The 55,143-nt window shown below is 63.4% G+C and carries 58 protein-coding genes and 1 pseudogene (1 of these 59 only partly in view); 38 read left to right on the top strand and 21 right to left on the bottom strand.

Annotated elements, in window-relative coordinates; genetic code table 11:
• Positions 1–1,183, top strand: the 3' portion of a protein-coding gene (locus tag A8B82_RS04585; RefSeq protein WP_067288849.1) for a helix-turn-helix domain-containing protein. The gene continues 113 nt to the left of window position 1, outside the view; 1,183 of the gene's 1,296 nt are visible here — the last part of the coding sequence; its start codon lies beyond the left edge, outside the window; it ends in the stop codon at positions 1,181–1,183.
• A gap of 15 nt (positions 1,184–1,198) precedes the next feature.
• Here A8B82_RS04585 and A8B82_RS04580 read toward each other — a convergent pair whose 3' ends face one another.
• Positions 1,199–2,215: a helix-turn-helix domain-containing protein gene (locus tag A8B82_RS04580; RefSeq protein WP_067288847.1), complete on the bottom strand. Its 1,017-nt coding sequence runs from the start codon at positions 2,213–2,215 to the stop codon at positions 1,199–1,201.
• A gap of 60 nt (positions 2,216–2,275) precedes the next feature.
• Between A8B82_RS04580 and A8B82_RS04575 the strand changes: the two genes are divergently transcribed.
• From A8B82_RS04575 to A8B82_RS04555, 5 genes are all read left to right on the top strand, one after another.
• Complete coding sequence (locus tag A8B82_RS04575) at positions 2,276–3,001, top strand: alpha/beta hydrolase (protein ID WP_067288845.1); 726 nt, start codon at positions 2,276–2,278, stop codon at positions 2,999–3,001.
• 221 nt (positions 3,002–3,222) lie between these two features.
• Complete coding sequence (locus A8B82_RS04570; RefSeq protein WP_067288842.1) at positions 3,223–3,594, top strand: response regulator transcription factor; 372 nt, start codon at positions 3,223–3,225, stop codon at positions 3,592–3,594.
• Positions 3,595–3,601: 7 nt separating this feature from the next.
• On the top strand, positions 3,602–3,907 hold the full coding sequence (locus tag A8B82_RS04565; RefSeq protein WP_067288839.1) for a hypothetical protein: 306 nt from the start codon (positions 3,602–3,604) through the stop codon (positions 3,905–3,907).
• A complete protein-coding gene (locus A8B82_RS04560) occupies positions 3,907–6,618 on the top strand; it encodes an ATP-binding protein (protein ID WP_067288836.1) in 2,712 nt (903 codons plus the stop codon). Before A8B82_RS04565 ends, A8B82_RS04560 begins: the two co-directional genes overlap by 1 nt.
• 154 nt (positions 6,619–6,772) lie before the next feature.
• Positions 6,773–7,879, top strand: coding sequence for a FliM/FliN family flagellar motor switch protein (locus A8B82_RS04555; protein WP_161489417.1), 1,107 nt, complete (start codon positions 6,773–6,775; stop codon positions 7,877–7,879).
• A 4-nt stretch (positions 7,880–7,883) separates the two neighbouring features.
• Here the strand turns inward: A8B82_RS04555 and A8B82_RS04550 are convergent, their stop codons facing one another.
• Positions 7,884–8,306: a TIGR01244 family sulfur transferase gene (locus A8B82_RS04550; RefSeq protein WP_067288830.1), complete on the bottom strand. Its 423-nt coding sequence runs from the start codon at positions 8,304–8,306 to the stop codon at positions 7,884–7,886.
• A gap of 48 nt (positions 8,307–8,354) precedes the next feature.
• Positions 8,355–8,594: a hypothetical protein gene (locus A8B82_RS04545; RefSeq protein WP_067288828.1), complete on the bottom strand. Its 240-nt coding sequence runs from the start codon at positions 8,592–8,594 to the stop codon at positions 8,355–8,357.
• Between the two features lie 104 nt (positions 8,595–8,698).
• Here A8B82_RS04545 and A8B82_RS04540 point away from each other — a divergent pair, with 104 nt between their 5' ends.
• The 4 genes from A8B82_RS04540 to A8B82_RS04525 all read left to right on the top strand — a co-directional run bounded on the left by A8B82_RS04540 (position 8,699) and on the right by A8B82_RS04525 (position 12,269).
• Positions 8,699–8,983, top strand: a complete 285-nt coding sequence (locus A8B82_RS04540) for a DUF2312 domain-containing protein (protein WP_067288826.1) — start codon at positions 8,699–8,701, stop codon at positions 8,981–8,983.
• A gap of 78 nt (positions 8,984–9,061) precedes the next feature.
• Positions 9,062–9,958, top strand: coding sequence for a type IV pili methyl-accepting chemotaxis transducer N-terminal domain-containing protein (locus A8B82_RS04535; protein WP_082899136.1), 897 nt, complete (start codon positions 9,062–9,064; stop codon positions 9,956–9,958).
• Positions 9,959–10,062: 104 nt separating this feature from the next.
• Entirely contained in the window at positions 10,063–11,394 is a 1,332-nt protein-coding gene (gene tig / locus A8B82_RS04530) for a trigger factor (protein WP_067288823.1), read from the top strand.
• A 197-nt stretch (positions 11,395–11,591) separates the two neighbouring features.
• Complete coding sequence (locus A8B82_RS04525; RefSeq protein ID WP_067288821.1) at positions 11,592–12,269, top strand: nitroreductase; 678 nt, start codon at positions 11,592–11,594, stop codon at positions 12,267–12,269.
• A gap of 3 nt (positions 12,270–12,272) precedes the next feature.
• Here A8B82_RS04525 and A8B82_RS04520 read toward each other — a convergent pair whose 3' ends face one another.
• Together A8B82_RS04520 and A8B82_RS04515 are read right to left on the bottom strand one after the other, a co-directional pair.
• Positions 12,273–13,196, bottom strand: a complete 924-nt coding sequence (locus A8B82_RS04520) for a calcium/sodium antiporter (RefSeq protein ID WP_067288819.1) — start codon at positions 13,194–13,196, stop codon at positions 12,273–12,275.
• Positions 13,197–13,322: 126 nt separating this feature from the next.
• Positions 13,323–13,802 (bottom strand): transglycosylase SLT domain-containing protein, encoded by a 480-nt coding sequence (locus tag A8B82_RS04515; protein WP_067288816.1) that lies wholly within the window; start codon positions 13,800–13,802, stop codon positions 13,323–13,325.
• 418 nt (positions 13,803–14,220) lie between these two features.
• Between A8B82_RS04515 and A8B82_RS04510 the strand changes: the two genes are divergently transcribed.
• Positions 14,221–15,744 carry an ABC-F family ATP-binding cassette domain-containing protein gene (locus A8B82_RS04510; protein ID WP_067288813.1) on the top strand — a complete coding sequence of 508 codons (1,524 nt, stop codon included), beginning with the start codon at positions 14,221–14,223 and terminating at the stop codon, positions 15,742–15,744.
• 268 nt (positions 15,745–16,012) lie between these two features.
• On the opposite strand, the gene rplI is transcribed toward A8B82_RS04510, so the two are convergent.
• From rplI to A8B82_RS04490, 4 genes are all read right to left on the bottom strand, one after another.
• Positions 16,013–16,651 (bottom strand): 50S ribosomal protein L9, encoded by a 639-nt coding sequence (gene rplI / locus A8B82_RS04505; protein WP_067288811.1) that lies wholly within the window; start codon positions 16,649–16,651, stop codon positions 16,013–16,015.
• 11 nt (positions 16,652–16,662) lie between these two features.
• Complete coding sequence (rpsR, locus tag A8B82_RS04500) at positions 16,663–16,890, bottom strand: 30S ribosomal protein S18 (RefSeq protein ID WP_005852865.1); 228 nt, start codon at positions 16,888–16,890, stop codon at positions 16,663–16,665.
• Positions 16,891–16,918: 28 nt separating this feature from the next.
• Entirely contained in the window at positions 16,919–17,272 is a 354-nt protein-coding gene (gene rpsF, locus A8B82_RS04495) for a 30S ribosomal protein S6 (RefSeq protein ID WP_067288809.1), read from the bottom strand.
• 155 nt (positions 17,273–17,427) lie between these two features.
• Entirely contained in the window at positions 17,428–18,846 is a 1,419-nt protein-coding gene (locus tag A8B82_RS04490; protein WP_067288806.1) for an MATE family efflux transporter, read from the bottom strand.
• Positions 18,847–19,206: 360 nt separating this feature from the next.
• Between A8B82_RS04490 and A8B82_RS04485 the strand changes: the two genes are divergently transcribed.
• Positions 19,207–19,698, top strand: a complete 492-nt coding sequence (locus A8B82_RS04485; RefSeq protein WP_082899135.1) for a hypothetical protein — start codon at positions 19,207–19,209, stop codon at positions 19,696–19,698.
• A 215-nt stretch (positions 19,699–19,913) separates the two neighbouring features.
• Positions 19,914–20,501, top strand: a complete 588-nt coding sequence (locus tag A8B82_RS04480) for a YceI family protein (protein WP_067288803.1) — start codon at positions 19,914–19,916, stop codon at positions 20,499–20,501.
• A 64-nt stretch (positions 20,502–20,565) separates the two neighbouring features.
• On the opposite strand, the gene A8B82_RS04475 is transcribed toward A8B82_RS04480, so the two are convergent.
• Complete coding sequence (locus tag A8B82_RS04475) at positions 20,566–21,771, bottom strand: cytochrome b/b6 domain-containing protein (protein ID WP_067289448.1); 1,206 nt, start codon at positions 21,769–21,771, stop codon at positions 20,566–20,568.
• Between the two features lie 159 nt (positions 21,772–21,930).
• Between A8B82_RS04475 and fabD the strand changes: the two genes are divergently transcribed.
• From fabD to cysE, 16 genes and pseudogenes are all read left to right on the top strand, one after another.
• Positions 21,931–22,863, top strand: coding sequence for an ACP S-malonyltransferase (gene fabD / locus A8B82_RS04470; RefSeq protein WP_067289445.1), 933 nt, complete (start codon positions 21,931–21,933; stop codon positions 22,861–22,863).
• A gap of 65 nt (positions 22,864–22,928) precedes the next feature.
• A complete protein-coding gene (locus A8B82_RS04465; protein WP_067288800.1) occupies positions 22,929–23,333 on the top strand; it encodes a hypothetical protein in 405 nt (134 codons plus the stop codon).
• Positions 23,330–23,911: a hypothetical protein gene (locus A8B82_RS04460; protein WP_082899134.1), complete on the top strand. Its 582-nt coding sequence runs from the start codon at positions 23,330–23,332 to the stop codon at positions 23,909–23,911. Before A8B82_RS04465 ends, A8B82_RS04460 begins: the two co-directional genes overlap by 4 nt.
• Positions 23,912–23,929: 18 nt before the next feature.
• Positions 23,930–24,667, top strand: a complete 738-nt coding sequence (gene fabG, locus A8B82_RS04455) for a 3-oxoacyl-[acyl-carrier-protein] reductase (protein WP_067288797.1) — start codon at positions 23,930–23,932, stop codon at positions 24,665–24,667.
• 311 nt (positions 24,668–24,978) lie between these two features.
• Positions 24,979–25,212, top strand: a complete 234-nt coding sequence (locus tag A8B82_RS04450; protein WP_025048350.1) for an acyl carrier protein — start codon at positions 24,979–24,981, stop codon at positions 25,210–25,212.
• Between the two features lie 166 nt (positions 25,213–25,378).
• The gene (locus A8B82_RS04445) at positions 25,379–25,912 is read left to right on the top strand and encodes a GNAT family N-acetyltransferase (protein ID WP_067288794.1); all 534 of its coding nucleotides are present in this window, start codon (positions 25,379–25,381) and stop codon (positions 25,910–25,912) included.
• 109 nt (positions 25,913–26,021) lie between these two features.
• Positions 26,022–26,432: a hypothetical protein gene (locus A8B82_RS04440; RefSeq protein ID WP_067288791.1), complete on the top strand. Its 411-nt coding sequence runs from the start codon at positions 26,022–26,024 to the stop codon at positions 26,430–26,432.
• Positions 26,433–26,538: 106 nt separating this feature from the next.
• Entirely contained in the window at positions 26,539–27,795 is a 1,257-nt protein-coding gene (fabF, locus tag A8B82_RS04435) for a beta-ketoacyl-ACP synthase II (RefSeq protein ID WP_067288788.1), read from the top strand.
• Between the two features lie 3 nt (positions 27,796–27,798).
• Positions 27,799–28,983, top strand: coding sequence for an endolytic transglycosylase MltG (mltG, locus tag A8B82_RS04430; protein WP_067288786.1), 1,185 nt, complete (start codon positions 27,799–27,801; stop codon positions 28,981–28,983).
• Positions 28,984–29,472: 489 nt separating this feature from the next.
• Positions 29,473–29,694, top strand: coding sequence for a GTA-gp10 family protein (locus tag A8B82_RS04425; protein WP_067288784.1), 222 nt, complete (start codon positions 29,473–29,475; stop codon positions 29,692–29,694).
• On the top strand, positions 29,691–29,903 hold the full coding sequence (locus A8B82_RS23445) for a rcc01693 family protein (protein WP_268873791.1): 213 nt from the start codon (positions 29,691–29,693) through the stop codon (positions 29,901–29,903). The genes A8B82_RS04425 and A8B82_RS23445 overlap by 4 nt, the downstream gene beginning before the upstream one ends.
• Positions 29,896–30,552 (top strand): phage tail tape measure protein, encoded by a 657-nt coding sequence (locus A8B82_RS04420; RefSeq protein WP_067288773.1) that lies wholly within the window; start codon positions 29,896–29,898, stop codon positions 30,550–30,552. Before A8B82_RS23445 ends, A8B82_RS04420 begins: the two co-directional genes overlap by 8 nt.
• A gap of 14 nt (positions 30,553–30,566) precedes the next feature.
• Positions 30,567–31,199, top strand: a complete 633-nt coding sequence (locus A8B82_RS04415; RefSeq protein ID WP_067288770.1) for a DUF2460 domain-containing protein — start codon at positions 30,567–30,569, stop codon at positions 31,197–31,199.
• Positions 31,200–31,213: 14 nt separating this feature from the next.
• Positions 31,214–31,870 (top strand): annotated as a pseudogene (locus A8B82_RS04410) (GTA baseplate fiber-binding domain-containing protein); the annotation flags it as partial.
• Positions 31,870–32,193: a DUF7742 family protein gene (locus A8B82_RS04405; protein ID WP_067288765.1), complete on the top strand. Its 324-nt coding sequence runs from the start codon at positions 31,870–31,872 to the stop codon at positions 32,191–32,193. The pseudogene A8B82_RS04410 and the gene A8B82_RS04405, both read left to right, overlap by 1 nt.
• Positions 32,194–32,266: 73 nt before the next feature.
• Entirely contained in the window at positions 32,267–33,079 is an 813-nt protein-coding gene (cysE, locus tag A8B82_RS04400) for a serine O-acetyltransferase (protein WP_067288762.1), read from the top strand.
• Positions 33,080–33,221: 142 nt separating this feature from the next.
• Here cysE and A8B82_RS04395 read toward each other — a convergent pair whose 3' ends face one another.
• From A8B82_RS04395 to A8B82_RS04370, 6 genes are all read right to left on the bottom strand, one after another.
• Entirely contained in the window at positions 33,222–34,547 is a 1,326-nt protein-coding gene (locus A8B82_RS04395) for a pyruvate dehydrogenase complex dihydrolipoamide acetyltransferase (protein WP_067288759.1), read from the bottom strand.
• A gap of 11 nt (positions 34,548–34,558) precedes the next feature.
• A complete protein-coding gene (locus A8B82_RS04390; RefSeq protein WP_067288756.1) occupies positions 34,559–35,953 on the bottom strand; it encodes a pyruvate dehydrogenase complex E1 component subunit beta in 1,395 nt (464 codons plus the stop codon).
• A 4-nt stretch (positions 35,954–35,957) separates the two neighbouring features.
• The gene (gene pdhA / locus A8B82_RS04385; RefSeq protein ID WP_067288752.1) at positions 35,958–36,980 is read right to left on the bottom strand and encodes a pyruvate dehydrogenase (acetyl-transferring) E1 component subunit alpha; all 1,023 of its coding nucleotides are present in this window, start codon (positions 36,978–36,980) and stop codon (positions 35,958–35,960) included.
• Positions 36,981–37,133: 153 nt separating this feature from the next.
• Entirely contained in the window at positions 37,134–37,433 is a 300-nt protein-coding gene (locus tag A8B82_RS04380; protein ID WP_067288749.1) for an FtsB family cell division protein, read from the bottom strand.
• Between the two features lie 87 nt (positions 37,434–37,520).
• Positions 37,521–38,303, bottom strand: a complete 783-nt coding sequence (locus A8B82_RS04375) for an SDR family NAD(P)-dependent oxidoreductase (protein WP_067288746.1) — start codon at positions 38,301–38,303, stop codon at positions 37,521–37,523.
• A 58-nt stretch (positions 38,304–38,361) separates the two neighbouring features.
• Positions 38,362–39,549 (bottom strand): phosphoglycerate kinase, encoded by a 1,188-nt coding sequence (locus tag A8B82_RS04370; RefSeq protein ID WP_067288740.1) that lies wholly within the window; start codon positions 39,547–39,549, stop codon positions 38,362–38,364.
• A gap of 129 nt (positions 39,550–39,678) precedes the next feature.
• Between A8B82_RS04370 and A8B82_RS04365 the strand changes: the two genes are divergently transcribed.
• Entirely contained in the window at positions 39,679–40,185 is a 507-nt protein-coding gene (locus tag A8B82_RS04365) for a peptidylprolyl isomerase (protein WP_067288739.1), read from the top strand.
• Positions 40,178–40,732 (top strand): peptidylprolyl isomerase, encoded by a 555-nt coding sequence (locus A8B82_RS04360; protein ID WP_067288736.1) that lies wholly within the window; start codon positions 40,178–40,180, stop codon positions 40,730–40,732. The genes A8B82_RS04365 and A8B82_RS04360 overlap by 8 nt, the downstream gene beginning before the upstream one ends.
• 72 nt (positions 40,733–40,804) lie before the next feature.
• On the opposite strand, the gene A8B82_RS04355 is transcribed toward A8B82_RS04360, so the two are convergent.
• Positions 40,805–41,140, bottom strand: coding sequence for a lysozyme inhibitor LprI family protein (locus tag A8B82_RS04355; RefSeq protein ID WP_067288733.1), 336 nt, complete (start codon positions 41,138–41,140; stop codon positions 40,805–40,807).
• A gap of 151 nt (positions 41,141–41,291) precedes the next feature.
• Between A8B82_RS04355 and A8B82_RS04350 the strand changes: the two genes are divergently transcribed.
• Positions 41,292–42,437 carry an HPP family protein gene (locus tag A8B82_RS04350; protein ID WP_082899155.1) on the top strand — a complete coding sequence of 382 codons (1,146 nt, stop codon included), beginning with the start codon at positions 41,292–41,294 and terminating at the stop codon, positions 42,435–42,437.
• A gap of 80 nt (positions 42,438–42,517) precedes the next feature.
• On the opposite strand, the gene A8B82_RS04345 is transcribed toward A8B82_RS04350, so the two are convergent.
• The 4 genes from A8B82_RS04345 to A8B82_RS04330 form a co-directional block, all read right to left on the bottom strand.
• Positions 42,518–43,027, bottom strand: coding sequence for a bactofilin family protein (locus A8B82_RS04345; RefSeq protein WP_067288730.1), 510 nt, complete (start codon positions 43,025–43,027; stop codon positions 42,518–42,520).
• Positions 43,017–44,345 carry a M23 family metallopeptidase gene (locus tag A8B82_RS04340; RefSeq protein ID WP_067289437.1) on the bottom strand — a complete coding sequence of 443 codons (1,329 nt, stop codon included), beginning with the start codon at positions 44,343–44,345 and terminating at the stop codon, positions 43,017–43,019. Before A8B82_RS04340 ends, A8B82_RS04345 begins: the two co-directional genes overlap by 11 nt.
• A 196-nt stretch (positions 44,346–44,541) precedes the next feature.
• On the bottom strand, positions 44,542–45,351 hold the full coding sequence (locus A8B82_RS04335) for a ferritin-like domain-containing protein (RefSeq protein WP_067288729.1): 810 nt from the start codon (positions 45,349–45,351) through the stop codon (positions 44,542–44,544).
• On the bottom strand, positions 45,348–45,809 hold the full coding sequence (locus A8B82_RS04330) for a peroxiredoxin (RefSeq protein ID WP_067288726.1): 462 nt from the start codon (positions 45,807–45,809) through the stop codon (positions 45,348–45,350). The genes A8B82_RS04335 and A8B82_RS04330 overlap by 4 nt, the downstream gene beginning before the upstream one ends.
• 95 nt (positions 45,810–45,904) lie before the next feature.
• Between A8B82_RS04330 and A8B82_RS04325 the strand changes: the two genes are divergently transcribed.
• From A8B82_RS04325 to A8B82_RS04300, 6 genes are all read left to right on the top strand, one after another.
• Complete coding sequence (locus A8B82_RS04325) at positions 45,905–49,261, top strand: YhdP family protein (protein WP_067288723.1); 3,357 nt, start codon at positions 45,905–45,907, stop codon at positions 49,259–49,261.
• Positions 49,262–49,282: 21 nt separating this feature from the next.
• Positions 49,283–50,338 (top strand): tRNA preQ1(34) S-adenosylmethionine ribosyltransferase-isomerase QueA, encoded by a 1,056-nt coding sequence (gene queA / locus A8B82_RS04320; protein ID WP_067289434.1) that lies wholly within the window; start codon positions 49,283–49,285, stop codon positions 50,336–50,338.
• 427 nt (positions 50,339–50,765) lie between these two features.
• Positions 50,766–52,025, top strand: a complete 1,260-nt coding sequence (locus A8B82_RS04315) for an MFS transporter (protein ID WP_067288720.1) — start codon at positions 50,766–50,768, stop codon at positions 52,023–52,025.
• Positions 52,026–52,146: 121 nt separating this feature from the next.
• Positions 52,147–52,734: a DUF924 family protein gene (locus A8B82_RS04310; protein ID WP_067288717.1), complete on the top strand. Its 588-nt coding sequence runs from the start codon at positions 52,147–52,149 to the stop codon at positions 52,732–52,734.
• Between the two features lie 87 nt (positions 52,735–52,821).
• Positions 52,822–54,228 carry a dihydrolipoyl dehydrogenase gene (gene lpdA, locus A8B82_RS04305; RefSeq protein ID WP_067288714.1) on the top strand — a complete coding sequence of 469 codons (1,407 nt, stop codon included), beginning with the start codon at positions 52,822–52,824 and terminating at the stop codon, positions 54,226–54,228.
• 281 nt (positions 54,229–54,509) lie between these two features.
• Complete coding sequence (locus A8B82_RS04300) at positions 54,510–55,070, top strand: methyltransferase domain-containing protein (protein ID WP_067288711.1); 561 nt, start codon at positions 54,510–54,512, stop codon at positions 55,068–55,070.
• Positions 55,071–55,143 lie beyond the last annotated feature (73 nt).

Genomic DNA, 55,143 nt, shown 5'->3' with positions numbered 1-55,143 from the left:
GATCGAACACAACAAGCGCAGAATCGGCGGCAAACTGCTGCTGGACATCGCGGCCGCGCTGGAGGTGGAGCCGCAAACCCTGACCGAAGGGGCGGAAGCGACACTGATCGCGGCCCTGCGCGAAGCGGCCCACGAGGCCGGGATGAGCGGCGCAGAGGCCGACCGGGCCGACGAATTCGCGGGGCGTTTCCCCGGTTGGGCCGATGTTCTGGCAGGGGCGCGCCGCCGCCTTGACGCGCTGGAGGCCACAGTGGAGGCGCTGACCGACCGGCTGGGCCACGATCCGCAGCTGGCGGCCTCGATACACGAGCTTTTGACAACGGCGGCGGCGATCCGCTCCACCGCATCCATCCTGGCAGAGACCAAGACGCTGCAACCTGAGTGGCGCGACCGCTTTCATGCCAACCTGAACGAGGACAGCGACCGGCTGTCCGCCAGCGCGCAGGATCTGGTGGCCTATCTTGATGCGGAACCCGGCGCGGATGATGCCGCCAGTTCCCCGCAGGAGGAGGTCGAGGCGTTCTTGTCCGCACGCGACTTCAGTTTCCAGATGCTTGAGGGGGCCGCCAACGCCGACACGCTGATCGTCGAGATGCTGGCGGATGATCCTGCCCTTCGGTCTCCTGCCGCGCATTTCATCGCCCGCGCAGTCCTGCGCCAGATTGCGCGTGATGCAGCCCTGCTGCCGCTGGCCCGCCTGCGCGCCGCCGTGGCGGATAAGGGGGTTGATCCTGTCGCCCTTGCCCGCGCGCTGGAGCAGCCGGTCGGGCGGGTGCTGCGCAGGCTGGCCGCGCTGCCGGAACTGGAGACCGGGCTGATTGTCTGCGACCGCTCCGGTACGGTGACCTTTCGCAAGACGGTGGACGGGTTTTCGGTGCCGCGTCACGGGGCCTGTTGCCCGCTTTGGCCCCTGTTCGCGGCCCTTGGGCAACCCGGCACGATCACCGCGCAGCGGGTCAGCCAGCTGGGCAGGGCGCAGGCGCAGTTCCAGTGCTATGCCGTGAGCGAGCCGGTGACGCCGCAGGGCTACAACGCGCCGCCGCTGCTGCAAGCCATGATGTTGCTGCTGCCGGTGCCCGAAGGGGGCGCATCCGGGGTTCCGGTGGGGGCTACCTGTCGGGTCTGTCCACATGACAACTGTATCGCGCGCCGCGAACCCTCGATCCTGAGTGCGGGGGCTTGAGCCAGGGGGCGCGCTTCAGCGCGGCGGCGCCGCGACGGCCTGTCGTCGCCATTGCCCTGGCGATTGATCGTATTCCTGCCGGAATGCGCGCCCGAAATGTGACACATCCTTGAAGCCAGCCGCATAGGCGATGCTTGAAACCGACAAATGGTTTTGCGCCGGATCCAACAACGATCGCGCCGCCTGTGCCAGGCGTGTTTCCAGCAGCAAGGCGCCAAAGCGTGTGCCGTTCCCGGCAAGTATCTGCTGGACGTACCCGACCGACAGCCCGATCAAGCTGGCGCACTCGGACAGGTCGAAATCCGGGCGGGCGCAGTTCTGGTGGATGATCTGCCTGATCTGGTGGAGCCGCGCCAGGCGGCGCCCGACAGGGCTGACCTGCGGTGTCGAGGGCCCAGTGGCCAGCACGGCAAGGGACAGAAATACTTGCGACAAACGTGACAACGCGTCCGGGCACCCGCCGCTGGATGCAGTGGCCAGCGCGCGGCCTGCCTCTGATATGAGGTTCCCGATGACCGGATGACCGGACAGGAGGGACGGGCCGGAGCCGAACTCTGGGCCGGCCGCATCCTGCAACAATCGTTTCGGCACCATGAGCGAGGCGACACCCAGCGATCTGCAATAGTCGTGCTTCAGGTCGAAAGGTTCGGACCCGTCGAATATCCCCACATCGCCGACGCGCAGCGTCATCGCAGTGCCGCGCTGCGCCACGCGGCATTCGCCGTGCAGCTGCGTGTTCAGATAATAGCAGTCCTGCGGGGACGATGCGATTTCCGCTTTGCCCCGCTGCACCCTGTGCGCGCGGGCTGATACGATGTTCAGAATGCCTGAATCCGTCTGATGGGAGCACACCACGGCCTGAAACGCTGCGCGCTTCTGGGCGTCCAGTTCGGGCCGCAGGGGCATGAACGCCGTGCAGATACTTTCGCGGTAGTAATCGAATGCCTCGGCCTCGCCGACCGAATTGGTGTTCCACTCCCTTGCGGGATGCGGAACCTGACTTGCAGAACATGTTTCATGAGTCTGAGCCATAGGAAACCGGATTGGGAAAGGTATCTTTCAAGAAGATTAGGCTAAAGGGAGAAACCAAGGATGTCTACTTTTGTACTTGTACACGGCGCATGGCACACGGGCGCGCAGTTCGAGCCAGTGGCACAGCCCATGCGCGATGCCGGACACGTCGTTCATTGCCCGACCATTGCCGGAAACAACCCCGACGACCCGCGTACAACGGGCCTGGAAGCCGCCATCGCTTCCATTGTCGCATACATCGAGACCAACGATCTGGACGATGTCGTTCTGCTGGGACACAGCTATGGCGGAATGGTCATCACCGGCGTGGCGGACCGGATCGCCAGCCGGTTGCGGCGTCTGATCTACTGGAACGCCTTTGTCCCTAACGACGGGGAAAGTCTGAACGACATGGTGCCGCCGCACTACGTCGGCATGTTCGATGTGGTCAGCGCCGAGAGTGCCGACAATAGTGTCATGCTGCCGTTCCCCATCTGGCGCGAGGCCTTCATCAACGATGGCTCGGAGGAGCTTGCGCAATCGGCCTATGAACAACTCAATGCGCATCCCTACGCGACCTTCACTGACCCGATTTCCCTGTCGGTGAACCCGGCAGAGATGCAGATTGCCAAGTCCTACATCAACTGCACCGAAGACACGGCACTGCCACAGAGCCTTGGCTGGCATCCGCGCCTGTCCGAGAAGCTGGGCCTGTTTCGTCTTGTCCAGATACCGGGCAGCCATGAGTTGTGCTTTTCGGACCCGGCCGCTTTGGCAGCTGCTGTCCTGGATGCGGGGCGGGACTGATCCCGGTTGCGCGCGGCGGCCTTGTCAGACCGGGCGCAAAGGGTGAATAACGCCTGCTCCGGCAGGCCTCCACACGCCGCATCCGGACAGGCCGGCTGCGGTGCATTTACCACGATCACACCCTTCGCTGCCCGGTCCCATGCACAGCTTTGACAGGTCGCATGTTCCGGTGCATGTTGAAGCGCGGTTGCAACAGGCCGCATGGGGAGGGAAAACCGCGCATGAGCAAACATGTCGTGCTGGTGGAGGACGAGCTGAACATCGCCGAAGCCATCCGCTTTGTCCTGTCGAATGACGGCTGGCGGGTAGAGACATTGGCAAACGGGCTGAACGCGGTGGAGGTGATCCGCAAGGTCCGCCCCGACCTGGTGCTGCTGGACGTGATGTTGCCGGGCCGCAGCGGGTTCGAGATATTGCACGACCTGCGGGCCGATCCGGCCTTTGCCGATCTGCCGGTGATGATGCTGACCGCGCGCGGCCAGAGCCGCGACCGCGAGATGGCGCGCAAGGCAGGGGTGAGCAAGTTCATGACCAAACCCTTTTCCAATGCCGAGATGCTGGAGGCCGTGCGCGAACTGACGGCCTCGGCCTGAGGCCGCCATGCCCGAGCGCCGCATGTTTCTTGAACGCCGCAGCTACCGAATGCGCCGGGCGATGGATGCCCTGCGCCTGTGGCCGCTGGTGGGTCTGGCGCTGTGGATGGTGCCGCTGCTCTGGGCGGTGCCGGGGGAAGGGCCGGGAGAGGGGACGGGCGCGCCGATGCCGATGTCCTCGGCGCTGCGCTATATCTTCGGGGTCTGGGTCCTGTTGATCCTTGGCGCGCTGGCCCTGTGGTGGCGCACCGGGCGTGGTGCCGCAGAGGATAGCGCAGAGGGTGGCGCGGACAGCCCGCCCCGACAGGGCTGATGGTCGCGCTGAACGAACTTGTGCTGGTCTGCCTGGCCTATGTGGCCGGGCTGTTTCTGGTCGCCTTCTGGGCAGAGCGTGCGGCGCTGCGCGGCAAGGGCGGCACGCTGCTGCGCTCTCCGCTGGTCTATACGCTGTCACTGTCGATCTACTGCACCGCCTGGACGTTCTACGGTGCCGTTGGCTATGCGGCGCGGTCGGGGCTGGAATATGTCACCATCTATCTAGGCCCCAGCCTGGTGATGATCGGCTGGTGGTGGGGCCTGCGCCGGCTGGTGCGGATCGGGCGCAGCCAGCGGGTGACGTCCATCGCCGACCTGATCTCAAGCCGCTATGGCAAGTCCAACAGCCTGGCCATCATCGTGACCCTGATGGCGGTGATCGGAGTCACGCCTTACATTGCGCTGCAATTGCAATCGGTGGTCCTGTCGCTGTCGATCTTCGCGGCCAATGGCGATGGCAGCAGCTATAACCCGGTCAGCGCGGCCCTTTGGGTGGCGGCGGGGCTGGCGCTGTTCACCGTGCTTTTCGGCACAAGGAACCTGAATGTGAACGAACGCCATCACGGCGTGGTGATCGCCATCGCGGTGGAGGCCATTGTCAAGCTGGTGGCCTCGCTGGCGGTGGGTATCTTTGTGGTCTGGGGCCTTGGCGGCGGGGTGGAGCAGACGCTGGCGCGGGTCGATGCCTCGGCGATCGGTGAATGGCAGGTGCAGGGCGGCCGCTGGGCCGCGCTGACGCTGTTGTCGGCGGCGGCCTTTGTCTGCCTGCCGCGCATGTTTCAGGTCATGGTTGTCGAAAACGACGAGGAACGGCACCTGCAAATCGCCTCCTGGGCCTTTCCGCTCTACCTGATGTTGATGAGCCTTTTCGTGGTGCCCATCGCGGTGGTGGGGCTGGACCTGATGCCGCCCGGTTCCAACCCCGATCTCTTTGTGCTCAGCCTGCCGCTGAGCCAGGGGCAGAACGGGCTGGCGATGCTGTCTTTCCTCGGCGGGTTTTCATCGGCCACCTCGATGGTGATCGTGGCGACGCTGGCGCTGTCCACCATGGTGTCGAACCATATCGTGATGCCGATCTGGCTGAGCACCCGGCACGGCAGCGCGGTGCAATCGGGCGATGTGCGGCAGGTGGTCCTGCTGGCGCGGCGACTGTCGATCCTGCTGATCATCGCGCTTGGCGTGCTTTATTACCGCATCTCCGGCGGCAGTGCGGCCCTTGCCGCCATCGGCACGATCTCTTTCGGCGGGGTGGCGCAGTTCCTGCCGGCGCTTCTGGGCGGTATTTTCTGGCGCGGTGCCACCCGGTCGGGCGCGCTGTGCGGTCTCGGGATCGGCTTTGCGATATGGGTGTTCACCATGCTGCTGCCCAGCTTTGGCGTGGGCGCCGCACTGTCGGCGGAGACTTTTGCGCAGGGCCTATGGGGGCAAAGCTGGCTGCGCCCGCAGGCGCTGTTCGGCATTTCGGGTCTGGACCCGACGGTGCATGCGGTGGTCTGGTCGCTGTCGCTGAACACGCTGGCCTTTGTCGCGGTCTCCATCGTCAGCTTTCCCGACCCGATCGAACGGCTTCAGGGGGCGCAGTTCGTGAATGTGCTGGAACATTCCGGCCCGGCGCGCAGCTGGACCGCCTCGGTCGCGGGCAGCGAGGATCTGATGATCATGGCGCAGCGCATTCTGGGCGCGCCCGAGGCGCAGGCGTTTTTCCGTGCGGAGGCGGAGGCCCAGGGCATTACCGGCGGCCTGCCGGAACCCACGCCCGCCTTTGTGCAGGCGCTGGAGCGGGAATTGGCAGGCTCCGTGGGGGCCGCAACCGCACATGCCATGGTCAGCCAGATCGTCGGTGGCACCTCTGTCTCTGTGCAGGACCTGCTGGCGGTGGCGGACGAATCCGCGCAGATGCTGGAATATTCCAACCAGCTTGAACAGAAATCCCGTGAATTGACCGAAACGGCAGCAAAACTGCGCAGCGCCAATGAAAAACTGACCCAGCTTTCACTGCAAAAGGACGGGTTCCTCAGCCAGATCAGCCATGAGCTGCGCACCCCGATGACCTCAATCCGGTCGTTTTCCGAGATCCTGCGCGATGCGGGCAAGCTGACCGAGGCGGACAAGACGCGCTATGCCTCCATCATCCATTCGGAAACGCTGCGCCTGACCCGTCTGCTGGATGAGCTTCTGGATCTGTCGGTGCTGGAGAACGGGCAGGTGACTCTGCGCATGGGGCAGGACCGGCTGAGCGACATGATGGACCGCGCGGTGACGACGGCGCTGGCCGGGGCGGGGCCTGCGCTGGCGGTGCATCGTGAAACCGAAACGCCCGACGTCGTGCTGCACACCGATATCGACCGTCTGGTGCAGGTGTTCATCAACCTCGTGTCCAACGCGCGCAAATATTGTGACGCGGCAGAGCCTGCGCTGACCATCCGCGTCAGCCGTCACGACGGCGGCCTGTGGATTGACTTTGTCGACAATGGCAGCGGCATCGACGCCGACGTGCAATCGGTCATCTTCGAAAAGTTCTTTCGGATCAGCGGGGAAGCAGCGGAGGGTGTGGGCCTTGGACTTGCCATCTGCCAGGAGATCATGTCGCGGCTCGGCGGGCAGGTTCTGTATCTGCCAAAGGAGAGCGGCACCGCCTTCAGGGTCAGCCTGCCGCAGAGCGTTCTGGTGCAGGATGCCGAAAATCCGGGCCAGACGCCGGTGACTTAAAGGGCTTGGTAACCGGTTTGGCGTTAATGCTGTTGCAATGACGCACGAATGAATGGTGGCCATGGGGCAAGCTCAGCAAAAATCAGACAGCGGGGAAGGCTCCGTTTTGCGGCGCAAGACCGACCGGGGCCGCGCCAGGCATCAGGCGCGCGCAATGACCTTGGCCAAATCCCTGCGCCTCAGTCTGGCGAAGGTGGCTGATGACCTGCTTGATCTGGCGCTGGCCGCCCTTGCCATCAAGGTGGAAGAGGTGGCAGGCGACGACCTGCAAGAACACTTTGACGCGCGGAACCTGCTGATGCTGCTGGATGGTCCCGACGGGCGGCCTGCGGCAGCGGCGCTGGACCCATTGCTGGTGGGCGCGTTGATCCAGCAGCAGACCATGGCACAGGTGTTGCCCGACACCGGGGGCGATCCACGCCCGATGACGGATACGGATGCGGCCGTCACCGCCCCCTTCGTGAATGCGCTGATCAAGCGGGCGGCGGCACTGCCTGACGCGCCGGCGGACAAGCATCTGCTGGCGGGTCATGCCTTTGGCAGTCGGGTCGATAATCCACGCCTGCTTTCGCTGGCACTTGAAGAACAGGCATACCGCCTGATCACCCTGACCGTCGATATTGCGGGTGGCGTGCGGCAGGGCCAGATCCTGCTTTGCCTGCCCGAACCCGACGAAGCGGTGGCGCAGGTCCCGCCGGAGGACGCGGTGGAGGAGGTCGCAGGCAAGGGCAATCAGAAATCCGCCACCCTGTCGCAATCGGTGCTGGCGCTGGATGTCGGTCTGGACATTGCGCTGGCGCGGCTGCGGATGCCGCTGGCGAGGCTGGGCCAATTGCGCGTCGGCGATACGCTGGAATTGAACGGCGCGCGCTTTGACAGGGCAGAGGTGCTCAGACCCGGTGGCGGCAGTCTGGTGCGCGGCGTGCTGGGGCAGTTGGACGGTTGCCGTGCGCTGCGGATCGTGCCGGAAAAGCGGGGTGCCCAGACACCGAACCGGCGCGCCAGCGACCGGGCGGGGCTGGATCAGCGCGCGCCGGAACCGCACTCGCCGCCAATACCTTCTGCTCCGGCGGAGATGGCACCGATCGATGTCAGCCCGGCAGCGCCGGATGACTTGCCGGATATGTCCGATCTGCCCGAACTGGATCTTTCAAATATGGATGACCTGCCCGAGCTTGACGGCCTGCCGGAGCTTGACGACATGCCGGATTTGGGTGACCTGCCGGATTTGCCCGATCTGTCAGAGCGCAAGGCAGGCTGACCTGTCAGGTGAAAGGTGCATCCAGCGCCGGGGCGATGTTTGAAATGTCATAGCCGCCCGCGCGGGCAGCGGCGAGGATATCATCGGCGGGCATCTGCCCGGCCTGACCCAGCGCCCAGGCGATGGTCGACCGTGTACCGGAGGCGCAATAGGCCAGCACCACATCATCCGTGTCCGCACCCAGCGCGCGGTTTTGCCCGATCACATCCGGCACCATGGTCTGATGGGTCAGCGGTTGCAGCGCAAATCCGATGCCGGCCGCCTCGGCGGCAGCCTGGATCGCGGCGGCCTGATGGCTGGGCGGCACCTCTGCGTCCGGGCGGTTGCACAGGATGCGGGTGATGCCCGCAGCGCGAATGGCCTCCATGTCCGACGGGTCGATCTGGGGGGCCACGAAATAGCGGGGGGTGAGTTGTCGAATGTCCATGGGATGATTTACGCAGCCCGGTGCCTTCTGTCCAGCGGTGGCTTGCGTTCAGCCCAGAAAGATGCCGACAATCACCATCATCAGGCCGATCACGGACAAAAACAATGCGCCCAGGTTCAGCGGGATCGCGGATTTCAGCACTGCGCGCATCGCATCGTCGTCCAGATTGGCGCGTTTCGCGCGTGACACGGCGATGATGCACCAGACCAGCCCGACCAGCCCCAGCAGCGATATTGCCGCCCCGGTCCAGATCACGATGTCCAGAATGTTGGTCTCGGTCGTTTCCATGGCGCATCCGCTACGCCAAAGACCCGGCCGGATCAAGTGCGTCTTGCAGGGCGCGCGGCGCGCTTGTAGTCAGTGCCGACCAACCCCAAGCGCAGGAGAACGCAATGAGCGATACAGGCACCAACCCCGAAGTTGTCGACACGGTGGGCGATGCGACCTACCGCGTGACCGCCAATGAACTGCGTCAGTTCATCGAGCGTATCGAGCGGCTGGACGCTGAGAAAAAGGACCTTGCAGAGCAGCAAAAGGAAGTCATGGCCGAGGCCAAGGCGCGCGGCTATGACACCAAGGTGATGCGCAAGGTGATTGCCCTGCGCAAGCGCGACAAGGACGACATTGCCGAAGAAGAAGCGGTGCTGGAAATGTACAAGGAAGCGCTGGGCATGTGAGCCGCCGGGGCGGCCATTCAGGAACTTTTTACGCCCGCATGATTATAACGGGCCGAGCAAGTTCATCAGGATGGCCGCATGACGTACAGGATAACAGCAGTGGCGCGGCCTTATTTGACCGTGGCGCTGATTGTAGCGGGATTGTGGGTTGAGGGCTCTGGCCAGCCCGCCTGGGCCGAGGTTGATGCCGCGCAAAATGCCCGCAACAGGATCAGCCTGGCAGCACGACAGCGCATGTTAAGTCAGCGCATGGCCAAAAGCGCCTGTCTGTCGATGGTGTCGGTCGACTCCGAGGTCGAAGCGCGCCGCGCGCATGAGGCCGCAACCAGTTTTGACGCGATGCTTGTCAGTCTTGCCGACGGCGATGCCGAACAGGGCGTGCTGAAAGAAACCTATCCTGACGTGCGTGCAGGGCTGGCGCGCACCGCGGCACTTTCTTCGGGGCTGACCGCATCGGCAAGGCAGATCGCGGCGGGTGACCTGCACACGGTTGTTGTCTGGCTGATGGTCAGCCGCAATTTGCCGACCTTGAGTGAAATGCACGCAACCATGGAATTGATGGAGGCGCATTACGGCACCGCCCAGATTGATCCGGGGATCGCTGCGGCAATTGTCCTAGCGGGTCGGCAGGGCATGTTGAGCCAGAAAATGGTCAAGGAGCTTTGTTTCCTGTCGATCGGCATTGGCGGCGCGGATGTGCGCGAAGCACTGGCTGATACAGTCGGTGTCTTTGACACCGCGCTTCACCGGCTGTTCAGGGGCGGCAAGGACGGCGCGTTGGGCGGCAAGCCGAAGCCACGGCAGCGCGGTCAGCTACGTGCCGTGAAGAAAAGCTGGAAGCCGATGAAACAGATGCTGGAGGAGGTTGTGGCAGGTGGTGAGATCACCGATGAAATCCTGCTTGACGCCGCCCGGCAAAGTGAAGTTTTGCTGCAAGAAGCAGATGCGCTTGTCCTGCTTTACACGCAGGACTAGGTCCGGCGGCCCAAACCCCCTTGCACCCCAGCGCCCTGCTCAATAGAAGGGCAGAAATTTTCGCCCGCGCCCCATTCGGCGCGGCCTTACTCTATGGAGCACACATGCAGGTCAACGAGACGCTGAACGACGGTCTGAAACGCGGCTATGCCATCACGCTGACGGCGGCTGAACTGGACGCCAAAGTGAACGAGAAACTGGCCGAAGCGCAGCCTGACGTTGAGATGAAGGGTTTTCGCAAGGGCAAGGTGCCGATGGCGCTGCTGAAAAAGCAGTTCGGCCAGCGCGTCATGGGCGAAGCGATGCAGGAAAGCATCGACGGCGCGATGAACGAGCATTTCGAGAAATCCGGCGACCGCCCCGCGATGCAGCCTGACGTCAAGATGACCAATGAAGACTGGAAGGAAGGCGACGACGTCGAGGTCACCATGACCTACGAGGCGCTGCCGGAAATCCCCGAGATCGACATGTCCAAGATCGAGCTGGAAAAGCTGGTGGTCAAGGCCGATGACGCGGCCATCGACGAGGCGCTGAAAAACCTGGCCGAAACCGCGCAGGATTTCAAATCCCGCAAGAAGGGTTCCAAGGCCAAGGACGGCGACCAGGTCGTGATGGATTTCGTCGGCAAGGTCGACAGCGAGGCCTTTGAAGGCGGTTCGGCAGAGGACTATCCGCTGGTTCTGGGCTCCAATTCCTTCATCCCCGGCTTTGAAGAGCAGCTTGTGGGCGTGAAGACAGGCGAGGAAAAGGCGGTTACCGTCAATTTCCCCGACGATTACCAGGCCGAGCATCTCAAGGGCAAGGAAGCGACCTTTGACTGCACCATCAAGGACGTCAAGGAGCCCGTTGCCGCAGAGATCAACGATGAACTGGCGACCAAATTCGGGTCCGAGGATCTGGAAGGTCTGAAAAAGCAGATCGCGGAACGTCTGGAAGCCGAATACGCCGGTGCCTCTCGCGCGGTGATGAAGCGCGGCCTGCTCGACGCGCTGGACAAGCTGGTCAGCTTTGACCTGCCGCCCTCGCTGGTCGAAGCCGAGGCGGGCCAGATCGCACATCAGCTGTGGCACGAGGACAACCCCGATGTGGAAGGCCACGACCACCCCGAGATCGAGACCACGGACGAGCACAAGACGTTGGCGGAACGTCGGGTACGTCTGGGCCTGCTGCTGGCAGAGATTGGCCAGAAGGCAGAGGTCGAGGTGACCGACGCCGAGATGACCCAGTCGATCATGAACCAGGCCCGCCAGTATCCGGGCCAGGAACGCCAGTTCTTTGAATTCGTGCAGCAGAACCAGCAGATGCAGCAGCAGCTGCGCGCGCCGCTGTTCGAGGACAAGGTGGTTGACCACATCGCCGAGCAGGCGAAGACGAGCGAAAAGGAAGTGTCCAAAGAGGAGCTTCAAAAGGCCGTCGAGGCGCTGGAAGACGAATAATCCGCGTTTCAGTACGCGTTGCAGGGCCGTGTCCGTTGGGCACGGCCCTTTGCGTTTGAGGGGCGATTTTTTCGAAAAAATCGGTCCGGACTTTTTGAAAAGTCCGGGCCTGTGCCGCCACGTTACGGATGCCGTCGATTGACCTCGCTTCCGGGCTGGGGAAATCTGTGCCCAGTCAGTCAGGGGGGCGGCAGCAGATGGAACTTGAAGAGGCCATGCTGGAGCGGCGCAGCATCCGGGGGTTCACCAATGATCCCGTGCCGCGCGCCCTTCTGGAAGAGATCATTGCGCTGGCGATGCGCGCGCCGTCCTCCATGAACACCCAGCCCTGGCACCTGCATGTGCTGACCGGCGAGCCGCTGGCGAAAGTGCGGGAGGGCAATTCGACCCGCATGCTGGGCGGCGTGCCGCCCCAGCGCGAGATCAGTGACCACGGGGCCTATGAGGGTGTTCACCGCGACCGCCAGGTTGAGATTGCAAAGCAGCTTTTCGGGGCTATGGGGATCGAACGCGACGACAAGGTGCGGCGGCAGGACTGGGTCATGCGCGGCTTTCGCCAGTTCGATGCGCCGGTGTCTATTGTCGTCTGCTTTGACAAGAGCCTGACCGACAAGGGGACGATCGCGCATTTCGATCTGGGGGCCGTGACCTATGGTCTGGTGCTGGCGGCCTGGAGCAGGGGGCTGGGCACCGTGATCAACGGGCAGGGCATCATGCAATCGCCCGTGGTGCGCGAACATGCGCAGATCCCCGATGATCAGGTCATCCTGACCTGTGTTGCGATGGGCTGGCCCGACGACAGCTTTTCCGCCAATGCCGTGCGCTCCCACCGGCGCGGGATCGATGAGGTTGCGCGGTTTGTTGGCTTCGACTGACCCTCAGCCGAGGATCAGCAGCCCGGTATAGGCGGCATAGCCCGCGAGCAGGGTCGCCCCTTCGCCCCGGCTGATCCTCCGACCCGTGGCCCCCATGATCAGGACCACCAGCGCGGCACCCGTCATCACCCAGATGTCCAGCGCGATGAATTGCGCAGGCACCTGCATCGGGCGCACCATCGCGGTGACGCCGAGAATGCCCAGCACATTGAAGATGTTGCTGCCGATGATATTGCCAAAGGCCATATCGGCCTGCCCCTTGCGCGCGGCGACAAGCGAAGTCACCAGTTCGGGCAGGGAGGTGCCGACCGCCACGATGGTCACACCGATCAGCGCCTCGGACACGCCCCAGGACGCGGCCACTGCAACCGCGCCGGTGACAAGGGCGCGTGCGGCAAGGATTGTCACGACCAGACCGGCCAGCACCGCGACCAGGCCGCGCCAGAGCGGCGGGGTGGGCATGTCACTGATGCAGGCTGCATCGCTGTCACCGCGCCGCAGGGCAGTGACGAGGTACAGCGCAAGCCCCGCGACCAGCAGCAGCCCCATGGGCCGGTTGATGTTGCCCCAGAGCACCAGCGCAAGCGCCGCAAGCGTGGCCCCCAGCATGACCGTCCCGTCACGCTGCAGCGTCCCCCTGGCCACCGCCATCGGGCTCAGCGCGCAGGTCAGGCCCAGGATCAGCAGAATATTGGCGATATTGCTGCCCACCACATTGCCGATCGCAATGCCGGGAGAGCCTGCAAGGGCGGCCTGTACAGATGTCACCAGTTCCGGCATCGAGGTGCCGAAACCCACCAGTGTCAGCCCGATCACCAGCGGCGACACGCCCCAGCGGGTGGCCAGGCCTACCGCCCCGTCCACCAGCCAGTTGCCGCCCAGAAGAAGCCCGGCAAAGCCGATTGCGATAAGCGATAGGTCAATCATTTGGATGTCCCGGAAAGACCGGGAAAGACGCGGTGCCGATCACCACGCCGCCCGGTATCGCCAAGATCATGGCAGGGGGGACCTGCTTCAAGGGGCGGATGAAAATATCGTCCGGGGTGGTGAGGATCAGCCGCTGCGCAGCCCGGTCTCGACCAGCATGCCGCGTCGCTTGGCCTCGTAATAGTAGCCGCGCGCGTACCATTTGATGGCCGTCCCCTGGTCACCGTCCGAAAGCAGCCAGGCCCCGCGCAGGTATTTCAGCGCATATTCAAGATTGGTATCGGCATCCAGAAGCTCGCCAGGCGCGCCCTGAAAGCCCATCGACCGGGCGGTGGCGGGCAGGATCTGCAACAGGCCGTAATAGGGGCCATTGCGCGCCTTGGGGTTGTGGGTGCTTTCGCGGATTGCAAGGCGATGCACCAGCGGGCGCGGCAATTCATAGTGATCGGCCCAGTAGTTGATCTTTTGCCGCAGTTCCGGGGTCTCGTTGGGATGCAGCGGAATGGCAAGGCGCGGTGCGGGCTTGACCTCTGGCGCGGCGGCACAGGCAGAGACGGCAGCGGCGCAAAGCAAGGCCAGCGCGGCGCGACGGGTGTGATGAAACATTTTCAGGATTCGCGATTGTGGCAACTGCGCAGAACCTACCGGGGGAGGGTTTTCAGGCAAGTGCGCAGTTCCGCAATGCGCGGGAAGTCGCAAGGGGATGCGCGGGAATCGGCCCAAAAGCCCTGCAAAGCAGGGGAGAAGAAGCCAGACCAACCGGTGTCTGCGACAGGTCCGGCAATTCAGATGGCGGGGCTTCGCCCCCTGAAACTTGCACTTTGCAACCGGATTTTCTAGACTTTCGGCATCGGTCAACATTCACAAGGGGAGGGCACAAGCTGAACATGCGTATCATCCGCCGACTTCAGCATGGACCCCGTTTCGCCCTGTAAATCCGTTTGCAGGGCTGGTCAGAGACGCGACTTCGATCTGCCTGCCCAGGGCCGCGTTGCGGCACCCCTTTGTTTGACCAGAGAATCCCATGACCATCATCAATATCAACGCTTTGGGCGTCACCCTTGGCGCGCCGCTGTTTTCCGACCTGTGCCTGAACATCGCCAAGGGCGACCGTATCGGTCTGGTGGCCGCCAACGGGCGCGGCAAGACAACCTTGCTGCAATGCCTGGCCGGTGAATTCGACCCCACGACCGGCGACATCACCCGCGCGCGCGGCCTGCGGGTCGGCCATGTTGCCCAGAACCTGCCCGAAGACGCCCTTGGCCAGACGCTTTATGACGGGGTGCTGGCCGCGCTTCCCCCGGAACAGGCGGAATATGAAAGCTGGCGCGTCGATGTGGTGCTGGACGATCTCAAGGTGCCCTATGAGGTGCAGCACAAGGTGCTGGGCGCGCTGAGTGGCGGCTGGCAACGCAGCGCGATGCTGGCGGCGGTCTGGATCACCGAACCGGATGTGCTGTTGCTGGATGAGCCGACGAACCATCTGGACCTGCATCGGATCGGGCTGTTGCAGGACTGGCTGGCCGCTTTGCCCCGCGACGTGTCGGTTGTGACCACATCCCATGACCGGGCGTTTCTGGACGAGACGACCAATCGGACCCTGTTCCTGAGGGCCGAGCGGTCGAGGGTCATTCAACTGCCCTTTACCGCCGCGCGGGCGGCGCTGGATCAGGCCGATGCCGCCGATGAGCGGCGCTTTGCAAATGATCTGAACAAGGCGCAGCAATTGCGCAGGCAGGCCGCCAAGCTGAAGAACATCGGGGTCAATTCCGGCTCTGATCTGCTGGTGGTCAAGACCCGGCAGTTGACCGAACGCGCGGCACAGATGGAGGCCGCCGCACGTCCCGCGCATCACGAACGCAGCGCGGGTGACATCAGGCTGACCAACAGCGGAACCCATGCCAAGGCACTGATTACACTGGATGATGTTGCGGTGGAAACGCCGGGCGGCGACCTGTTGTACAGGACCGGGCAAAAATGGATCCTGCCCGGTGACCGGGTTGTTCTGCTGGGGGCCAATGGCACCGGCAAGACCCGGCTGATCACCTTGATCGAACAGGCGCTGGCGGGGGCGGGCGGCCCTGTGAAATGCGCCCCATCGGTTGTCCCGGCCTGTTCGGACCAACATCTGAGCCAGCTTTCCGACCGCGATACCCCGATGACGGCCATTACCGGCGCTTTCGACATTGGCGACCAGCGTGCCCGTGCGGTGCTGGCCGGGGCGGGTGTTGAGATCGGGATGCAGGACAAGCGGATCGGCGCGCTGTCCGGCGGGCAAAAGGCGCGGCTGGCGATGCTGGTCCTGCGGCTGAAGAACCCGAATTTCTACCTGCTCGACGAGCCAACGAACCATCTGGACATCGAAGGGCAGGAGGCGCTGGAAGAGGAGTTGATCGCCCATGGGGCCTCCTGCCTGCTGGTCAGTCACGACCGCAGTTTTCTGCGCCGTGTGGGAACGCGGTTCTGGTGGATTCGTGGCAGGAAGCTGGAGGAGGTGGACAGCCCCGAGCCCTTCCTGAGCGGAGAGATGGGGGCCGCGCCGGGGTGAGGACCGGCTGTTGCGATGTGTGGGGAGGTGAGCTGTGCGGATTTTGCTGCCGTCAGTCACCGGTAACCAAAGCCCGGCTTGTGCTTTGCCTCCGGGGGGCATGTGGGCCCCCAACCGGAGCGTCACTGCGACAGGCATCAACCTCCGCTTGTTGAGCGGGGCCAGCAATGTGACAGAAACGCCGGTTCTGCCGGGCACCGGATGCCGGACACAAAAAAACGCCGCGCGGAATGTTCCGCGCGGCGTTTCAATTTCAGACAGGTAAGGCTTAGCCGCGGCCTGCGGTGTCTTCCTGATCGCCCGATGCAGGTGCGTCGTCCGCATCGGTGTCCGTGTCCAGATCGTCCAGTTGTGCTGCGCCGATATCGTCGAACAGCTCCTGAATTTCAAAATCGGCTGCCGCTTCTTCTTCGGCTGCCATTTCCTGGATGGATTTGCCGGAGGCCTGAAGCTCGGCCTCTTCGGGTGAGCGGGCCACGTTCAGTTGAATTGTCGCTTCGACCTCGGGGTGCAGGACGATCAGCACATCGTGCAGGCCCAGTTCCTTGATCGGGGCGCTCAGCACGACCTGTTTGCGGTCGATGGTGAACCCACCGTCGGTTGCGGCATCGGCAGCGTCACGGGTGGTGACGGAACCGTAAAGCGCGCCCGCGTCGGAAGCGGAGCGAATCACGACGAACTGCTGACCGTTCAGCTTGTCCGCCATCTGATCGGCTTCTTTCTTGGTTTCCAGGTTCTCGGCTTCAAGCTGCGACTTGCGCGCCTCGAATGCTTCGACGTTGGCCTTGGAAGCCGACAGCGCCTTGCCCTGCGGCAGCAGGTAGTTGCGTGCAAAGCCGGGCTTTACGTCCACGACTTCGCCCATCTGACCCAGTTTGGCGACACGTTCCAGAAGGATAACTTGCATGTGCTTTCTCCTTACTTGACGGCGTAGGGCAGCAGGGCGAGGAAGCGGGCGCGTTTGATGGCACGGGCCAGTTCACGCTGCTTTTTCGCAGAAACTGCGGTGATGCGGGAGGGAACGATCTTGCCACGCTCAGAGATGTAGCGTTGCAGCAGACGTGTGTCCTTGTAGTCGATCGCAGGTGCGTTGTCGCCCGAGAAGGGGCAGACCTTGCGACGGCGGAAAAATGGTTTTGCAGCCATGGTTTATGTCCTTTTCTTCAAGCGTTGATCAACGGCGCTCACGGCGCTCGGGGCGCTCGTCGCGTTTCTGCATCTGCACGGAGGGCAGTTCGGCGTGGGTGTCGACCTTGATGGTCAAAACGCGCATCACGTCGTCGTGCAGGCGCATCAGGCGTTCCATTTCCTGAACGGCCGGTGCAGGAGCATCCGAGCGCAGGAAGGCATAGTGGCCCTTGCGGTTCTTGTTGATCTTGTAGGCCATCGTCTTGACGCCCCAGTACTCGCTATCCACGAGTTTCCCGCCGTTGTCGGACAGGACGGTGCCAAAATGTTCGATAAGGCCTTCGGCTTGCGTGTTGGACAGATCCTGACGCGCAATCATGACATGCTCATATAGCGGCATGCGGTCTCCTATTTATATCAAGGCGCATTTCATAGGCGGGGCAGTATCCCTTGCGGCCCCACCACGAGAGACTGCGCGGTTCAACAGATGTGCAAAGGAAGGGCCGATATACACGGTTTGCGGCGCAGGGCAAGCGCCCCGCGCCGTTTTTCATGTCAGGCTGGCTGCCTGCCGCGCTGTGCGGCGAACAGACCCCGGCGCAGGCCAAGCGCCGATACCGTCTGATGCAGCACTGCAAGGGTCAGCAGGGCCATCATCAGCTCTGCCAGTGGTCCTGCAAGCCAGATCGCGGGTTCGCCCCAGATCAGTGGCAGGCAGAATGTCAGCGGCAGGCCGAACGCATAGCTTTTGGTCAGGCCCAGAAGGGCCGCGCGTGTGGCATTGCCGATGGCCTGGAAATAGGAGGCAATCACGATCAGCGGCCCGGACAGCCACAGCATCGACGTGTTCACCGGCAGGATGCGCGCGAATTCAGCGATGACCGCCGGTTCGGTGACAAAGAGGCTTGCGATGGTGTCCGGCATGGTCACAAAGGCCGCCTGCATCGCCGCGCAATATATGAACGCGACGCCAAGACCGATCCGCAGCCCGCTGTCAGAGCGCGCCCATTCCCGCGCGCCATAATTGTTGCCGACGATGGTTTGCAGCGCATGGGTCAGCCCCAGCAGCGGCAGGAAGGCAAAGGTCATCACACGGGTCAGGATGCCAAAGGCCGCAACCGTGGTTTCATAGACCGGCGTGTTGACCAGTTGCAGCGCCACGATCACCGCAGCGGAACTGAGCGAAATGCCGATGAAATTCAGGCTTTGCGGTGCCCCCAGTGCCAGAATGCGGCCCCAGCAGGCGGTAAGCGGGATGCGCAGCAGCAGGCCGGGGCGCAACTCGGTGCGGCCAATGCTTCGAAACCCGATGATGATGCAGAGCGCCAGCAGTTGCGCCAGCGCGGTGCCCAGGGCGGAGCCTGCCACGCCCCATCCCAGAAGGGCGATCAGGATGTAGTTGAACCCGATGTTCGACAGCGACACCAGCAGGCTCATCGCGGCCATCAGGCCCACGCGCCCTTCGTTGCGCAGCGCATCGGAATTGACCCCAAGGACCAACAGCAGCGGCGACATGAACACTGTAATGCCAAGGTAGGTCTGGCCCATGTCGGCCAGCGCGCCGGACCCGGAGGCCAGGGCCAGGGTCACGATCCCACCGAACAGCAGGTAGAGCAGCATCAGCACCCCGCTCATCAGCAGGGCCAGCCCATGCGCCCCGACAAAGACTTGGGCGGCCCCGGCCCGGTTGCCCGCACCGAGATGACGGGCAAGGATGCTGGACATGCCGTTGGAGACCAGCGTCGCCAGCGCGACGATCACCATATAGAGCGGGAACACCAGGGTCACGGCGCTGAGTGCGTCGGCCCCGACATAGCGGCCCAGGAAAATGGCGTCCACGACAGCCAGCAACCCGTTCATCCCCATGACAAAGATGATGGGCAGGGCGGTTCGGGCAAAGATCGGGCCAAGCGGGCCATGTGTGAATGGATTTGGAGCAGGGTTCGACGCAGATTTCGTCGCAGGGTTCGTCATTGTGCGGTCCTCGCAAGCTGCTTCACATGGGGGAGGGTGCTCGCCTTGCCGACCTGCGAAGTGCATGTGAGGTCAGGAATGTAACGCGACCTTCACCGTGACTTGCGTCTGCGAGCAGCAGGTGGCCGGACCTGCGGCAGGATTAGCGAAGGAAACCCTTCTTCGCAATCGCAAAAGCGTGTCGACTTTGCCGGTTTTGGCTGGGCGGTCTCAACATGGCCCGACCCGCGCCGCGGGTCTGCCCAGCTTTGGCCCAATTCGTTCTGCAGCATCAATCCAACCAGACAGAGGCCAACCAAACCACGGCTAACCAAACCAGGGCCAACCAAATCAGGGCCAACCAAATCAAGGATTGGGCAGATGACGGCAGCAGCAGATTTCACAAAAGGCGGCGCAACCATGCGCGAACCCGCATCCATGGTGGACGGGGGCAGGATGCTGGCCCGCACCCTGCAACGGATTGTTGGTGCGGGGCTGTTTCTGGCGGCATTCGTGATCTGGCTTGCGCCCGCCACCGCGCAGTCGGATGTGATGTTGTTCAGATTGCTGTTGTCCGTGGCGGCGGTGGTGGCGGGCCTGGGCATGATGCTGGCCAGTGCCAAGCCCGATGCGCCGGAGGTCGAGATTGACACGATCCGCCGCACGGTCAGCCTGGTGCGTCCGGGCGGATATGGTGAGCGGGAGGTGCTGACAAGCTGCGCCTTTGCCGACCTGCGCGCGGCCGAGGTCAATGGCGCGGTTGTCCGTTTGTGGGATGCGCAAGGCATATTGCTGGCCGTCGCAACCCTGACCGACGCAACCCTGCGCAACAGCCTGGTCAACGGCCTGCGCGACGCAGGCAAGATCGCCTGAGCAGAAAATCCATTTGAAAACAGACATTGGCGAACGGCCCAGCGGGCCGGGTGCCGCCGTCAATCCGCGACAGTTTGCTGCGCAGAGCTGAAGTTCTTCAAATGGCAATTGTTTGCTGGCGCGCAGACTCTGTGAGGAGATGTTGAGTTGATTCTGCTGCGGCAAGACGCACATCTGTCGCCACAACGATCAACAAAGACCCTCAGGAGTAACTTATGAAGAATTTGATGTTTGCCGCGGCTCTGGCCCTTGGCGCAACCGGTGCAATGGCGGCCGACACGGCGAGTAACGCAGAAAAATACACGCTGGACCCCAGCCACTCGCAGGTCATGTTCAACTATGAACACCTCGGCTTTTCCACGACCTACGGCATCTTCTCGGGTTTCGAGGGTGAAATCATGTTCGATCAGGAAGACCCTGCCGCGTCCTCCGTCACTGTGTCGATGCCGGTTCTGTCGATGTTCACCGGGTGGGAACAGCGCAAGGATCACTTCATGTCCGCCGATTTCTTTGGCGCGGAAGAGGGCGACATGATCACCTTTACCTCTACCGCTATCGAAGTGACCGGCGAGGATACGGCAAAGATCACCGGCGATCTGACCATGAACGACGTGACCAAATCGGTGGTTCTGGATGCGAAGCTGAACCAGCTTGGCGACCACCCGCAAGCGGGCAAGCCCTGGGCCGGTTTCGATGCGACCACCACCATCGTGCGCTCCGACTTCGAGCTTGGTGCATTTGCACCCTATATCAGCGACGAGGTTCAGGTGAACATCTCTGTCGAGGCGATGAAAGCTGACTGATCGTCCTGCACAGGAAGAATGCGAAAGGCCGGGGATGATCCCCGGCCTTTTTGCATCCGGGTGGTTATTCGCCCGCTGCCGCGCGGGTTGCGGTCAGCCGGATCGCGACAGCCACGGCAAAGGCCAGGCTGTCCTCCTTGGGCATGTTGTCGCCAATGCCAAAGTCGCGCCGGTCCAGGGTCACATCCGCCCGCATCTCGGCGGTGTCGTCGGTGATCGCCAGCCCGAAGGGCAGGGTCAGCGGCACCGACCTGTCCTTGATGGTCAGGGTGCCGACCGCTTCGTAGCCGTCGCTGGCATGTTGGATCTGCGCGTTGAAGGTGGCTGTGGGAAAGGTGTCGGCGGCAAAGAAATCGGCACCCAGGGCCTGTTTGGTGACCGAACCCAACGTCAGCGAGGGGATGGATATGGTGGCGGTGACATCGCCCACGACGCCGATCATCTGCGTATCGTCAAAGGTTATTGCGGCGGTCCAGTCATCAAAGCTGCCGTCGACCTCTGATCCGAACTGGGTCACGCTGATCGCGATGCTGCCCTCCTGCACCTGCCAGTCGGAGGCGACCTCAGCCAGGGCCGGGCTGGCGGGTTCTGCCCCATCCGCGCCCTGCGCCGTGGCCACGGCAAGGCCAAGGGCCGCGCACCAGATCGCAAGGGCGGCCACCACGGGTGCCGCGCTGTGGCTGGCCTGCGGCAGCGGGCCAACCGGTGCTTCGCCCGGCAACATGCGCCGCAGGGTGCTGTCGCGGTCGATGAAGTGATGTTTCAGCGCCCCGGCCATATGCAGCAGGATCGCCCCGATCAGGACACGGCCCGCGAAATAGTGAACCGCGCCAAAAAAATGCTCCACACTGGTGGATTTGGGCACCAGCGGCAGGTTTTGTCCCAGCGGCCACCAGATCGGCGCAAAGCCGGAGGCGGCGGCATGGCCGATCCAGCCCGACAACGGCACGATCACCAGCGCGCCATAAAGCAGCCAGTGCACCAGTTCGGCCAGAAAGCTTTCGGCCTTTTTGTCGGCATTCAGCAGGCCGGGCTTGGGCTGGCTGACCGCCCAGAGGATGCGCGCGAGGGCGACGAAAAAGACAAGCACGCCAAGGGTCTTGTGCAAGGAAAACATCCAGGCCTTGCGGGCCAGTTCGGCGTCTGTGTCATAGGGCAGGTCCTCTGCCACCAGGCCCAGGACAATCAGGGACAGGATCAGCAGCGCGGTCAGCCAGTGAAAGGTTTTTGTGACACCGCCATAGCGGATCTGGGTGTTGGTCAGTGGCATGTCGGTCTCCGGTCTGGTTTCGCGCATAAATACGGGCTGTCGGCGCAGGGGCAATGCCAATTGATGCAGGCCCGCTGTGCAGCCATGCGCGATGCGCTGCGGGCTTGTTCCGGCTGGCTGCGCAGGCTAGACCCGATGCCAACAAAAGGGGAGGCCAAGATGAGCATCGCATTCGTATTTCCAGGGCAGGGCGCACAGACCATCGGGATGGGCAAGGCGCTGGCCGACAGCTACCCCGAGGCGCGGGCGGTGTTCGACGCGGTGGATGACGCGCTGGGAGAGAAACTCTCGGCGCTGATCTGGGAGGGCGAGGCAGAGGCGCTGACCCTGACCGAAAACGCCCAGCCCGCGCTGATGGCGACTTCGATGGCCGCACTTGCCGCGATGCGGGCTGAAGGTTTTGACCTGGACCGCGCGGCCTTTGTCGCGGGGCATTCGCTGGGCGAATATTCCGCGCTTTGTGCGGCGGGCACCTTGTCACTGGCCGATACGGCGCGGTTGCTGCGCATCCGGGGCCGCGCGATGCAGGCAGCGGTGCCGGTGGGTCAGGGGGCGATGGCCGCCGTTCTGGGGCTGGACGCGGAGGCCGCCGAGAAAGTGGCGGCAGAGGCGGCGCAAGGCGATGTCTGCCAGTTGGCCAATGAAAACGACCCCAGCCAGAACGTGCTGTCAGGCAGCAAGGCGGCGATTGAGCGCGCCGTGGTGCTGGCCAAGGAAGCAGGCGCCAAGCGCGCATTGCCGCTGCCGGTCTCTGCCCCGTTCCATTGTGCGCTGATGCAGCCTGCCGCAGACGAGATGGCCCGCGCGTTGGGTGAGGTTCAGATGAATGATCCCGTGGTGCCGCTGGTGGCCAATGTCCTGGCGACCAGCGTGACGGATGCGGGGCGCATCCGCGAACTGCTGGTCGAGCAGGTGACAGGCCGGGTGCGCTGGCGGTCGTCGGTGGAATGGATGGCGGCCCAGGGCGTGACCGAGTTCTGGGAGATCGGTGCAGGCAAGGCATTGTCCGGCATGATCCGCCGCATCGCCAGGGACAGCACCTGCCGCGCGGTCGGCACGCCCGAGGATGTGGCCGCGCTGAAAGACGCCTGAGACGGCAGGCGGGGTGCCGATGACCTGTCGGCGGCCCCGTGTCTATCAACGATGGAGGTGTGCAAATGAGCTTTGACGAAGCGTTGGCCCAGCAACCGACCTGGGTTTTCCTGTGGGTGAACTGGTTGTTCATCGGAGCCTTTGTTTTGCCGGCGGTCCTGCTGATCTGGCGGGCGTCGCGTCTGACCGGAGCGGTGACGCTGTCAGCAAGTGTGTTGGCGGGATTGGCGATCAACTGGATGTATGGCCAGATGGGGTATGTAAAGCTGCTTGGGCTGCCGCATGTGCTGTTCTGGACGCCGGTGGCGATCTTTCTGGTTGCGCAGGCGCGCCGCCCGGACATGCCGGTCTGGCCCCGGCGCATCATCTGGGTGGTGCTGGTCACGATCCTGATTTCGCTGGCGTTCGATTATGTTGATGTGCTGCGATATATTCTTGGGGAACGGACGCCGACGGTGATGCAAGCGTGAGGGCGGTTCGCCCGCTGATCGGGCTGTTGGCTCTGGTGCTGGGGGCCTGTGCCATTGCCGACAACGCAGTGGACCGCACCCGGATGGAGGTTACGGGCGCGCGGCTGTTTATCAGCGGAGAGATCACCAGCCGGACGCCTGCCAATTTCGTGGAACTGCTGGACGCCAACCCGCAGGTGGCGGAGGTGGTGCCGCGCGTGATGCAGGGGTCTCTCGACGATCAGGCGGTGTTGCGCATGGGTTATCTGATCCGCGAACGGGGTCTGGACACACATCTGGAGGCCCGGAGCGCGATTTACTCGGGGGCGGTGGATTTGTTTCTGGCTGGCACCTCGCGTACGATGCAGGGCGGGGCCGTGATAGGCGTGCATTCATGGGCCGATGGATTTGGCGAAGGGGCCAGCTATGCTGCGGATGCGCCGGAGCATCGGGCCAATGCGGCCTATGTCCGTGACATGCTGGGCAGCGATGCGTTTTACTGGTTTACCTTGCAGGCCGCCCCCTCGGACGGGATACATGAAATGACACCGGGCGAGATTGCCCGCTATGGCCTGTTGACGGGGCCGATTGCGAATTGACCACAAGAAGGAAGATATATGTTTGATCTGACAGGAAAAAATGCGCTGATCACAGGTGCGTCCGGGGGCATCGGCACCGAGATCGCGCGGCAGTTGCATGCGCAGGGGGCGACCGTTGGCCTGTCCGGCACCCGGACCGAGCCGCTGGAGGCGCTGCAGGCGGAACTGGGCGAACGCGCCCATGTGCTGCCCTGCAACCTGAGCGACATGGCGGCGGTGGATGCCCTGCCGAAACAGGCGGCTGAGGCGATGGGATCGGTCGATATTCTGGTGAACAACGCGGGCATCACCCGTGACAACCTGTTCATGCGGATGTCGGACGACGAATGGCAGTCGGTGCTGGATGTGAACCTGACGGCCACCTTCAAGCTGTGCAAAGGCGTCATTCGCGGCATGATGAAATCGCGCTGGGGCCGGATCGTGAATATCTCAAGCGTGGTGGGGGCCACCGGCAACCCCGGTCAGGCAAATTACGCTGCGTCCAAGGCGGGCATGGTGGGCATGTCAAAATCCCTGGCCTATGAGGTCGCGAGCCGTGGCATCACCGTGAATGCGGTGGCGCCTGGGTTCATTACCACGGCCATGACCGACAAGCTGACCGACGACCAGAAGTCTGGAATCATGGGGCAAATCCCTGCGGGCCGGATGGGTACAGCGGCGGAAATCGCGGGCGCGGTTGTCTATCTCAGCAGCGAAGAAGCCGCTTATCTGACCGGCACCACCTTGCACGTCAACGGCGGCATGGCCATGTTGTGACCCTGCGCCTATGGCGTCCGGCCTTGACCCTGAATTGCCAATACCCCGCCGCGCCAGGCGCTCTCGGGACATTGGCGATGTGATCTGTCTTTGGGTAAAGACCGGACGCCGTAATAACATTTGCGTGTCATGCGTCATGTGCTAAAGGGGGCGCAGAATCGTAAAAGGGGGTGCTTGCGTGCCCTATGGGCCTTGTGCGAACAAGGGTCAGAGCCGCTTCGGAAACGGGGCATCCGCCAACCGCTGAACATCAGCACGAGGCTAGTTTAAATGGGGGTCATACCGACCTTCGGAAGACATGAGGACTTATTATGAGCGACGTCGCAGACCGCGTAAAAAAGATCGTTGTGGAACACCTTGGTGTTGAAGAGGACAAAGTCACCGAGAATGCGTCGTTCATCGACGATCTGGGTGCCGACAGCCTCGACACCGTCGAGCTGGTGATGGCGTTCGAAGAAGAGTTCGGCATCGAGATTCCCGATGACGCAGCCGAGAACATCCAGACCTTCGGCGACGCGGTGAAGTTCATCAAGGAAGCTTCCTGAGTCCATGCGCCAGCGGCATGGCCGCGGCTGAAAACCATTGAACGGCGTCATCCTCTGCGGATTGACGCCGTTTTTCGTTTCTGCGGTGCAGCGGGGGTTGCGAAGCAGCACGGGCATTTGCCAATGTGCGTTCAGGCAGTTCTCAAGAGTGAAAGTTATTCACCGCATGTCCCGCAATGTTCCGACGATCAATACCCACCGGTTGACCCTGCGTGCCATGCGGCGCGAGGATTTTCCGCGTTTTGCGGAGATCTGGGCGACCCCGGCGGTCGTCACCCATATTTCCGGCAAGCCCTGGCCCAAGACACGGTCCTGGGATGCGTTCCTGCGCAATGCGGGGCATTGGCAGATCGCGGGTTTCGGGCAATGGGCGATCCAGATACATCGCCAGCCCGAAATGTCCGGACAAACGGGTTTCTTCTTTGGTTCCAGGGGATTGGGCGATGATTTTGATCCGTTTCCAGAGGCGGGCTGGGTGTTGGAACCCGGTGCGCAGGGGCGCGGGCTGGGGCTTGAGGCGGCGCAGGCGGCACATGATTGGTTCGACCGGGTGGTGGTGGGCCGGACGGTTTGCATGATCACCCCGGACAATGAAGGGTCGCTGCGGATTGCCGAGATACTTGGCTATACCGCGCTGCGCGAGACCGAGATGGATGGCGATCCGGTGGTTCTGCTGACCCGCAAAGGGCCCCCGGTATGAAGGATTGTTCAGCCACGGGAAACCGCGCAAGGGTAAGGTTTGCCTGACTTGTTGCACGGCCCCCATGCTGGCAGTTTTTCACGTATAGGCAATCAAGGTCCTTTCGCTCATGCTCTCTTTCTCGGAATTTCTGCGGCACAAACAGCATCTGCTTGTATCGGCCTGCGCGCTTTACCTGACTTTGGTCATGGTGCCGCAACTGCCGCTGGCCGGGCCGCATATCTGGCTGACTGCTGCCGCCTTTTCGATCTACGTCAACCTGACCTATCTGGCCGAAACTCATGGCCGCCGCCCGCCGCTGGGGCCGGAAACCCTGATGTCCTCGGTTCTGATCTGCGGGGTTGTCTTTGGGCTCGTCACCTCGGCGGTGCTGATTGTCGCGACGATCTTTGCGCAGGGCATCTGGCATCTGATCCGACGCCTGCAGCACGGCGCGCCGCTGAAATCGCTGAACACGCTGGGGTGCTTTGTCGTTGAAATGAGCTATGGCCTTGTCCTGCTGGTGCTTTTTCTGCGCTGAAGCGCCTGCTTCCCGGCGTACCTGATCCTGCCGAGCGGTGCCTCGGCTCTTGAACACGGGGCCTTGGCCAAGGTATAGCCCTGTAAAAGACATGAGGGGGCATTTGATGCGCAGAGTGGTGGTGACGGGACTGGGGCTGGTGACGCCTATGGCCGATGGGGTCGAGGCAAGCTGGTCGCGGCTTCTGGCGGGACAATCAGGGGCGGGTCCGATTACCTGTTTCGATGCGAGCAATGTGATCACGCAATATGCCTGCGAGGTGCCCCTTGGCGATGGGTCGGACGGGACCTTTGACGCGGGCAAGTACATGGAGCCCAAGGAACAGCGCAAGGTTGATACCTTTATCCTGTTCGGCATGGCGGCGGCGCAGCAGGCGGTGGAGGATTCCGGCTGGATGCCCGAAGACCGCGAGAGCCTTGAGCGGACGGGTGTGCTGATCGGTTCCGGCATTGGCGGGCTGAATTCCATCGCCAATACTGCGGTCATGATGAAGGAAAAGGGCCCGCGCCGCGTGAGTCCGTTCTTTGTGCCGGGCGCGCTGATCAACCTGATTTCCGGTCAGGTGAGCATTCGCTACGGGTTCCGGGGGCCGAACCATTCGGTTGTGACGGCCTGCTCCACCGGGGCGCATGCCATTGGCGACGCCTCGCGGCTGATCCAGCATGGCGATGCGGATGTGATGATCGCAGGCGGGGCCGAGGCGGCGATCTGCGAGATCGGGATTGCCGGGTTCAACGCCTGCAAGGCACTGAGCACAAAGCGGGGCGATGACCCCACCAAGGCGAGCCGCCCCTATGACAAGGACCGCGACGGGTTCGTGATGGGTGAGGGTGCCGGTATCGTGGTGCTGGAGGAATACGAACACGCCAAGGCGCGCGGTGCCAAGATCTATGCCGAGATTCTGGGATACGGGTTGTCGGGCGACGCCTATCACATCACCGCACCGGCGGAGGATGGCGACGGCGCCGAACGGTCGATGCGCAGCGCGCTGCGCGGTGCCGGGCTGGAGCCGGGGGATATCGACTATATCAACGCGCATGGCACTTCGACCATGGCCGATACCATCGAATTGGGCGCGGTCGAGCGGATGCTGGGTGATGCGGCGGGCAAAGTGACGATGTCATCGACCAAATCCGCCACCGGGCACCTGCTGGGTGCTGCGGGCGCGATCGAGGCGATATTCTCGATCCTTGCGATCCGCGATCAGGTGGCGCCGCCGACGATCAACCTGGACAACCCGGCGGTCGAGACGGCGATTGACCTTGCACCCAACAAGAAGGTTGAGCGCGAGATCAAGGTCGCCTTGAGCAATTCCTTCGGGTTCGGCGGGACAAATGCCTCTGTCCTGTTCGGAAAGGTCTGATTCATGTGGCGACATATTGCGTCCAACGCAGTGACATTCCTGATTGTGGGGCTGTTCCTGCTGGGCGGCGTCATCCTGTGGGGCAAATCGCAATACCAGGCTGAAGGGCCGCTGGATCAGGCGATCTGCGTGCAGGTCGAGCGCGGGTCCAACATGCGCCGGGTCAGCCAGAATCTGGTCGATCAGGGTGCGATTTCCTCTGCCGCGATCTTTCGCATCGGGGCGGATTATGAGGAAAAGACCGGCCAGTTGAAGGCGGGCAGTTTTCTGGTGCAGCCGGGCACCTCGATGTCGCAGATTGTCGATGTCGTGACCAAGGGCGGGGCCAGCACCTGCGGCACGGAAGTGGTCTACCGGGTTGGCGTGAACCGGGTGTCGGTGCAGGTGCGTGAACTGGACCCCGCCACCAACCGTTTTGTCGAGCGCGCCGAGTTCACGCCCGGCGAAGGCGATGTGCCGGAGGTTTTCACCACGCTCAAGGAAAAGGCCGACACCAGATTCCGGGTTGCCATGGCCGAGGGGGTGACAAGCTGGCAGGTGGTCGAGGCGCTGAAGGGCATCGACTTGCTGGACGGCGAGATTGCGGATGTGCCGCCCGAGGGCGCGCTGGCCCCCGACAGTTATGAGGTGCGTCCCGGCGATGACCGGGGGGAAATCCTGGCACAGATGGAGGCTGCACAGGAGGTGCTGGTCGCCGCAGCCTGGGAAGCGCGTGACCCCGATCTGCCCATCGGCAGCCCCGAAGATCTGCTGATCTTGGCCTCCATCGTCGAGAAGGAGACCGGTGTGCCGGAGGAACGGGGGCAGGTGGCCTCGGTGTTTGTGAACCGGCTGAACCAGAACATGCGGTTGCAGACCGACCCGACGGTGATCTACGGGATCACCAAGGGGCAGGGTGTGCTGGGCCGGGGCCTGCGGCGGTCGGAACTGCGCGCGGAGACGCCGTGGAACACCTATGTGATCAACGGCTTGCCGCCCACGCCGATTGCCAATCCGGGCCGTGCCAGCCTGATGGCGGCGGCGCAACCGGATCAGAGCGATTACGTGTTCTTTGTCGCGGACGGGACCGGCGGGCACGCTTTTGCCACCACGCTGGAGGAGCATAACGAGAATGTCGCGCGCTGGCGGCAGATCGAGGCCGAACGCGGTGCCGGGGCTGCGGGCAATGCATCTACCGGGGGTAACTGAGGCTGCGGGCGGTCGGGTAAGGTCTTGTTAACGCTTAAAAACTTGACTTTGCGCACGGTCTGACGTATAGATTTAGGCATGCTAGGACAGATGGCAGGCGGCCTCGGGGTGACCCGAGTGCCGCCTTTTTCATGTCTGTTCGGTCAGGGCCCCTTAGGGCGCTTCGCGTTGAACCTGGATCGCCTAACGCTGCCTGAAATCAATAATTTCAAAGCGTTAGGAGATAAGAGACGATCCAGGGCAAAGGCGGAGCGCTGTAGCGAAAGGTTTGACTCTGAATGACGATCAAGACCCAGGAGCAAGACGTAGCATATAGCGCAGAGGTTTTTGAGGCCCTGCAAAATGCGGTCCGGGATCTGCGGCGGCGGATCGAGGACCTGACAACACAAGCGCAGTCCATAGAGGACATCGACGGAAAGGCGGTGATGCAGACCCTGAAGGAGATTCAGGGGCTGATACCGCAATGTGCAAAGGCGGAGAACAATCTTCATGAAAACAGAAACAGACAAGCTGGTGGCGCTGGTGGAGCGGTTCGAGAGCAACAGCTTTGCCAGCCGCGACGTGCTGGCCCTGCTGGGTGCGGGGCTGCGGGGCGGCGGCGCGCGGATCACCGATGCCGCGCTGGCGCAGGCCGAGATCGGCGGTGGGCCGATGGCGGCGGCGCGGGCGGCGGCGGAACTGCTGGCGCGGGCCTTTGTGGTGCCGGAGTGAGCAGTGGGCAATCTCTGGACTGGGGCGCGCTGATGCGGGCGGGGCTGCACGGGCTGCGGCTGAGCCCGGAGGTGTTCTGGGCCCTGACCCCGGTGGAATTGCAGATCATGCTGGGTAGCGCGGGCGCGCAGGCGCCGATGCTGAGCGACGGGTTGGCGGCGCTGATGGCGGCCTATCCAGATCAGAGGAAGGAAACCGGCGATGGCTGAGTTTGAAGACATGGACGACCTTGAGGACAACGCGCAGGGGCTGAACAACACGCTGAGCGCGACCAGTGGGCTGGTGGCCGCCTTTGACGGCGAGTTGGGGCGCATGCGTGTGTCGCTGGCAGCGACCGGCAAGGACGTGGCCACACTGGAGCGGGGCCTGAGCAAGGGGCTGCGCAAGGCCTTTGACGGTGTGGTGTTCGACGGGATGAAGCTGTCGGATGCGCTGACCACGGTGGCCCAGTCGCTGATGCGCACGACCTATAATGCGGCGATGCGTCCGGTGACGGATCACTTCGGGGGGCTGATCTCGCAGGGGGTGGGCAGCATCGTGCAGGGCATTCTGCCCTTTGCCGATGGGGCCGCGTTCAGCCAGGGGCGGGTGATGCCCTTTGCCAGTGGCGGTGTGGTCAGTTCGGCCACTACGTTCCCGATGCGTGGTGGCGTGGGTGTGATGGGCGAGGCAGGGCCGGAGGCGATCATGCCGCTGGCGCGGGGCAGTGACGGCAAGCTGGGCGTGCGCGGTGCCGGGGGTGGCACCACGGTGGTGATGAACATCACCACGCCGGATGTGCAGGGGTTCCAGCGCAGCCAGTCGCAGATCGCCGCACAGATGAGCCGCGCCCTGAGTGCCGGCAACCGCAACAGATAGGACGGAGCAGCATCATGGCTTTTCACGAGGTACGATTTCCCGCCAGCCTGAGCTTTGGCGCAATGGGCGGGCCGCAGCGGCGCACGAATGTGGTGACGCTGGCCAACGGGTTCGAGGAGCGCAACACCCCCTGGGCGCATTCGCGCAGGATCTATGATGCGGGTCTGGGGATGCGGTCGATTGACGATCTGCAACTGTTGATCGGATTCTTCGAGGCGCGGATAGGGCAGTTGCATGCGTTTCGCTGGAAGGATTGGGCGGATTACAAGTCGTGCCGGGCCTCGCTGGAGCCTGCCTTTGACGACCAGACCATCGGTTACGGCGACGGGGTGAAAGCCGATTTCCCGCTGGTGAAGACCTATCGTTCCGGCGCGCAGAGCTATCATCGCCCGATCCTCAAGCCGGTCGCGGGCACGGTGCGCGTCGGCCTGGAGCAGGACGAGGTGCGCGAGGGGCTGGATTACGAGGTGGATGTGACCACGGGGCTGATCCGCTTTGCCCATCCGCCCGATCCGGAGATCGAGATCAGCGCCGGTTATGAATTTGACGTGCCCGTCCGGTTCGACACCGATCGCATCCTGACCTCGGTGGCCAGTTTTCAGGCCGGTCAGGTGCCGGATGTGCCGGTGATCGAGGTGCGGATCTGATGGCCGGGGTGAGCGCGGCGCTGCTGAGCGGGGCGAATCTAGCAGCGATCGGGGACGGGACGGCGGAGAATTGGGAGGTGTTCCAGTTCCAGACCGCCACGCTGGTGGCGCCGGGGATCTATTGGCTGTCGGGGCGGTTGCGGGGGCAGGCGGGGAGCGATGCGCTTATGCCCCAGGTCTGGCCTGCCGGGTCACGCTTTGTGCTGCTGGACGGCAGGCCGCAGCAGATTGATTTCAGCCCGAACCTGCGCCGGGTGGCGCAGCATTTCCGCATCGGGCCCGCGCGGCGTGGCTATGATGATCCGTCCTATCGCCATCTGGTGCAGGCCTTTCAGGGCAACGGGTTGCGCCCGCTGAGCCCCTGCCATCTGAGCATCGTCAAACGCGCGGATTCGAGTTTTGACCTGAGCTGGATCAGGCGGACGCGGCTGGACGGCGATGCCTGGGAGGTGCCGGAGGTGCCGCTGGGCGAAGAGAGCGAGCGCTATCTGATCCGCATCACGGCGGGCGGCAATATATTGCGCGAGCAACAGGTGGATGCACCGGGGTGGACCTATTCCCCGGCAGATCAGGATACCGATGGTCTGACACTGCCGTTCGAGGTGTCGGTGGCGCAGATATCGGCGGTCTATGGGCCGGGGCTGGTTCAGACGCGGCTGGTGGCTGGCTGATGCGGGCGGTGTTGCTGAGCGACATCAGAGAGGCGGCGCGGGCCTTGCGGGCGGCACCGGCACCGCGCCGTGCGGCGCTGTGCGCGCGGTTGCTGCGCGAGGCGGATTGGGCTGACCGGCACACCCGGCGATTGGGGCGGGTGCATCCGCTTTGGGGCAATGGCACCTTACTGGGGGCGGCGCGGGCGCGGCGGCTTGCGCCGGTGGGCAGGTTTGACGACCCGGAGTATTGCGCGTGTTTTCAGATGGTTGTCACGGCGGTTCTGGAAAAATGCGCCGGGCGCTCTTGCAAGCGGGGCTTACATGCACACATGGGAATTTAGTTGCATCACGGGTTTGCCATTGGTTTTCTGATGCGGCATGAGGTAGTCTGAGCCCAGCAAAGGACGTGATGTTATGGCCGAACCCCGCAGAAATATCTCCAGCGTTGACCCGGTCTGGGAGCAGATCCAGCACGAGGCGCAGCAGGCGGTGAAGGATGAGCCGCTGATCGGCGGGTTTGTGCATGCCTGTATCCTGCATCACAAATCCATCGAAAAGGCGCTGTCTTACCGGATTGCGGCAAAGCTGGCGTCGAATGAAATGTCGATGGTGGTTGTGCGCGAGATCGTGGACGAGGCCTTTGCCGAGGATCCCGGTCTGGTGGAAGCGGCGCGCGCCGATCTGGTGGCGATCTATGAACGCGACCCGGCCTGTCACCGGCTGGTGCAGCCGATCCTGTACTTCAAGGGCTATCAGGCGGTTCAGGCTTACCGTGTGGGGCATCACCTGTGGATGAAGGGCAAGCGCGACCTGGCCTATTTCGTGCAGATGCGGGTGAGCGAGATCTTCGGGGTGGATATTCACCCGGCGGCCCGGATCGGCAAGGGCATCATGATCGACCATGCCCATTCGATTGTCATCGGTGAGACCGCCGTGGTGGGCGACAATGTGTCGATGCTGCATTCGGTCACCCTGGGCGGCACCGGCAAGGAAGAAGAGGACCGGCATCCCAAGATCGGTGATGGCGTGCTGATCGGGGCCGGGGCGAAGGTGCTGGGCAACATCAAGGTGGGCCATTGCAGCCGAATCGCGGCGGGCTCCGTGGTGCTGGAAGAAGTGCCGCCCTGCAAGACAGTGGCGGGCATTCCGGCCAAGATCGTGGGCGAGGCGGGCTGTGATCAGCCCTCGGTGCTGATGGATCACATGTTCGGGTCCAAGAGCGTCTGACAGCCAGGCGACATTTTACAGAACGGAAAAAGCCGGGGCGATGCCCCGGCTTTTGCATGATGTTTGCCGCGTCTGTGACGCGGCGGGTGAGGGGCTGTCTGCCCCTCACACTCCCCGAGGATATATCGCTGCCAAAAAGAAATCAGGCCAGCATTGTCATCGGCGCTTCGAGATTGTCCTTGATCGCGTTCAGAAGCTGTGCGCCCAGGGCACCGTCGATGACGCGGTGATCGACCGAGAGGGTCACCGACATGACCGTGGCCACGCTGACCTGGCCTTCGGCATCCACCACCGGCTTTTTCACCCCTGCACCCACGGCGAGGATCGCGCCATGGGGCGGGTTGATGACCGCGTCGAAATTGTCGATGCCGAACATGCCGAGGTTGGAGATGGCAAAGCTGCCGCCCTGGTATTCATGCGGGGCCAGCTTGCGGTCGCGGGCGCGGGTGGCGAGGTCTTTCATCTCGGCCGAGAGGGCGGAGAGCGATTTCATTTCCGCGTCTTTCAGGACCGGGGTGAACAACCCGCCCTCGATGGCGACAGCGACCGCGACGTCGGAGGGTTTGAGCTTGAACACCTTGTCGCCTGCCCAGACGGCATTTGCCTCCGGGACCTCTTGCAACGCCAGGGCGCAGGCCTTGATGATGAAGTCATTGACGCTGAGTTTCACGCCGCGCGTTTCGAGCTGTTTGTTGAGCTGGGCGCGGAAGGCCATCAGCGCATCGAGCTGGATGTCGCGGCGCAGGTAGAAATGCGGCACTGTCTGCTTGGCCTCGGTCAGGCGCGCGGCGATTGTGCGGCGCATGCCGTCGAGTTTGACTTCCTCGTAGTCGCGGCCTTCGTACATCTTGGCGATGGCATCGGCGGAGGGGCCTGCGGGGGCTGCGGCCTTGGGCGCTGCCGAAGCTGTCGCAGGTTTGGAAGCGGCGGCCTTGGGCGTGTCGGAGGCAGAGAGCCCTTCGACATCGGCCTTGACGATGCGGCCATGCGGGCCGGAACCGGAGACGCCGGAGAGGTCCAGCCCCTTGTCCGCCGCGATGCGGCGGGCCAGCGGCGAGGCAAAGATGCGCTTGCCGTCACCGCCCTTGGGGGCGGGTGGTGCTGCGGCTGCTTCCGGTTTGGCGGCGTCGGGTGCCTTGGCTTCCGGCTTTGGCTTAGGTGCGTCCTCTTTCGGTGCGTCGGCCTTGTCCGGGGCGGGAGTGTCACCGATGTCATCGGCGCTTTCGCCCTCTTCCAGCAGCACGGCGATCACGGCGTTCACCTTGACGCCTTCGGTGCCTTCGGCGATCAGGATCTTGCCGATCACCCCTTCGTCCACGGCCTCGAATTCCATCGTGGCCTTGTCGGTCTCGATCTCGCACATCACGTCGCCGGAGGCGACGCTGTCGCCCTCCTTGACCAGCCATTTGGCCAGCGTGCCTTCTTCCATGGTGGGGGAGAGGGCGGGCATGAGGATTTCTGTTGGCATCTGTCCGCTCCTTACTTGTAGGTGACTTTTTTCACGGCTTCGACAACCTCGTCGGTGGTCACCAGCGCGTGTTTTTCAAGGTTTGCGGCATAGGGCATCGGGACATCCTTGCCGGTGCAGTTGATCACCGGGGCATCGAGATAATCGAAGGCCTCTTGCATGATGACGCTTGAGATGTAGTTGCCGACCGAGCCTTGCGGCCAGCCTTCTTCCACGGTGACGCAGCGGTTCGTCTTCATCACCGATTTGATGATGCTGTCGGTGTCCATCGGGCGCAGGGTGCGCAGGTCGATGACCTCGGCCATGATGCCTTCTTCTGCAAGCCTGTCAGCAGCTTGCAAGGCATAGCTCATCCCGATGCCAAAGCTGACGATGGTCACGTCATCGCCCTCGCGCCAGATCCGGGCCTTGCCGAAGGGAACCGTGTAATCCTCGATCTCCGGCACGTCGAAACTGCGGCCATAGAGGATTTCGTTTTCCAGGAAGATCACCGGGTTCGGGTCGCGGATGGCGGTTTTCATCAGGCCTTTGTAGTCCGAGGCCGAATAGGGCATCGCGACCTTGAGGCCGGGGATCTGCATGTACCAGGCGGCGTAGTCCTGGCTGTGCTGCGCGCCGACGCGGGCGGCGGCACCGTTGGGGCCACGGAACACCATGGGCGATCCCATCTGACCGCCGGACATATAGAGCGTCTTGGCGGCGGAGTTGATGATCTGGTCGATGGCCTGCATGGCGAAGTTCCAGGTCATGAACTCGACAATCGGGCGCAGACCGCCCCAGGAGGCGCCGACACCGATCCCGGCAAAGCCGTGTTCGGTGATGGGCGTGTCGATCACGCGCTTGGCGCCGAATTCATCCAGCAGGCCCTGGCTGATCTTGTAGGCGCCCTGATATTCGGCGACTTCCTCGCCCATCAGGAAGACGTTTTCGTCGCGGCGCATTTCCTCGGCCATGCCGTCGCGCAGGGCCTCGCGGACCGTCTGTTTCTTCAGCGTGGTGCCCTCGGGCCAGTCGGGGGCTGTGTCGACCTTGGGTTCAGGGTGTGATTTGCCCTCTGCCGGGGCAGCTTCGGGTTTGTCTTCCTTTTCGGCGGGGGAGGATTTGGCTGCCGGTTCTTCCGATTCTGCCGGTTTGGCGGAGGTGTCGATGTCATCCGCGCTTTCGCCTTCCTCCAGCAGGATGGCGATGGCGGTGTTGACCTTGACGCCTTCGGTGCCTTCGGCGATCAGGATCTTGCCGATGGTGCCTTCGTCCACCGCTTCGAATTCCATCGTCGCCTTGTCGGTTTCGATCTCGGCCATGATGTCGCCGGAGGAGACGGTGTCACCCTCCTTGACCAGCCATTTGGCCAGCGTGCCTTCTTCCATTGTGGGGCTCAGGGCGGGCATGAGAATTTCGGTTGCCATTGTCTTATGCCTCCTGCGGGACTTCGGTTGCGTAGATATCCGTCCACAGCTCTTCAAGCGCGGGCTCGGGGCTTTCCTTGGCGAATTCGGCACTGTCGTTCACGACTTTCTTGATGTCCTTGTCGATGGCTTTCAGATCCTCTTCACTGGCGTGTTTGCCGGTCAGCAGCAGGTTGCGCACGGCCTCGATCGGGTCGCGTTCGTCACGCATCTTCTGCACCTCTTCGCGGGTGCGGTATTTGGCGGGGTCCGACATCGAATGCCCGCGATAGCGGTAGGTCTTGATCTCAAGGATATAGGGGCCTTTGCCCGCGCGGCAGTGCGCGACCGCCTTTTCGCCCGCTTCCTTGACCGCCAGCACATCCATGCCGTCGACCGCTTCGCCGGGGATGCCAAAGGCCTTGCCGCGTTCCCAGATCTCGGCCGAGGAGGTCGAGCGTTGCTGCGAGGTGCCCATGGCGTATTGGTTGTTCTCGATCACGAAGATACAGGGCAGTTTCCACAGGGCGGCCATGTTGAAAGCCTCATAGACCTGGCCCTGGTTGGCGGCGCCGTCCCCGAAATAGGTGAAGGTGACGTGATCGTTGCCCTTGTACTTGTCGGCAAATGCAATGCCCGCGCCCAAGGGCACATTGGCCCCCACGATGCCATGACCGCCGTAAAAGCGCTTTTCTTTCGAGAACATGTGCATGGAACCGCCCTTGCCCCTGGAATACCCGTCCTCGCGGCCTGTCAATTCGGCCATCACGCCGTTGGGGTCCATGCCGCAAGCCAGCATATGGCCGTGGTCGCGGTAGGTGGTGATGCGGCTGTCGCCTTCCTTGGTGGTGGCCTCAAGGCCGACAACCACGGCTTCCTGCCCGATATAGAGGTGGCAGAAGCCGCCGATCAGGCCCATGCCGTAAAGCTGGCCCGCCTTTTCCTCGAACCGCCGGATCAGCAGCATGTCCTTGTAATAGGATTTCAGCTCATCGGCTGAAACATTGGGTTTGCTGGCGGGTTTGCTGGTGGATTTTCTGGCGGCCATGGGCATCTCCTCGGTGCGCGCGGAATCGCGGGCTGCGCAATTAGTTTAGCGTTAAACTATTCTGTAGCGGATTCGGTTGCAGAAGTGTAGAGCGGTTTTCGCCGGGCGTGCAACCGGGCGGAAAACCAGCCGATGTTTCGCAGGAATTCGGTCTTATCTGATCACAATTTCATCAGGGCGCACCATGCCCAGCACCCGGCGCACCTGTTCGTCGACCAGATCGAGGTCCAGATAGTCGTCAGACATGCGCTTGGTCAGGTTCTCCATGCGCGCCACATCCGTGCGCACGGTGGAAAGCTGGCTGCGCAACTCCTGGCTTTCGGCCAGGATTTCCGCGCGGCGGAACAGGCCGTAATCGCCCTGAACGGCGGCAAAGGTGAAATAGAGGCTGAGCGCGAATGCAATCGCATAGAACAGCAAGGGGCCGAAGGCCGGGCGTGCGGTGCGTGTCATCTGGTCTGCCTCAATTCGTCTCTTGGTGGACGTGACAGCAGTATGACACAGGTGATTCGCCAATGGAATCCCCCGCGTGCACGCAGGTCAGCTTTTTGACATGAAAACACCGGTCATGGCGGTGACGACCCGGCGCGGGGCAAGGCGCGGCAGGAGGGCAGACAGTTTGTTCAACAGGCCGGGGACCACCACGCGCCTGCCAGCCATCGCCGCCTGCCATCCGGTTGCGGCAACGTCATGGGCACTTGCCGGGGGCGAGAGTTTCAGCAGGCGGATGCCCTGCATCTCGGCCTTGGCGAAAAACCCGGTACGGGTGGCGCCGGGGCAAAGCGCGGTGACGGTGACCCGCGTCTTGCGCAATTCATGGGCCACCGCTTCGGACAGGCTGAGCACATAGGCCTTGGTGGCGTGATAGATCGCCATGTTGGGGCCGGGCAGGAAGCCCGCCAGGGACCCGACATTCAGGATGCGCCCGGTGCCGGCATCGGTCATATGGGGGATCGCCAGATGCATCAGCCGGGTCAGGGCGCGCATGTTGACGTCGATGCTGCTCAGCTCCATCGCCCAGCCCGCATCGCCGCCCCCGGCAAAAGGCCCGTTCCGGCCCAGCCCGGCGTTGTTGATCACAAAGTCGATCTGCCGCCCCTCTGTTGCCTCGGACCAGAGCCGGTCAACCTCGGCCAGATCGTTCAGGTCGGCAGGGATCACCACCACCTCGGCCCCGCGGCTGCGCAGTTCCCCGGCCAGCGTGTTCAGCTTGTCCTCGGACCGGGCGGTCAGGATCATCGCGCGCCCGTGCTTTGCCGCCAGCCGGGCGAATTCAACGCCCAGCCCGTCAGATGCGCCGGTGATCAATGTCCATGCTGTCATGCCAGCCTCCCTTGCCGCTGGCGGGCAGGGTAGCGGGTGACACGGATCAATACCAGCTTCAGCCGTTCAGGGCGGCGACACCGGGCAGCTCCTTGCCCTCCATCCACTCAAGAAAGGCACCGCCTGCGGTCGAGATATAGGTGAAATCATCGGCAACACCGGCCTGGTTGAGGGCCGCCACGGTATCCCCGCCGCCCGCGACAGAGGTGAGCGTGCCCGCGCGGGTCTGGCGTGCTGCGGCCTGTGCGGCGGCGACGGTGGCGGTGTCGAAGGGGGCGATTTCAAAGGCCCCCATCGGTCCGTTCCAGATCAGGGTTTTCAACCCGGCAAAGGCGGCTTCGAGCAGTGCGATGCTGTCGGGGCCTGCGTCCAGCACCATCTGGTCGGCTTCCAGCTTTGCATCCGGCCCCAGTGCCACGACCTCATGCGCCGCCCCGCCGGCGAACTCGCGTGCCACCAGCCCGTCGACCGGCAGGATCACCCGGCACCCGGCCTTGTCCGCCTGCGCCAGGATGTCCTTTGCGGTGTTGTAGAAATCGGGCTCTTTCAGTGAGGCCCCCATGTCGGCACCAAGGGCGGCAAGAAAGGTGTTTGCCATGCCGCCGCCGATCACCAGCACGTCGAGCCGGTTCACCAGATTCTCCAGCAGTTCGATCTTGGTCGAGACCTTGGCCCCGCCCACCACCGCGCCCACGGGGCGTTCCGGCTTGGCAAGGGCGGCTTCCAGCGCGCTCAACTCGGCTTGCATCAAGCGGCCCGCGCAGGCAGGCAGCAGCCGCGCCAGCGCTTCGGTCGAGGCATGGGCGCGGTGCGCGGCGGAGAAGGCATCGTTGCAATAGACATCCCCCAGCGCGGCAAGGCGGCGGGCGAAACCCTGATCGTTGGCCTCTTCGCCGGGGTAGAAGCGGATGTTTTCCATCAGCAGCACATCGGTGTCCCAGGTCAGCCCGTTCTCGGCGGACTCAAGGCTGTCGATCAGGGACACAGAGCGCCCCAGCGCGGTTTCAAGGGCGGGCAGCAGCGGTTTCAGCGACATTTCCGGCACGGGTTTGCCCTTGGGGCGGCCGAAATGCGCCAGCAGCACGGGCTTGCCGCCTGCTGTCAGGATATCGGTGATGGTCGGCACGATCCGCTCGATCCGGGTGGCATCGGTGACGCGGCCATCCTCGACGGGGACGTTGATGTCAACGCGCACCAATACCGTCTTGCCGTCCAATTCCAAGTCATCCAATGTTTTCCAGCCCATGCTGTGCCTCCGGTTTCAAATATGCTGGCTGTCTTTTGCCACATCGGGCGCGGGGGTCAATGCATCTGCTTGGCAATCCGGGCAATCGACCTTAGGTATCGCGCAACCCATTTTGCGAAGGAGACCCGCATGGCCGAGATCAAAGACCCCGAAAACACGATCCTGATGGAGCTGAAAGGTGGCACCGTGACCATCGAACTGCTGCCCGATGTGGCCCCCAAGCATGTCGCGCGGATGAAGGAACTGGCCCGCGCGGGCAAGTATGACAACGTCTGCTTTCACCGTGTGATTGACGGGTTCATGGCCCAGACCGGCGATGTGGAACATGGCAACATGGAAAACGGCTTCAACCTGCGCATGGCAGGCACAGGTGGGTCCGATCTGGGCAATGTGCCTGCCGAATTCTCTAAGGTGCCGCATGCGCGCGGGTCGCTGGGTGCGGCGCGCTCGGCCAACCCCGACAGCGCCAACAGCCAGTTTTTCATCAACTTCAAGGACAATGATTTCCTGAACGGGCAATACACCGTTTACGGGCAGGTCGTGTCAGGCATGCAGCATGTGGACGCCATCGCCAAGGGCGAGCCGCCCGCCGAGCCGGACCGCATGATCAGCGTCAAGGTTGCCGCAGATGCGTAACCTGATCGTTTCCGGCGCGCTGGCCGCCTTTGCCGCCAGCCCCGCGCTGGCCACCGGGCTGGAGATCGTGGTCGAGGGCGAGGCCAATGGCACCGTGACCATCGACCTGCTGGAAGACCTGGCACCCCAGCACGTCGAACGCATCACCACGCTTGCAGAGCAGGGGGCCTATGACGGCATCGTGTTCCACCGCGTGATTGACGGGTTCATGGCGCAGACCGGCGATGTGGAATACGGCAAGGAAGGCGACGACCTGTCCCGTGCGGGCATGGGCGGTTCCGACATGCCGGACGTGCCGGCAGAGTTCTCCGATACACCCTTTGACAAGGGCGTGGTGGGCATGGCCCGTGCGCAGAACCCGGATTCGGCCAACAGCCAGTTCTTCATCATGTTCGACGAAGGGCATTTCCTGAACGGTCAATACACCGTGGTCGGTCGCGTGACCGGCGGGCAGGACATTGTCGATGCCATCAAACGCGGCAGTGGCGGCAACGGCGCTGTCGAAGGCACCCCGGACGTGATGCGCAAGGTCACCGTGACCGAGTGATTTTCGCTGTAGGTGAAACAAGGGGCGGGCCGGTTGGTCCGCCCTTTTTTGTGGCAATGCGGGGTGCTGCCGTCAGAACACTTCGCGAGACAATGCCTCAAGCTGCCTGATCCGGTGATCGCTGGTCGCGGCGATACAGGCCTGATCGGGCCCGCAGGCATTTCGGGTCGCGACCCAGGCACGCTGCTCTGGCACCAGCCTGTTCTTGGCCGCTGAACCGAGGGCGCGGCGCAGGTCGGCATATAGGGCCGAGATGACCCTGTCCTTTTGCGACAGGGCCGGTGATGCGCAGATCGCCAGTTCCGTGGCGCTGCCCGCGCGCGTGCAATCAAAGCTGGGACCCTGCGCCAGCCCGGCACATGGGGCAGCGACGGTCGCGCTGACGACGAAGATCAAAATCCGTTTCATGGCATGAACACCCTTGTTGCAATAGCCCAGCCTAGCACGGGTGGTTGCCTTTTCATGATTTTTCTCGCGGGGGTCCGGGCAGGCGATGGGTCGGCTTGCACTTTTCGCAAACCGATGAAAGTTTGTGCAAATTGACCGGGGAGGCGCGCTGTTGCAGATTCTGAAATCACTTGGCCCCGCGGTTGCGCATGTCTCATGGATCGAGGCGGTGCGGGCCGGGGTCGGTGCGTTGATCGGTCTGGGGCTGACCGGCCTCTTTATTCTGTCGCCCCATGTCGATCTGGAGCTGGGCCTGTATCTTGTTGCGCCGTTCGGGGCGTCGTCGGTTCTGTTGTTTGCGGTGCCGAACAGCCCCCTGGCGCAGCCCTGGTCGGCGATTGTCGGCAATACGGTGGCGGCTGTGGTGGGCGTGGCCGTGTGCCTGCTGGTGGCGGACCCCGCCCTGCGCATCGCACTTGCTGTTGGTCTGGCCCTGACGGCAACCATCCTGTGCCGCGCGATCCATCCGCCGGCGGGGGCGGTCGCCATGACCGCCGCCATGTCGCCGGAGGCGATTGCGGATCTGGGGTTCTGGTTTGCCCTTGCGCCGATTGCCCTGGGCACAACCGCCCTGGTGGTGCTTGCAACCTTCTATGCGCGGCTTACCGGGCGGCATTACCCGTTCCGGCAATTCGACGATCCCGGCAATCACGGGACCGACGATCGCAACCCGGTTGAACGCCTAGGGCTTTCCGAAGACGAGCTGACAGGTATCCTGGAACGCTACAGCCAGTCATTCAACCTGGGCGTTGCGGATCTGGCCCGGTTGATCGGCGCGGCGGAGCTTGAGGCAACGGCGCATTCCTCGGGGCCGCTGACCGCTCAGGACATTATGTCGCGCAACCTGGTCACCGTCAGCCCGCAGACCAGACTGGGAGAGATCGCGGATCTGTTTCGGCAGCACCGTTTCACGGCCTTGCCCGTAGTGGGGCCGGATGCCACCTTTATGGGGGTCATCTTTCAGATCCACCTGATTGGTCAGGCAAGGGCGGATGCGCTGCGGTTGGATCGGCGGTATGGTGCCGCGCTGCGGCGGCTTCTGGATCGGGAGGCCCCGATGCGGGCGGTGGACATCATGAGCGTCGGCAGCCCGCGCGCCACAACCATGACCCCGATCGGGGTTTTTCTGCCGATGATGGCAGATGGCGATATTGATGCCGTTCCGGTCGTCGAATACGGGAAAATCGTGGGGATCGTGACACGCACGGACCTTGTTGCAGCACTGGCCCGCAGCGTGGCGCGTAACGGCACCGACTAACGGCAGACGCCGATGGCTACAAAAGCAAAAGGGCGCCGCAATGCCTGCGACGCCCCCTTGAAATCCTTGCGAAACCGGCCTCAGGAGGCGGGGTTCGGCTTTTGGGTCGGTGCGTTCTTGGCGCCGGGGTTCAGCGGGTCGTCCTGACGCTGAACGGAGCCTTCGAAATGCGCGCCGGATTCGATTGCGATGGTCTTGTGGATGATGTCGCCCTCAACCCGTGCGGTCGAGGTCAGGCGCACCTTGAGGCCGCGCACGCGGCCCACGATGCGGCCATTGATCACCACATCATCGGCAACCACTTCACCCTTGATTGTCGCGGTTTCGCCGATGGTCAGCAGATGCGCGCGGATGTCGCCCTCGACCGTGCCTTCGACGTTGATGTCGCCGGTGGTCTTCATGTTGCCGGTCACATGCAGATCGGCAGACAGGACCGAGGCAGGGGGTTTCGCCTTGGGGGCCGATGCCTTGAACTCGTTCGGCTTGGGCTGGGAAGGCGTGGACTGCGCCGGGGCCTGCGGTGTTGCCGGGCGCTGGCCTTCGGAGTCCTTGTTCGGGGCGGGATCGTTGATTTTGCTCTTAGAAAACATCGTTTGCAGCCTTGATATAGATCATGGGGTTAACAGCTTTGCCGCCGACTCGGACTTCGTAGTGCAGATGAACGCCGGTGACACGTCCAGATGCTCCCATATCACCAATGTGCTGCCCGCGCGAGACCCTTTGTCCGACCTTCACGCGAATGCGCGACTGATGGGCGTAGCGTGTCTCGATCCCGAACTCATGCTGGATCTTGACCAGACGGCCATAGCCGGACTGCCATCCGGCATGGGTGACCACACCGTCAGCCGTGGCATAAAGCGGCGTGCCGATCCCGGCGGCGAAATCGACACCGGAATGCATCCGCCGTCCGCCGGTCTTGGGGTCGCGGCGATAGCCGAACTGGCTGGTGAAACGAAAGGCGGATTTGACCGGGGTGGCAAAGGGCGCTTTCTGCGCGGCGATCCGGTAAAGGTTCAGCCGGTCCATCTGGTTCAGCAGACGGTTGGCGCGCAGCGTATCGGGGGAGGGCTCCTCGCCCCGCGTGGTAAAGGACAGCGGCGTCATCGGGCCGCCCTGACCGGAATAGCCGCGCTTGACCGTGGCCAGGATGTTGTCGGTGGACATGCCCGCGTTGCGGAACATCTTGTCCAGCGGGGCCACGGAGACGGTCATCGCCTCTTCCAATTGGCGGAAAATCGCGTCGTTCTGGTCTTTCATCAGGGCGATCTGCTGGGCCATTTCGTCGGCCTGCAACAGGGCGTCCTGCGCATCGACGATCACCTGATCGCGTTCCTTGGCGGTCTCGGCCAGTGCCTCGGCCAGGAATTCGATGGGCGCGTTGGAGGCGGCGGCCTGCACATTGCCGGTGCCGCCTTCGGCCAGCGACCCCTCAAGGCTGGCAAGCTGGGTGCGGGCAGCCTGGCGTTCCTTCATGGTGTCGCGCAGGGTGGACTGGATCACGTCGATCCCGGTTTCCAGCTCGCGGCGGCGGGTTTCGGATTCCAGCAGTTCGGACTGCATCGTTGAAATCTGCTTGAGCGCGGCGTTGAAGCGGTTCTGGGCCGCCAGCGCCTCTTCGGCGCGGCCGTCGCGCTGTGCGGAAAGATCGTTCAGCCGGGCCTGATAGGTGCGCTGGTCCCGCTTGGCCTGTTCGCGGAAATTGCCCGACCCGATGCTGTCCATGAGGATGATGGCAGTGGCAACGATGGCCCAGGCGACAAGGGTGGCACATCCGGCAAAGGCGATGATCTGGGTGCCGGGACGCAGGCGGATAAAGCGCGTGTCACTGTCGGATTTGAGAAACACGCGGCGCTCGGGAAAGTATTTTTCCAGCGTCGCATGGACCTTGATGGCAAGCGTTGAGCGCAATTTGTATTCCTTTTTCCGTCCCAAAACGGGCGCGGTAATCCCCATACGCGCCCGAATTCAGATTTTTCTTAGCCACCCTGTGACCTTGGGGCAACCCTGTTGACCTGTCAGGCGGCGGCATTTCACCGGAATGCGGCAAATTGGCAAAAATCCGCCGATACCAAGAACTTGACCATTTTTGTTGAAGTCAGTGCCTTCAACCGGAGGCGGTCAGCGGCCAGTAGAAGTCCGGGGGAATGCCCGCTTCGGCGCGTTTTTCCTCGTTGAACGGGGGTTTGAGGTCGCCGTGAAAGTAGGTCCGCACAAGGCTGTGAAACCGCTCTTTTGGGTCTTCGTCAAAGCGCCCGCAGAGAAAGTGAAACCATTTGGAGCCATAGGCGACATGGGCCACTTCCTCGGCATAGATGGTCTCAAGCGCGGCCACGGCACTGTCGGCCTTGGCCTGTTTGAAGATCTTGATCATGCCGGGGGTCACGTCCAGGCCGCGCGCCTCAAGCACCATGGGCACAACCGCCAGACGGCCCATCAGGTCGTCCACGGTATCCTCGGCCGCGCGCCACATGCCCGCATGGGCGGGCAACGCGCCATAGTGGCTGCCCATCTCTTCAAGGCAATCGCACATCAGGTTGAAATGCTTGGATTCCTCATCCGCCGCCTTGACCCAGTCGTCGTAGAAACCCATCGGCAGGCGGGTGTCGGTAAAGCGCGCGATGATGTCCCAGTGCAGGTCCACCGCGTTCAATTCGATATGGGCGACGGCATGCAGCAGGGCGATGCGCCCCTCGGGCGTGCCGGGGCGGCGGCGCGGCACGTCGCGGGGGCTGAGCAATGCAGGCGCGTCGGGCCGGGCGGGGTGCAGCGGCGGGTCGGCATGGCCAATCTCGGGCGTCTCGCCCGCCGCGCGGGCGGCCTGCCACTCTGCCGCATAGCGGCGCGACTGGGCGGTTTTCTCGCGGCCATCGGCACAGCGCAGCACCGCCTCGGCCATTTGGGCAAGGGTGATCACAGGGCGCGCACCGCCTCCAGCACCGCCTCCACATGGCCCGGCACTTTGACCTTGCGCCAGACCTGCGCGATCTTGCCGTCGGCACCGATCAGATAGGTCGCGCGTTCGATGCCCATGGATTTCTTGCCATACATGTTTTTCTCGACCCAGACGCCATAGGCCTCTGTTACGCTACCTTCCTCATCCGACAGCAGCGGCACCGTCAGCGCGTGTTTGGCCACGAACTTGTCATGTTTGGCCATGGTATCGCGCGAGATGCCAAAGACCTTTGCGCCCGCCGCCTCGAAGTCGGACAGGTTTGCCGAGAAGCCGATGCTTTCCGTGGTGCAGCCCGGCGTGTCGTCGCGCGGGTAGAAGAACAGCACGACCGGCGTGCCGCGCAGGTCAGAGAGGGTCACCGCGCCGCCGCCGGTCACAGGAAGGGTAAAGTCTGGTGCTTGCTCGGAAATCTCGGGCATTGATCACGTCTCTTTCACTTGGATGCAGGTTGTCGGGCTGTCATACTAGGCCAATTCAGGCGCGTGCCAAGAGGGCCGGCCAATTTGGGACAAAGATGAGCACACCCGACACGCCACGCCCCAGACGCAAGCCGCATCAGCATGTGGCGCGTTTTGGCCTGTGGTCGATCCTGTTGCTGACCCTTGCCGCCGGGGCGCTGGTTGGGGCGGTCTATCTGTCGATGGGGCAGCCCTTGCGCGCGCCCGCATGGGTGCAGGACCGGATCGAGGCGCGGATCGCGCGGGAATTGCCACAGGTTCGCGTGGCCCTGGGCGAGGTGGAACTGGTGGTGGAGGAGGGCTGGTATCCCCGCGTGCGCCTGCGCAATGTCGCCATCAGCACGCCCGAAGGGGCCGAGATCCTGAGCCTGACGGAGTTCAAGACCGGCTTTGCCCTGCGCCCGCTGCTGGACGGGATCGTGCAACCACAAACGATTTCGCTGTCGGGTCTGGTGGTCACCCTGCGCCGGGATGAGGCGGGCCGCGTGGCGCTGAGCGCGGGGCTGGGGCCAGGCAATTTCAGCCGCGAGGCCGCGACCCTGCCGCAATTGATCGCCCAGCTTGACGACCTGTTGCAGCGCCCGGCGTTACAGGCGCTGACCGAAGCGGAGCTGCGCGCCGTGACGCTGCAATTCGACGACCTGCGCGCGGGCCGAAGCTGGACCATCGACGGCGGGCGGCTGCTGTTGTCGCGCGAGGCCGGGATGCTGGCGCTCTCGGCAGATGTGGCGCTGCTCAGCGGTGGGGCCGGGGTCGCAACCCTGTCGGCCAATTACACCAGCCGCATCGGGGCCAGCGCCGCCGAATTCGGGGTCAGCTTCGAAGGGGTGGCGGCGGGGGATATAGCCACGCAGGGTCCCGCCTTTGCCTGGCTTGGGGTGTTGCGTGCGCCGATTTCCGGTTCCGTGCGCAGCGGGTTGAACGATGCGGGGCAGTTTATGCCGTTGAACGCGACCTTGCAGATCGGGGCGGGCGTGGTCCAGCCCAATGCGCAAACTCGCCCGATCCCCTTTGACGGGGCGCGCAGCTATTTCAGCTATGATCCCGCCGAGGCGCTGCTGCGTTTTGCCGATGTGCGGCTGCGCAGCAAATGGTTCAGCGCGGAAAGTTCCGGCAGCGCAACCCTGGGTCTGACACCGGAGGGCCAGCTGAGCGATCTGGTGGGCCAGTTCACCATCCGCGACCTGCGTGCCAATCCGGGTGACATCTATGATGCCCCCGTCGGGCTGGCCGAAACCGACCTGGATTTCCAGATGCGGCTCAACCCGTTTCGCCTGCAACTGGGGCGGGTGCAGATCAGCGATCAGGGCAAGACGCTGCTGCTGGGGGGCAGGCTGTCGGCGCGGCCCGACGGCTGGCGGGTGGCGCTGGACGGGCAGATGGACGGGCTGTCACCCGAACGGCTGTTACAGCTTTGGCCGGAGGGGCTGAAGCCCAAGACCCGGACATGGCTGGTCGAGAATGTCCTGAAGGGCGCGGTCAGCAACCTGGACCTGGCGCTTCGGGTGGCACCGGGCAAGGCACCGCAGACCTATGTGGGGTTTGACTATGCCGGGGCCGATGTGCGGTTTCTCAAGACCATGCCGCCGCTGACCGGGGGCAAGGGGCATTTCAGCCTGATGGACAACCGGCTGGTTGTGGCGGTGGATGAAGGCGTGGTCACGGCGGACGAGGGCGGCGAGGTGCGGCTGGGTGCCTCGTCCTTTATCATTCCCGATGTCAGCGTGCGCGACGGCCCCCCGGCGATCATCCGGCTTGAGACGGCATCGACCGTGACAGCGGCGCTGTCGTTGTTGAACCGCGCCCCGCTGAACGTGATGGACAAGGCCAGCCTGCCGGTCGATCTGGCAGGCGGGCGCGCCGCGCTGAGCGGCCAGATTGCCCTGCCGCTCAAGAAAGGCAGCAAGGACAAGGTGGTGTTCGACGTGGCGGGAAAACTGCGCGATGTCAGCAGCGCGGTGCTGGTCAGGGGGCGTGCGCTGTCCGCGCCGGAGATCGACGTGGTGGTGGACAATGAGCGGGCGATCCTGACCGGCGCGGGGGACCTGGATGGCGCGGGCTTTGACGGCAGTTTCGTGCTGCCCATCGGGCCGGCATCGCAGACGGGGACAAGCGGTCTGCGCGCGGATGTCAGGCTGGATCAGGGCGCGCTGGATGCTTTCGGGATCGCCCTGCCGCCCGGCACTGTCGCAGGCCAGACAACCGCCCGGCTGGAGGTTGATCTGCCCAAGGGGCGCGCGCCCGAGTTCGATCTGCACTCCGATCTGCGGGGGCTGCGCCTGTCGGTGCCGCAACTGAACTGGTCCAAGCCCCCGGCCAGCACCGGGAGCCTGCGCGTCACCGGGCGGCTTGGTGCCACGCCGAAAGTGGACAGTCTGGCGATCTCCGGCCCCGGCCTGAGCGCCGCGGGCGCGGTCAGCCTGCGCGAAGGCGGCACGCTGGACCGTCTCAGCTTTGACAGGCTCAGGGCGGGCGAATGGCTGGATGCGGCGGTGGACATCATCGGGCAGGGGGCAGGCAGGCCGGTGCAGGTGGTGTTGCGCGGTGGCGTGCTGGACCTGCGGCGCGCCGATCTGGGCAGCGGCGGTGGCAGCGCTCAGGCCAGCGGCCCGCCCGGCCCGCCGATGCAGGTCCGGCTGGACCGGTTGCAGATCACCGACACCATCGCCCTGACCGACATGCGCGGCAACTTTGCCACGGCAGGGGGGCTGGATGGCGCGTTTCAGGCGCGGCTGAACGGCGGCACCCCGGTCGAGGGGCGGATTGTGCCGCAGAACGGCCGCTCTGCGGTGCGGCTGATCTCGGCGGATGCGGGCGGGGTCCTGCGCGCGGCCGGGTTGCTGCGGCAGGTGGTGGGCGGGCAATTGTCGCTGACGCTGCTGCCGGTGGGGGCTGCCGGGGCCTTTGACGGCACCCTTGATGTCACCGATGTGCGGGTCAAGGATGCGCCGGGCATCGCGGCGCTGCTGAACTCCATCTCCGTGGTGGGGCTGATCAATGAATTGAATGGCGACGGTATCTATTTCGACCAGGTCGAGGGCAAGTTCCGCCTGACCCCGAACCGGCTGACCCTGACCGAGGCCAGTGCGGTCGGCGCGTCGATGGGCCTGTCGATGGACGGGATATATGCGCTTGATAGTGGCATGATCGACATGCAGGGGGTGATCACCCCGGTCTACCTGCTGAATGGCATCGGTTCGGTGCTGACCCGCAAGGGCGAGGGGCTGATCGGGTTCAACTATACGCTCAAGGGCCCGGCAAAACAGCCCAGCGTCGGGGTCAACCCGTTGTCGGCACTGACGCCGGGCATGTTCCGCGAGATCTTTCGCAGGCCGCCACCCAAGGTGCCGCAGGCGCCGGGAACCCGGCAGCCACCGCAAAAACCCGTTGTCCGGCGCACGCCGGGGCGCTAGATGGCCCGAAAAAGGCGCGCCATGAAACTCTCTGACTTCGATTTCGACCTGCCCGAGGCATTGATCGCGACCCGGCCCGCCGTGCCGCGGTCGTCGGCGCGTTTGCTGGTGGCCGATGGGGCTGCGCTGCACGATTGCCGGGTCACCGACCTGACCGACTGGCTGCGCCCCGGCGACCGGCTGGTGCTGAACGACACCCGCGTGATCCCGGCGCGGCTTTCGGGGCTGCGCGCGCGCCAATCGGCGCAGGGGCCGGTGACCGCCAGGATCGAGGTCACCCTGCTGGAGCCGCGCCCGGACGGCACATGGGCCGCGCTGATCAAGCCGCTGCGCAAGGTCAAACCGGGCGAGGAGGTGGTGTTCAGCCATGATCTGCGCGCGACCCTGGACGCGGTCGAAGACGGGCAGGGGCTATTGCGTTTCAACTGCGCTGGCGATGATTTCGACGCGGCGCTGAACGCGGCGGGGGCAATGCCGCTGCCGCCCTATATCGCCGCAAAACGCCCCGCAGATGCCCGCGACCTGACGGATTACCAGACCGTCTGGGCGCGTCATGCGGGTGCAGTTGCGGCCCCCACCGCATCGCTGCATTTCGACGCGGCCCTGCTGGAGGCCTTGGCGGAAAAGGGCGTCAGCTTTTCCCATGTCACGCTGCATGTGGGCGCAGGCACCTTCCTGCCGGTCAAGGTGGATGACATCACCCAACACAAGATGCACGCCGAATGGGGCCAGGTCAGCGCCGGGGCCGCAGCGGAGATTGCAGCGACCAAGGCGGCAGGCGGGCGGGTGATCCCGGTGGGCACCACGGCCCTGCGGCTGATCGAGACGGCGGCGCGGGACGGGATGATCGAACCCTGGGAGGGGGAGACCGATATTTTTATCACGCCGGGCTTTCGCTTTCACGTCGCGGATGCGCTGATGACGAACTTCCATCTGCCCAAATCGACCCTGATGATGCTGGTCTCGGCGCTGATGGGGCCACAGGCGATCCGCGACATCTATGACCATGCAATCGCGCAAGAATACAGGTTTTTCTCCTACGGGGATTCCAGTCTGCTTATTCCGGGTCAAAAGTGACTTAAGTGTCAGTTGCCAGGCAAAACCGGCTTTTGCGTCACATCTCTGACCCTGAGCGCAAGCCGGGCCATCGCCTGCCCGGCGGGCAGGCGATGGCCCGGCGCCTTCGGCTTGATTCCGGGCTTGGCGTTCCACTGATCAACGGCAGCAAAATCCGCTCATCTGACTTTCACCCATACCACGCCTGAAGTCCGGTTTGGGTCAGAAATGCCTGGTATTTGGGTCGGAATTACTTGGCACTGCCCACAGACATGAGGCAGCAAACCCGCCGCCAGGAGTCGGCGTTGCGCGACATTCGACAAAAAGGGCCGTTCCGGCCCGACCAGTGACACGATTCGCAAAAAATTGCCTGAATGTCGTATAACCGGGTGACGCCGCTGCCCAAGAGGTTCAGGGAGGGGCCAAACACCAGATTGGATTCGCGGCGATGATACAGGTTCTTTCCAGCGCATGGGCGCTTTTGCTGGGCATGTGCCTGTTGATGGTCGGCAACGGGATGCAGGGCACGCTGCTGGGTATCCGTGGCGCGCTCGAAGGGTTCTCCACCTTCGAGATGTCCATTGTCATGTCGGCCTATTTCGTGGGCTTTCTGGGCGGCTCGCGGCTGGCACCGGGCATGATCCGCAGGGTGGGTCACGTCCGGGTCTTTGCCGCCCTTGCCTCTATGATCTCGGCGGTCATGATCCTCTATCCGACGTTTCCGGCTGTCCCGCTCTGGGCCTTGGGGCGGGTGCTGATCGGGTTCTGCTTTTCTGCCGTCTATGTGACGGCGGAAAGCTGGCTGAACAATGCCGCCGACAATTCCAACCGGGGGCAGGCGCTGTCGCTTTATATGATTGTGCAGACGCTGGGCATTGTGGTGGCGCAGGCGCTGCTGCTGGCGGCGGATCCTTCGGGCTATGTGTTGTTTGTGATCCCGTCCGTATTGGTCAGCGTGGCGGTGACGCCGATCCTGCTGACGATCAGCCCGACGCCGGCCTTTGACACAACCAAACCGATGAGCCTGCGCGAACTGGCAAACTTTTCGCCGCTGGGCTGTATTGGCATGTTCCTGCTGGGCGGCGTGTTCTCGGCCCAGTTCGGCATGGCCCCGGTCTATGGCGCGGAGGCAGGGCTGAGCGTGGCGCAGATCTCCATGTTCGTGGCGACCTTCTTTGTGGGGTCGGTGGTGCTGCAATATCCCATCGGCTGGGTGTCGGACCGGATGGACCGGCGCACGCTGATTGTCATCGTCTCTGCCATCGGGGCGGCGGGGTCGGTCATGGGGATGCTGCTGGGCGGCACATTCTGGCTGCTGCTAGTCTCGGCCTTTGTGGTGGGCGGCATGTCGAACCCGCTGTATTCCCTGCTGATCGCCCATACCAACGACTTCCTCCAACATGAGGACATGGCCGCGGCTTCGGGCGGGATGATCTTTATCAACGGGTTGGGGGCGATTCTCGGGCCGATCATCACCGGCTGGATGATGGGCACCTCGCTGGGGCCGGGCGGGTTTTATCTGTTCACGGCGGTCCTGTTCGTGATCCTGGCCCTTTATGCCGCCTACCGCGCCACCCGCCGCCCCGCCGTGCCGGTGGACGAGACCGGAAACTACGTTGCCATATACCCCACATCCACCGCCGTGGCGGTCGAATATGCGCAGGAATATGCCATTGAAAGCGAACAGGATGACGAAAACACCACCTGATCGCGGCAAACATGTCGCAAATGATATAAATCGTGAGTCGCCGTTCTGGTTAAGATGTTCATAAGGTGGGACGATCTTGCCATAGGTCGCAAGATTGCGTGCAAGCTGAGGAGTGTGATCCATGCAAGGCCCTGAAGAAGTACTTTCGTTCTGGCTGGACGAAGTTGGCCCCAAGGGGTGGTACGAGGCCAGCGAGGCGCTGGACGCCACCACCCGCAACCGTTTCGAAGCGACATGGGAGGCCGCCTGCGAGGGCAAATTCTCGCTCTGGCTGACCTATCCGTCGGGGGCACTGGCCTATATCATCCTGATGGATCAGTTTTCGCGCAACATGTTCCGGGGCCAGGGCAAGGCCTTTGCCAGCGACCGTGCAGCACTTGCGGCGGCGAAATCCGCGATCGAGCGGGGCTGGGATCTGCGGATCGACGAACCGGCGCGACAGTTTTTCTATATGCCGCTGATGCATTCGGAGAACCTGTGCGATCAGGACCGCTGTGTGCGGCTGATGTGCGAGCGGATGCCGCTGAGCCGGGAGAGCAACCTGCTGCATGCGCGGGCGCACCGCGAGGTGATCCGGCGTTTCGGGCGTTTCCCCTACCGCAACGAGGCCCTGTCGCGCACCGGCACCAGTGGCGAGATCGCCTATGTGAGCGATGGCGGTTATGGGCAGACATTGCGCAAATTGCAGGCAGAATCCGCCGTCGCCTGAGTGCTTGCGGTTCTCGTGGTTGTGACAGGCCGAAAACTGGTTTAACGGTAAACTATATCTGTCTGTCACATTGCGAGGACCCCGAAAATGGCTGCAAAATCCTTTGATCTGATCGTGATCGGTGCGGGGCCCGGTGGCTATGTCGCCGCCATCCGGGGCGCGCAACTGGGTCTTTCCGTGGCGATTGTCGAGCGTGAGCATCTGGGCGGTATCTGCCTGAACTGGGGCTGCATCCCGACCAAGGCGCTGCTGCGTTCCTCAGAGGTGTTCCACCTGATGCACCGGGCCAAGGAATTCGGGCTGAAGGCCGAAGGAATCGGTTACGATCTGGACGCGGTGGTGAAACGCTCGCGCAAGGTGGCGGGGCAGTTGTCGGGCGGGATCGGCCACCTGATGAAAAAGAACAAGATCACCGTGTTCATGGGGGCGGCAACCTTGCCCGCCAAGGGCAAGGTCAGCGTCAAGACCGACGCAAAGAATGGTGGGGGCAGCGAAGATCTGACAGCGAAGAACATCGTGCTGGCCACCGGCGCGCGGGCGCGCGAACTGCCGGGGCTGGAGGCGGACGGCAAGAGGGTCTGGACCTACAAGCACGCGCTGCAGCCGCCGCATATGCCGAAGAAACTTCTGGTGATCGGCTCTGGTGCCATCGGTATCGAATTTGCCAGTTTCTACAACACCCTGGGGGCCGAGACCACCGTGGTCGAGGTGATGGACCGGGTGTTGCCGGTGGAAGATGCGGAGATTTCCGCCTTTGCCAGGAAGGCCTTTGAAAAGCAGGGCATGAAGATCATGCAAAAGGCGATGGTCAAGCAGCTGGACCGCGCCAAGGACAAGGTGACCGCCCATATCGAAGTGGGCGGCAAGGTCGAGAAACACGACTTTGACACGGTGATTTCCGCCGTGGGCATCGTGGGCAATGTCGAGAATCTGGGGCTGGAAGACCTGGGCGTGAAGCTGGACCGCACCCATGTGGTCACCGATGAATATTGCCGCACCGGGGTCGAGGGGCTTTATGCCATCGGCGACATCGCCGGTGCGCCCTGGCTGGCGCATAAGGCGTCGCATGAGGGCGTGATGGTGGCCGAACTGATCGCAGGCGGGCACCCGCATCCTGTCAAACCCGAAAGCATCGCGGGCTGTACCTATTGCCACCCGCAGGTTGCAAGCGTGGGGTATACGGAGGCGAAGGCCAAGGAGTTGGGATACGAGATCAAGGTGGGACGTTTTCCGTTCATCGGCAATGGCAAGGCCATCGCTCTGGGCGAGGAATCGGGCATGATCAAGACTGTCTTTGACGCCAAGACCGGCGAGTTGCTGGGCGCGCATATGGTTGGCGCTGAAGTGACCGAGCTGATCCAGGGCTATGTGGTGGGCCGCCAGATGGAGACCACCGAGGAAGATCTGATCAACACGGTCTTCCCGCATCCGACCCTGAGCGAGATGATGCATGAGGCCGTGCTGGATGCCTATGGGCGTGTGATCCACATGTGATCCCTGCGGGGCGTGATCTGAAGGCCGCGCTGCGCGCGACACGATCTATGGGTGTTTGTTGCGGGCCTGAGCCCCTCGCGGCGGATGCTGCGCGGTTTGTAGCCTCTGACGTTTTGCTGAGAAGGTGTTCAGGGCGCTTTGCGTCCTGAACGACCTGTTTCGATGGTGTCCAGAGTCGCGCCCGCCTCAAGGACAAGCCGCTGCGCGGGGCCTGCGGCCTCCTTGACCCGGTCCCGACTCTAGTTGTGGACGGGCCGCAGGGGCGGTGGCATAAGCGGGACATGGTAAGTCTCAATCGTGTCGTCATGCAGCCGGCCAGTCGCCGGATGATCAATGCCCTTGGCCCCTCGGACCTGGATTGTGCCGAGATATCAGGCAAATGGGGCAGGCGCTTCGATTTCAAATCCTACAGCCAGTTCCGTTATCCCGAGTATGATGTCTGCGGCGAACCCTTTACCGATGCGGCGGGCGCGCCGCTGACCTTTAACCTGATCCTGGCCAATCAGGTCTGGGAACATCTGGACCGGCCCTATGCCGCCACCCGCAATATCCACCGCATGTTGCGGCCCGGCGGTTATTTCTGGGTTGCGGTGCCGTTCTTTGTGCCGTTGCATGCCGCGCCCCAGGACAATTCGCGCTGGAGCGCGCGGGGGTTGAAGAACCTGCTGATCGAGGGCGGTTTTGACCCCGATGCCATCCATGCGGAGCAATGGGGCAACCGGCACGTCGCGGCGCGCAACCTCGAAGAGCGCTGGCCGCCGGAATATGACGCCGAGAGCGACGACATCAAGAACGATCCGAATATGCCGATCTGTTCCTGGGCGCTGGCGCAGAAGGTTTAGGCGCTGGACAGATGGCAGTGAAACAGACGTCTTTTGCGCTGGTTCTGGCGCTTTGGGCCGCGGGGCTGGGGGC

The sequence above is a fragment of the Sulfitobacter sp. EhC04 genome (genome assembly GCF_001650875.1).
GTDB lineage: Bacteria > Pseudomonadota > Alphaproteobacteria > Rhodobacterales > Rhodobacteraceae > Sulfitobacter.
The sequence above is the reverse complement of the archived record's forward strand: the minus strand, read 5'-3'. Positions and strand labels throughout refer to the sequence as shown.

Excerpts from the sequence above, each read along its gene's own strand:
- A8B82_RS04580 (WP_067288847.1), bottom strand. The coding sequence starts at position 2,215 with ATGGCTCAGACTCATGAAACATGTTCTGCAAGTCAGGTTCCGCATCCC.
- A8B82_RS04575 (WP_067288845.1), top strand. The coding sequence starts at position 2,276 with ATGTCTACTTTTGTACTTGTACACGGCGCATGGCACACGGGCGCGCAG.
- A8B82_RS04570 (WP_067288842.1), top strand. The coding sequence starts at position 3,223 with ATGAGCAAACATGTCGTGCTGGTGGAGGACGAGCTGAACATCGCCGAA.
- A8B82_RS04565 (WP_067288839.1), top strand. The coding sequence starts at position 3,602 with ATGCCCGAGCGCCGCATGTTTCTTGAACGCCGCAGCTACCGAATGCGC.
- A8B82_RS04560 (WP_067288836.1), top strand. The coding sequence starts at position 3,907 with ATGGTCGCGCTGAACGAACTTGTGCTGGTCTGCCTGGCCTATGTGGCC.
- A8B82_RS04555 (WP_161489417.1), top strand. The coding sequence starts at position 6,773 with ATGACCTTGGCCAAATCCCTGCGCCTCAGTCTGGCGAAGGTGGCTGAT.
- A8B82_RS04550 (WP_067288830.1), bottom strand. The coding sequence starts at position 8,306 with ATGGACATTCGACAACTCACCCCCCGCTATTTCGTGGCCCCCCAGATC.
- A8B82_RS04545 (WP_067288828.1), bottom strand. The coding sequence starts at position 8,594 with ATGGAAACGACCGAGACCAACATTCTGGACATCGTGATCTGGACCGGG.
- A8B82_RS04540 (WP_067288826.1), top strand. The coding sequence starts at position 8,699 with ATGAGCGATACAGGCACCAACCCCGAAGTTGTCGACACGGTGGGCGAT.
- A8B82_RS04535 (WP_082899136.1), top strand. The coding sequence starts at position 9,062 with ATGACGTACAGGATAACAGCAGTGGCGCGGCCTTATTTGACCGTGGCG.
- tig (WP_067288823.1), top strand. The coding sequence starts at position 10,063 with ATGCAGGTCAACGAGACGCTGAACGACGGTCTGAAACGCGGCTATGCC.
- A8B82_RS04525 (WP_067288821.1), top strand. The coding sequence starts at position 11,592 with ATGGAACTTGAAGAGGCCATGCTGGAGCGGCGCAGCATCCGGGGGTTC.
- A8B82_RS04520 (WP_067288819.1), bottom strand. The coding sequence starts at position 13,196 with ATGATTGACCTATCGCTTATCGCAATCGGCTTTGCCGGGCTTCTTCTG.
- A8B82_RS04515 (WP_067288816.1), bottom strand. The coding sequence starts at position 13,802 with ATGTTTCATCACACCCGTCGCGCCGCGCTGGCCTTGCTTTGCGCCGCT.
- A8B82_RS04510 (WP_067288813.1), top strand. The coding sequence starts at position 14,221 with ATGACCATCATCAATATCAACGCTTTGGGCGTCACCCTTGGCGCGCCG.
- rplI (WP_067288811.1), bottom strand. The coding sequence starts at position 16,651 with ATGCAAGTTATCCTTCTGGAACGTGTCGCCAAACTGGGTCAGATGGGC.
- rpsR (WP_005852865.1), bottom strand. The coding sequence starts at position 16,890 with ATGGCTGCAAAACCATTTTTCCGCCGTCGCAAGGTCTGCCCCTTCTCG.
- rpsF (WP_067288809.1), bottom strand. The coding sequence starts at position 17,272 with ATGCCGCTATATGAGCATGTCATGATTGCGCGTCAGGATCTGTCCAAC.
- A8B82_RS04490 (WP_067288806.1), bottom strand. The coding sequence starts at position 18,846 with ATGACGAACCCTGCGACGAAATCTGCGTCGAACCCTGCTCCAAATCCA.
- A8B82_RS04485 (WP_082899135.1), top strand. The coding sequence starts at position 19,207 with ATGACGGCAGCAGCAGATTTCACAAAAGGCGGCGCAACCATGCGCGAA.
- A8B82_RS04480 (WP_067288803.1), top strand. The coding sequence starts at position 19,914 with ATGAAGAATTTGATGTTTGCCGCGGCTCTGGCCCTTGGCGCAACCGGT.
- A8B82_RS04475 (WP_067289448.1), bottom strand. The coding sequence starts at position 21,771 with ATGCCACTGACCAACACCCAGATCCGCTATGGCGGTGTCACAAAAACC.
- fabD (WP_067289445.1), top strand. The coding sequence starts at position 21,931 with ATGAGCATCGCATTCGTATTTCCAGGGCAGGGCGCACAGACCATCGGG.
- A8B82_RS04465 (WP_067288800.1), top strand. The coding sequence starts at position 22,929 with ATGAGCTTTGACGAAGCGTTGGCCCAGCAACCGACCTGGGTTTTCCTG.
- fabG (WP_067288797.1), top strand. The coding sequence starts at position 23,930 with ATGTTTGATCTGACAGGAAAAAATGCGCTGATCACAGGTGCGTCCGGG.
- A8B82_RS04450 (WP_025048350.1), top strand. The coding sequence starts at position 24,979 with ATGAGCGACGTCGCAGACCGCGTAAAAAAGATCGTTGTGGAACACCTT.
- A8B82_RS04445 (WP_067288794.1), top strand. The coding sequence starts at position 25,379 with ATGTCCCGCAATGTTCCGACGATCAATACCCACCGGTTGACCCTGCGT.
- A8B82_RS04440 (WP_067288791.1), top strand. The coding sequence starts at position 26,022 with ATGCTCTCTTTCTCGGAATTTCTGCGGCACAAACAGCATCTGCTTGTA.
- fabF (WP_067288788.1), top strand. The coding sequence starts at position 26,539 with ATGCGCAGAGTGGTGGTGACGGGACTGGGGCTGGTGACGCCTATGGCC.
- mltG (WP_067288786.1), top strand. The coding sequence starts at position 27,799 with ATGTGGCGACATATTGCGTCCAACGCAGTGACATTCCTGATTGTGGGG.
- A8B82_RS04425 (WP_067288784.1), top strand. The coding sequence starts at position 29,473 with ATGAAAACAGAAACAGACAAGCTGGTGGCGCTGGTGGAGCGGTTCGAG.
- A8B82_RS04420 (WP_067288773.1), top strand. The coding sequence starts at position 29,896 with ATGGCTGAGTTTGAAGACATGGACGACCTTGAGGACAACGCGCAGGGG.
- A8B82_RS04415 (WP_067288770.1), top strand. The coding sequence starts at position 30,567 with ATGGCTTTTCACGAGGTACGATTTCCCGCCAGCCTGAGCTTTGGCGCA.
- A8B82_RS04405 (WP_067288765.1), top strand. The coding sequence starts at position 31,870 with ATGCGGGCGGTGTTGCTGAGCGACATCAGAGAGGCGGCGCGGGCCTTG.
- cysE (WP_067288762.1), top strand. The coding sequence starts at position 32,267 with ATGGCCGAACCCCGCAGAAATATCTCCAGCGTTGACCCGGTCTGGGAG.
- A8B82_RS04395 (WP_067288759.1), bottom strand. The coding sequence starts at position 34,547 with ATGCCAACAGAAATCCTCATGCCCGCCCTCTCCCCCACCATGGAAGAA.
- A8B82_RS04390 (WP_067288756.1), bottom strand. The coding sequence starts at position 35,953 with ATGGCAACCGAAATTCTCATGCCCGCCCTGAGCCCCACAATGGAAGAA.
- pdhA (WP_067288752.1), bottom strand. The coding sequence starts at position 36,980 with ATGGCCGCCAGAAAATCCACCAGCAAACCCGCCAGCAAACCCAATGTT.
- A8B82_RS04380 (WP_067288749.1), bottom strand. The coding sequence starts at position 37,433 with ATGACACGCACCGCACGCCCGGCCTTCGGCCCCTTGCTGTTCTATGCG.
- A8B82_RS04375 (WP_067288746.1), bottom strand. The coding sequence starts at position 38,303 with ATGACAGCATGGACATTGATCACCGGCGCATCTGACGGGCTGGGCGTT.
- A8B82_RS04370 (WP_067288740.1), bottom strand. The coding sequence starts at position 39,549 with ATGGGCTGGAAAACATTGGATGACTTGGAATTGGACGGCAAGACGGTA.
- A8B82_RS04365 (WP_067288739.1), top strand. The coding sequence starts at position 39,679 with ATGGCCGAGATCAAAGACCCCGAAAACACGATCCTGATGGAGCTGAAA.
- A8B82_RS04360 (WP_067288736.1), top strand. The coding sequence starts at position 40,178 with ATGCGTAACCTGATCGTTTCCGGCGCGCTGGCCGCCTTTGCCGCCAGC.
- A8B82_RS04355 (WP_067288733.1), bottom strand. The coding sequence starts at position 41,140 with ATGAAACGGATTTTGATCTTCGTCGTCAGCGCGACCGTCGCTGCCCCA.
- A8B82_RS04345 (WP_067288730.1), bottom strand. The coding sequence starts at position 43,027 with ATGTTTTCTAAGAGCAAAATCAACGATCCCGCCCCGAACAAGGACTCC.
- A8B82_RS04330 (WP_067288726.1), bottom strand. The coding sequence starts at position 45,809 with ATGCCCGAGATTTCCGAGCAAGCACCAGACTTTACCCTTCCTGTGACC.
- A8B82_RS04325 (WP_067288723.1), top strand. The coding sequence starts at position 45,905 with ATGAGCACACCCGACACGCCACGCCCCAGACGCAAGCCGCATCAGCAT.
- queA (WP_067289434.1), top strand. The coding sequence starts at position 49,283 with ATGAAACTCTCTGACTTCGATTTCGACCTGCCCGAGGCATTGATCGCG.
- A8B82_RS04315 (WP_067288720.1), top strand. The coding sequence starts at position 50,766 with ATGATACAGGTTCTTTCCAGCGCATGGGCGCTTTTGCTGGGCATGTGC.
- A8B82_RS04310 (WP_067288717.1), top strand. The coding sequence starts at position 52,147 with ATGCAAGGCCCTGAAGAAGTACTTTCGTTCTGGCTGGACGAAGTTGGC.
- lpdA (WP_067288714.1), top strand. The coding sequence starts at position 52,822 with ATGGCTGCAAAATCCTTTGATCTGATCGTGATCGGTGCGGGGCCCGGT.
- A8B82_RS04300 (WP_067288711.1), top strand. The coding sequence starts at position 54,510 with ATGGTAAGTCTCAATCGTGTCGTCATGCAGCCGGCCAGTCGCCGGATG.